This window comes from Malikia granosa (assembly GCF_002980595.1).
Classification (GTDB): domain Bacteria; phylum Pseudomonadota; class Gammaproteobacteria; order Burkholderiales; family Burkholderiaceae_C; genus Malikia; species Malikia granosa.
Window position 1 is genome coordinate 1 of record NZ_PVLQ01000010.1, and the last position, 53,668, is coordinate 53,668.

49 protein-coding genes, 1 other RNA gene and 2 pseudogenes are annotated in these 53,668 nt (G+C 67.2%); 25 read left to right on the top strand and 27 right to left on the bottom strand.

Annotation, left to right across the window (positions count from 1 at the left end):
* The first annotated feature begins 150 nt into the window (after positions 1-150).
* From gloA2 to C6P64_RS02510, 9 genes are all read left to right on the top strand, one after another.
* Positions 151-534, top strand: coding sequence for an SMU1112c/YaeR family gloxylase I-like metalloprotein (gene gloA2 / locus C6P64_RS02470; RefSeq protein WP_105747014.1), 384 nt, complete (start codon positions 151-153; stop codon positions 532-534).
* Positions 535-756: 222 nt separating this feature from the next.
* Positions 757-2,664 (top strand): threonine--tRNA ligase, encoded by a 1,908-nt coding sequence (gene thrS / locus C6P64_RS02475; protein WP_105747015.1) that lies wholly within the window; start codon positions 757-759, stop codon positions 2,662-2,664.
* Positions 2,665-2,759: 95 nt separating this feature from the next.
* Positions 2,760-3,368, top strand: coding sequence for a translation initiation factor IF-3 (gene infC, locus C6P64_RS02480; RefSeq protein ID WP_281257935.1), 609 nt, complete (start codon positions 2,760-2,762; stop codon positions 3,366-3,368).
* Between the two features lie 177 nt (positions 3,369-3,545).
* On the top strand, positions 3,546-3,749 hold the full coding sequence (rpmI, locus tag C6P64_RS02485; RefSeq protein WP_105729206.1) for a 50S ribosomal protein L35: 204 nt from the start codon (positions 3,546-3,548) through the stop codon (positions 3,747-3,749).
* Between the two features lie 25 nt (positions 3,750-3,774).
* A complete protein-coding gene (rplT, locus tag C6P64_RS02490; protein ID WP_105747017.1) occupies positions 3,775-4,134 on the top strand; it encodes a 50S ribosomal protein L20 in 360 nt (119 codons plus the stop codon).
* Positions 4,135-4,244: 110 nt separating this feature from the next.
* Positions 4,245-5,315, top strand: coding sequence for a phenylalanine--tRNA ligase subunit alpha (pheS, locus tag C6P64_RS02495; protein WP_105747018.1), 1,071 nt, complete (start codon positions 4,245-4,247; stop codon positions 5,313-5,315).
* Between the two features lie 34 nt (positions 5,316-5,349).
* Positions 5,350-7,770, top strand: a complete 2,421-nt coding sequence (pheT, locus tag C6P64_RS02500) for a phenylalanine--tRNA ligase subunit beta (protein ID WP_105747019.1) — start codon at positions 5,350-5,352, stop codon at positions 7,768-7,770.
* An 11-nt stretch (positions 7,771-7,781) separates the two neighbouring features.
* Positions 7,782-8,123: an integration host factor subunit alpha gene (locus tag C6P64_RS02505; RefSeq protein ID WP_105747020.1), complete on the top strand. Its 342-nt coding sequence runs from the start codon at positions 7,782-7,784 to the stop codon at positions 8,121-8,123.
* Positions 8,124-8,170: 47 nt separating this feature from the next.
* Positions 8,171-8,398: a PsiF family protein gene (locus tag C6P64_RS02510; RefSeq protein WP_342747507.1), complete on the top strand. Its 228-nt coding sequence runs from the start codon at positions 8,171-8,173 to the stop codon at positions 8,396-8,398.
* Here the strand turns inward: C6P64_RS02510 and C6P64_RS02515 are convergent.
* Both C6P64_RS02515 and C6P64_RS02520 read right to left on the bottom strand, forming a co-directional pair.
* Positions 8,376-9,275, bottom strand: coding sequence for a DMT family transporter (locus C6P64_RS02515; RefSeq protein ID WP_245911602.1), 900 nt, complete (start codon positions 9,273-9,275; stop codon positions 8,376-8,378). The two genes, C6P64_RS02510 and C6P64_RS02515, sit on opposite strands and share 23 nt — an antisense overlap.
* Positions 9,272-9,781: a methylated-DNA--[protein]-cysteine S-methyltransferase gene (locus C6P64_RS02520; RefSeq protein WP_281257934.1), complete on the bottom strand. Its 510-nt coding sequence runs from the start codon at positions 9,779-9,781 to the stop codon at positions 9,272-9,274. Before C6P64_RS02520 ends, C6P64_RS02515 begins: the two co-directional genes overlap by 4 nt.
* Before the next feature lie 108 nt (positions 9,782-9,889).
* Between C6P64_RS02520 and C6P64_RS02525 the strand changes: the two genes are divergently transcribed.
* On the top strand, positions 9,890-11,272 hold the full coding sequence (locus C6P64_RS02525) for a phosphomannomutase/phosphoglucomutase (RefSeq protein WP_105747023.1): 1,383 nt from the start codon (positions 9,890-9,892) through the stop codon (positions 11,270-11,272).
* Between the two features lie 65 nt (positions 11,273-11,337).
* Here C6P64_RS02525 and waaA read toward each other — a convergent pair whose 3' ends face one another.
* The 7 genes and pseudogenes from waaA to gmhA all read right to left on the bottom strand — a co-directional run bounded on the left by waaA (position 11,338) and on the right by gmhA (position 17,605).
* Positions 11,338-12,654, bottom strand: coding sequence for a lipid IV(A) 3-deoxy-D-manno-octulosonic acid transferase (gene waaA, locus C6P64_RS02530; RefSeq protein WP_105747024.1), 1,317 nt, complete (start codon positions 12,652-12,654; stop codon positions 11,338-11,340).
* A 176-nt stretch (positions 12,655-12,830) separates the two neighbouring features.
* Positions 12,831-13,925, bottom strand: a complete 1,095-nt coding sequence (locus C6P64_RS02535; protein ID WP_105747025.1) for a glycosyltransferase — start codon at positions 13,923-13,925, stop codon at positions 12,831-12,833.
* Positions 13,922-14,977 carry a glycosyltransferase family 9 protein gene (locus C6P64_RS02540; protein ID WP_105747026.1) on the bottom strand — a complete coding sequence of 352 codons (1,056 nt, stop codon included), beginning with the start codon at positions 14,975-14,977 and terminating at the stop codon, positions 13,922-13,924. Before C6P64_RS02540 ends, C6P64_RS02535 begins: the two co-directional genes overlap by 4 nt.
* 59 nt (positions 14,978-15,036) lie before the next feature.
* A complete protein-coding gene (gmhB, locus tag C6P64_RS02545; protein ID WP_281257936.1) occupies positions 15,037-15,639 on the bottom strand; it encodes a D-glycero-beta-D-manno-heptose 1,7-bisphosphate 7-phosphatase in 603 nt (200 codons plus the stop codon).
* A pseudogene (gene rfaE2, locus C6P64_RS18325) lies at positions 15,619-16,089 on the bottom strand (D-glycero-beta-D-manno-heptose 1-phosphate adenylyltransferase); the annotation flags it as partial. The gene gmhB and the pseudogene rfaE2, both read right to left, overlap by 21 nt.
* Positions 16,086-17,027 (bottom strand): D-glycero-beta-D-manno-heptose-7-phosphate kinase, encoded by a 942-nt coding sequence (rfaE1, locus tag C6P64_RS02550; RefSeq protein ID WP_105747027.1) that lies wholly within the window; start codon positions 17,025-17,027, stop codon positions 16,086-16,088. The gene rfaE1 and the pseudogene rfaE2, both read right to left, overlap by 4 nt.
* A gap of 8 nt (positions 17,028-17,035) precedes the next feature.
* Positions 17,036-17,605 (bottom strand): D-sedoheptulose 7-phosphate isomerase, encoded by a 570-nt coding sequence (gene gmhA, locus C6P64_RS02555; protein ID WP_105747028.1) that lies wholly within the window; start codon positions 17,603-17,605, stop codon positions 17,036-17,038.
* Between the two features lie 139 nt (positions 17,606-17,744).
* On the opposite strand from gmhA, the gene C6P64_RS02560 reads away from it, so the two are divergent.
* The gene (locus C6P64_RS02560) at positions 17,745-18,770 is read left to right on the top strand and encodes a glycosyltransferase family 9 protein (protein WP_170073032.1); all 1,026 of its coding nucleotides are present in this window, start codon (positions 17,745-17,747) and stop codon (positions 18,768-18,770) included.
* Complete coding sequence (msbA, locus tag C6P64_RS02565) at positions 18,767-20,509, top strand: lipid A export permease/ATP-binding protein MsbA (RefSeq protein WP_105747030.1); 1,743 nt, start codon at positions 18,767-18,769, stop codon at positions 20,507-20,509. The genes C6P64_RS02560 and msbA overlap by 4 nt, the downstream gene beginning before the upstream one ends.
* A 16-nt stretch (positions 20,510-20,525) precedes the next feature.
* Here msbA and C6P64_RS02570 read toward each other — a convergent pair whose 3' ends face one another.
* From C6P64_RS02570 to C6P64_RS02595, 6 genes are read right to left on the bottom strand one after another with little or no spacing between them, the layout of a single operon-like run.
* Entirely contained in the window at positions 20,526-21,371 is an 846-nt protein-coding gene (locus C6P64_RS02570; RefSeq protein WP_105747031.1) for a DUF5672 family protein, read from the bottom strand.
* A 43-nt stretch (positions 21,372-21,414) separates the two neighbouring features.
* Positions 21,415-22,815: a TolC family outer membrane protein gene (locus C6P64_RS02575; protein ID WP_105747032.1), complete on the bottom strand. Its 1,401-nt coding sequence runs from the start codon at positions 22,813-22,815 to the stop codon at positions 21,415-21,417.
* 34 nt (positions 22,816-22,849) lie between these two features.
* Positions 22,850-23,200: a rhodanese-like domain-containing protein gene (locus tag C6P64_RS02580; RefSeq protein ID WP_105747033.1), complete on the bottom strand. Its 351-nt coding sequence runs from the start codon at positions 23,198-23,200 to the stop codon at positions 22,850-22,852.
* Positions 23,201-23,213: 13 nt separating this feature from the next.
* Positions 23,214-23,900: a protein-L-isoaspartate O-methyltransferase family protein gene (locus tag C6P64_RS02585; protein WP_105747034.1), complete on the bottom strand. Its 687-nt coding sequence runs from the start codon at positions 23,898-23,900 to the stop codon at positions 23,214-23,216.
* 57 nt (positions 23,901-23,957) lie between these two features.
* Entirely contained in the window at positions 23,958-27,137 is a 3,180-nt protein-coding gene (locus tag C6P64_RS02590; RefSeq protein WP_105747035.1) for an efflux RND transporter permease subunit, read from the bottom strand.
* A 15-nt stretch (positions 27,138-27,152) separates the two neighbouring features.
* Positions 27,153-28,310: an efflux RND transporter periplasmic adaptor subunit gene (locus tag C6P64_RS02595; protein WP_105747036.1), complete on the bottom strand. Its 1,158-nt coding sequence runs from the start codon at positions 28,308-28,310 to the stop codon at positions 27,153-27,155.
* Positions 28,311-28,447: 137 nt separating this feature from the next.
* Here C6P64_RS02595 and msrA point away from each other — a divergent pair, with 137 nt between their 5' ends.
* The 8 genes from msrA (at position 28,448) to C6P64_RS02635 (ending at position 35,196) form a co-directional block, all read left to right on the top strand.
* The gene (gene msrA, locus C6P64_RS02600) at positions 28,448-28,987 is read left to right on the top strand and encodes a peptide-methionine (S)-S-oxide reductase MsrA (protein WP_105747037.1); all 540 of its coding nucleotides are present in this window, start codon (positions 28,448-28,450) and stop codon (positions 28,985-28,987) included.
* Positions 28,972-29,955: an AEC family transporter gene (locus C6P64_RS02605; protein ID WP_342747508.1), complete on the top strand. Its 984-nt coding sequence runs from the start codon at positions 28,972-28,974 to the stop codon at positions 29,953-29,955. The genes msrA and C6P64_RS02605 overlap by 16 nt, the downstream gene beginning before the upstream one ends.
* Positions 29,956-30,103: 148 nt before the next feature.
* Positions 30,104-30,373 carry a 30S ribosomal protein S16 gene (rpsP, locus tag C6P64_RS02610; RefSeq protein ID WP_105747039.1) on the top strand — a complete coding sequence of 90 codons (270 nt, stop codon included), beginning with the start codon at positions 30,104-30,106 and terminating at the stop codon, positions 30,371-30,373.
* 2 nt (positions 30,374-30,375) lie between these two features.
* Complete coding sequence (gene rimM / locus C6P64_RS02615; RefSeq protein WP_105747040.1) at positions 30,376-30,960, top strand: ribosome maturation factor RimM; 585 nt, start codon at positions 30,376-30,378, stop codon at positions 30,958-30,960.
* A gap of 27 nt (positions 30,961-30,987) precedes the next feature.
* On the top strand, positions 30,988-31,782 hold the full coding sequence (gene trmD, locus C6P64_RS02620; protein ID WP_105747041.1) for a tRNA (guanosine(37)-N1)-methyltransferase TrmD: 795 nt from the start codon (positions 30,988-30,990) through the stop codon (positions 31,780-31,782).
* A gap of 100 nt (positions 31,783-31,882) precedes the next feature.
* Entirely contained in the window at positions 31,883-32,239 is a 357-nt protein-coding gene (gene rplS, locus C6P64_RS02625; protein ID WP_105747042.1) for a 50S ribosomal protein L19, read from the top strand.
* Positions 32,240-32,425: 186 nt separating this feature from the next.
* A complete protein-coding gene (locus C6P64_RS02630; protein ID WP_211296783.1) occupies positions 32,426-33,229 on the top strand; it encodes a phosphate/phosphite/phosphonate ABC transporter substrate-binding protein in 804 nt (267 codons plus the stop codon).
* On the top strand, positions 33,226-35,196 hold the full coding sequence (locus C6P64_RS02635; protein ID WP_170073033.1) for an ATP-binding protein: 1,971 nt from the start codon (positions 33,226-33,228) through the stop codon (positions 35,194-35,196). Before C6P64_RS02630 ends, C6P64_RS02635 begins: the two co-directional genes overlap by 4 nt.
* Positions 35,197-35,217: 21 nt before the next feature.
* Here the strand turns inward: C6P64_RS02635 and C6P64_RS02640 are convergent, their stop codons facing one another.
* The 11 genes from C6P64_RS02640 to gyrA form a co-directional block, all read right to left on the bottom strand.
* Positions 35,218-36,936, bottom strand: a complete 1,719-nt coding sequence (locus C6P64_RS02640; RefSeq protein ID WP_105747045.1) for a potassium channel family protein — start codon at positions 36,934-36,936, stop codon at positions 35,218-35,220.
* Positions 36,937-36,946: 10 nt separating this feature from the next.
* Positions 36,947-37,330: a DUF6394 family protein gene (locus tag C6P64_RS02645; RefSeq protein WP_105747046.1), complete on the bottom strand. Its 384-nt coding sequence runs from the start codon at positions 37,328-37,330 to the stop codon at positions 36,947-36,949.
* A 17-nt stretch (positions 37,331-37,347) separates the two neighbouring features.
* Positions 37,348-38,499, bottom strand: a complete 1,152-nt coding sequence (gene lapB, locus C6P64_RS02650) for a lipopolysaccharide assembly protein LapB (protein ID WP_105747047.1) — start codon at positions 38,497-38,499, stop codon at positions 37,348-37,350.
* Complete coding sequence (locus tag C6P64_RS02655) at positions 38,489-38,770, bottom strand: lipopolysaccharide assembly protein LapA domain-containing protein (protein WP_105747048.1); 282 nt, start codon at positions 38,768-38,770, stop codon at positions 38,489-38,491. Before C6P64_RS02655 ends, lapB begins: the two co-directional genes overlap by 11 nt.
* 40 nt (positions 38,771-38,810) lie before the next feature.
* Entirely contained in the window at positions 38,811-39,113 is a 303-nt protein-coding gene (locus C6P64_RS02660) for an integration host factor subunit beta (RefSeq protein ID WP_105747049.1), read from the bottom strand.
* A gap of 77 nt (positions 39,114-39,190) precedes the next feature.
* Positions 39,191-40,870 (bottom strand): 30S ribosomal protein S1, encoded by a 1,680-nt coding sequence (gene rpsA / locus C6P64_RS02665; RefSeq protein ID WP_105747050.1) that lies wholly within the window; start codon positions 40,868-40,870, stop codon positions 39,191-39,193.
* Between the two features lie 186 nt (positions 40,871-41,056).
* Positions 41,057-43,075 carry a bifunctional 3-phosphoshikimate 1-carboxyvinyltransferase/cytidylate kinase gene (locus C6P64_RS02670; RefSeq protein WP_105747051.1) on the bottom strand — a complete coding sequence of 673 codons (2,019 nt, stop codon included), beginning with the start codon at positions 43,073-43,075 and terminating at the stop codon, positions 41,057-41,059.
* Between the two features lie 5 nt (positions 43,076-43,080).
* Complete coding sequence (locus C6P64_RS02675) at positions 43,081-43,977, bottom strand: prephenate dehydrogenase (RefSeq protein ID WP_105747052.1); 897 nt, start codon at positions 43,975-43,977, stop codon at positions 43,081-43,083.
* A gap of 39 nt (positions 43,978-44,016) precedes the next feature.
* Positions 44,017-45,135, bottom strand: a complete 1,119-nt coding sequence (gene pheA / locus C6P64_RS02680; RefSeq protein ID WP_105747053.1) for a prephenate dehydratase — start codon at positions 45,133-45,135, stop codon at positions 44,017-44,019.
* Positions 45,136-45,148: 13 nt separating this feature from the next.
* Positions 45,149-46,237, bottom strand: coding sequence for a 3-phosphoserine/phosphohydroxythreonine transaminase (gene serC, locus C6P64_RS02685; protein ID WP_105747054.1), 1,089 nt, complete (start codon positions 46,235-46,237; stop codon positions 45,149-45,151).
* Positions 46,238-46,261: 24 nt separating this feature from the next.
* Complete coding sequence (gene gyrA / locus C6P64_RS02690; RefSeq protein ID WP_105747055.1) at positions 46,262-48,928, bottom strand: DNA gyrase subunit A; 2,667 nt, start codon at positions 48,926-48,928, stop codon at positions 46,262-46,264.
* A 282-nt stretch (positions 48,929-49,210) separates the two neighbouring features.
* Here gyrA and ompA point away from each other — a divergent pair, with 282 nt between their 5' ends.
* From ompA to C6P64_RS02715, 5 genes are all read left to right on the top strand, one after another.
* The gene (ompA, locus tag C6P64_RS02695; RefSeq protein ID WP_105747056.1) at positions 49,211-49,846 is read left to right on the top strand and encodes an outer membrane protein OmpA; all 636 of its coding nucleotides are present in this window, start codon (positions 49,211-49,213) and stop codon (positions 49,844-49,846) included.
* 72 nt (positions 49,847-49,918) lie between these two features.
* Positions 49,919-50,629 (top strand): bifunctional 2-polyprenyl-6-hydroxyphenol methylase/3-demethylubiquinol 3-O-methyltransferase UbiG, encoded by a 711-nt coding sequence (gene ubiG, locus C6P64_RS02700; RefSeq protein WP_105747057.1) that lies wholly within the window; start codon positions 49,919-49,921, stop codon positions 50,627-50,629.
* Positions 50,626-51,297 carry an HAD-IA family hydrolase gene (locus C6P64_RS02705; RefSeq protein ID WP_105747058.1) on the top strand — a complete coding sequence of 224 codons (672 nt, stop codon included), beginning with the start codon at positions 50,626-50,628 and terminating at the stop codon, positions 51,295-51,297. Before ubiG ends, C6P64_RS02705 begins: the two co-directional genes overlap by 4 nt.
* A 13-nt stretch (positions 51,298-51,310) precedes the next feature.
* Positions 51,311-51,687, top strand: a transfer-messenger RNA (tmRNA) gene (gene ssrA, locus C6P64_RS02710).
* 102 nt (positions 51,688-51,789) lie between these two features.
* The gene (locus tag C6P64_RS02715) at positions 51,790-53,397 is read left to right on the top strand and encodes a site-specific integrase (protein ID WP_105747059.1); all 1,608 of its coding nucleotides are present in this window, start codon (positions 51,790-51,792) and stop codon (positions 53,395-53,397) included.
* Here C6P64_RS02715 and C6P64_RS18140 read toward each other — a convergent pair.
* Positions 53,394-53,668: pseudogene (locus tag C6P64_RS18140) on the bottom strand (hypothetical protein); the annotation flags it as partial. The gene C6P64_RS02715 and the pseudogene C6P64_RS18140 overlap by 4 nt on opposite strands.

Consider the following 53,668-nt stretch of genomic DNA (forward strand, 5'->3'; position numbering starts at 1 on the left):
ATTGATGACACGCCCTAGCCAGGGCTGTGAAGCATCTAGAGCGACTGGGGGCCGAGCATGTCTGATGCGATGGCCCACAAGCGCTCCCTGATCATCAGTTCGTCCTGCGAGTGACCGGCCGCAGCCGGTTTTTATCTATACTGGTTGGGTATGTTGCGCCGCGTCCATCACATCGCCATCATCTGCTCCGACTACCAGCGTTCCCTGCGTTTTTATACCGAAACCCTGGGCCTGCGCCTGATCGCCGAGCATTACCGCGCCGAGCGCCAGTCGTACAAGACCGACCTGGCGCTGCCCGACGGCAGCCAGATCGAGCTGTTCTCCTTCCCGCAGCCGCCGGCCCGGCCGACTCGCCCCGAAGCCTGCGGCCTGCGCCATCTGGCCTTCGCGGTTGATGACGTCGCGCGCTGCAAGGCCGAGCTCGAGGCGCGCGGGGTGGCGGTCGAGGAAGTCCGCGTCGACGAGTACACCGGACGCCGCTTTGTCTTCTTTGCTGACCCCGACGGCCTGCCGCTGGAGCTGTACCAGGACTGAGGCCGCGCCCGCGTTGCCGGCAGGTCGGCAGCCGTTTTGTGTAAAAATCGGGCATTGGCATTTCAAAAGAGCGAGAAAGGCACCCGGGTTATGACACCGCGAACTCCCCTGGAGACTTCCACTGCCCTGTGAAGGGCGGCAGCTCGCGTCTGCCCTGGTCTTGCTCTTGACCCACTTTCCTCAGCGCGGCCCCGGCCGCGTTTTCCGTTTCTGGACACCCCTATGTTGAACATCACGCTTCCCGACGGTTCGCTTCGCCAGTTTCCCGGCCCGGTCACGGTGGCCGAAGTCGCCGCCTCGATCGGCTCCGGCCTGGCCAAGGCCGCGCTGGGCGGCAAGGTTGACGGCAAGCTGGTCGATACCAGCTATCTGCTCGAGCAGGATGCTGCACTCGCCATCGTCACCGCCAAGGACGCCGACGGCCTGGAGCTGATCCGCCACTCGACCGCCCACCTGCTGGCCTATGCGGTCAAGCAGCTGTTCCCGGAGGCGCAGGTCACCATCGGCCCGGTGATCGACAACGGCTTCTACTACGACTTCTCGTACAAGCGCCCGTTCACGCCCGAGGATCTGGTCGCGATCGAGAAGAAGATGACCGAGCTCGCCAACAAGGACGAGGCCGTGGTGCGCCGCGTGCTGCCGCGCGACGAGGCGGTCGACTACTTCAAGGGCCTGGGCGAGCACTACAAGGCCGAGCTGATCGCCAGCATCCCGAGCAACGAGGATGTCAGCTTGTACCGCGAAGGCGCCTTCGAGGACCTGTGCCGCGGCCCGCACGTGCCTTCGACCGGCAAGCTCAAGCATTTCAAGCTCATGAAGGTGGCCGGTGCCTACTGGCGCGGCGACCACCGCAACGAGATGCTGCAGCGCGTCTACGGCACCGCCTGGGCCAGCAAGGATGACCTGCAGGCCTACCTGACCCGCCTCGAGGAAGCCGAGAAGCGCGACCACCGCAAGCTGGGTCGCGAGCTCGACCTGTTCCACATCGACGACCACGCGCCCGGCCTGGTGTTCTGGCACCCCAAGGGCTGGACCGTCTGGCAGCAGGTCGAGCAGTACATGCGCCGCGTCTACCGCGACCATGGCTACCAGGAGGTCAAGGGTCCGCAGATCCTGGACCAGGGCCTGTGGGAGAAGACCGGCCACTGGGACAAGTACCGCGACAACATGTTCGTGACCGAGTCGGAAAAGCGCGACTATGCGCTCAAGCCGATGAACTGCCCGGGCCATATCCTGATCTACAAGCAGGGCATCAAGAGCTACCGCGACCTGCCGCTGCGCTACGGCGAGTTCGGTCAGTGCCACCGCAACGAGCCCTCGGGCGGCCTGCACGGCATCATGCGCGTGCGCGGCTTCACCCAGGATGACGGCCATATCTTCTGCACCGAGGACCAGATCCTGGCCGAGTGCGACACCTTCACCCAGGTGCTGAAGAAGGTCTATGCCGACTTCGGCTTCACCGACATCCTGTACAAGGTCTCGACCCGTCCGGCCGCGCGCATCGGCTCCGACGCGCTGTGGGACAAGGCCGAGCAGGCGCTGATGGCCAGCCTGCGCCATTCGGGCTGCGAGTTCGTGATCTCGGAGGGCGACGGCGCCTTCTACGGTCCCAAGATCGAGTACACGCTGAAAGATGCGATCGGCCGCGAATGGCAGTGCGGCACGATCCAGGTCGACTTCAACCTGTCCGAGCGCCTCGACGCCGAGTACGTGGCCGAGGACGGCAGCCGCCAGCGCCCGGTGATCCTGCACCGCGCCATCGTCGGCAGCCTGGAGCGCTTCATCGGCATCCTGATCGAGCAGCATGCCGGCGCCTTGCCGGTCTGGCTGGCGCCAGTCCAGGTCGCGGTGCTCAACATCACCGACAACCAGGCCGACTACTGCCGCGAGGTGGCGGCCAAGCTCGAGGCCCTGGGCCTGCGCGTCACGCTCGACCTGCGCAACGAGAAGGTCAACTACAAGGTGCGCGAGCACGCGATGAAGAAGCTGCCCTACATCCTGGTCGTCGGCGACAAGGAGAAGGAAGCCGGCGCGGTGGCCGTGCGCGCACGCGGCAACCAGGACCTCGGCGTGCTGGCGCTGGAAGATTTTTCCGCGCGCATCCTTGCGGAGATCGCCAACAAGGCTTAAACTTGCCGCCTTGAATCCGGCGCCATAACTGCGCCTGGGTATCGGCATGCGCGGCACCTGTGCCGCGCAGCGGCTTTACGAATCGAGGTCTTACCATCGCTACCAACCCCAACTTCCGCGACCGTCGCCAACGCGAAGAGCGCGCGCATCGCTTGAACCGTGAGATCATGGCGCCCGAAGTGCGCCTGACCGGCCCTGATGGCGAAGCCATCGGCGTCGTCAGCATCCATGAAGCCCTGCGCATGGCGGGTGACCTGGACGTCGACCTGGTGGAAATTGCCGCCATGGCGAATCCGCCGGTCTGCCGGCTGATCGACTACGGCAAGTTCAAGTACGCGGAACAGAAGAAGGCTGCGGAAGCGAAGGCCAAGCAGACGGTCATCGAGATCAAGGAAATCAAGTTCCGTCCCGGTACCGACGAAGGCGACTACCAGATCAAGATGCGCAACGTGCGCCGCTTCCTGGAAGACGGCGACAAGTGCAAGATCACGCTGCGCTATCGCGGCCGCGAGATCACGCACCAGGAAATCGGCATGGCGCTGCTGCAGCGCATCCGCGACGAGCTGGGTGACACCATCATCGTCGAGCAGTTCCCCAAGCTCGAAGGCCGCCAGATGATCATGATGATCGCTCCGGGCCGCAAGAAGCCGGGCGCTGCCAAGCCGGCCGCGGAAGCCGCGGCACCGGCTCCGGCCGCCAGCTGATCCTAGCTTAGTTTTTTCGGGTCCTGACCGGTTGGTCGCCGGACGGGACCCCGCGGTGCTTTTGCACTGCAATGTGCTGCGGCAGATGCCGTGGCGCAACACCAAGTGGCTCGGGGCCAACAAGACTGCGATCAGGTTCGCGGCGCCTCACGAGCACAAACCATAAGGAGCATTCCCATGCCCAAGATGAAGACCAAGAGCAGTGCGAAGAAACGTTTTCGCGTTCGTCCGGGTGGCACCGTCAAGCGCGGTCAAGCCTTCAAGCGTCACATCCTGACCAAGAAGACCACCAAGAACAAGCGCCATCTGCGCGGCGCAGTGAATGTCCATGAGACCAATATGGGTCACATGGCACAGATGCTGCCCGGCATGGGCCTGTAATTCAACGACGAACTAGGAGAGAACTATGCCTCGCGTCAAACGTGGTGTCACCGCACGTGCCCGTCACAAGAAAGTCCTGGCCCTGGCCAAAGGTTTCCGCGGCCGCCGCGGCAACGTCTATCGCATCGCCAAACAGGCGGTGATGAAGGCTGGTCAGTACGCCTACCGTGACCGCCGTGCCAAGAAGCGCGTGTTCCGCCGTCTGTGGATCGCTCGTATCAACGCCGGTGCTCGCGCCCTGGGCCTGACCTACAGCCAGTTCGCCAACGGCCTGAAGAAGGCTTCGATCGAAGTCGACCGCAAGATGCTGGCCGACCTGGCTGTCAACGACCCGGCAGCTTTTGCTGCTATCGTCGAGCAGGTCAAGGCCAAGCTGGCCGCCTGATGGACGCCGGGTTTTAGCGCAACCTAGAACCCGAGCATTTGAGGGCCAGCGCCTGTGAGGCACTGGCCCTTTTTCATTTGGATTCCGAGAATCCGCTTTGGACCGTTGAGATGAACGACCTCGATGCCCTGGTGAGCGCCGCGCGCGAACTGTTCGCGCAAGCCGCCACCCCCGCCGACCTGGAAAACGCCAAGGCCCAGTTCCTGGGCAAGAGCGGTCGCGTGACCGAACTCATGAAGGGCATGGCTGCCCTGAGCGTGGAAGAGAAGAAGACCCGTGGCGCTGCCGTCAACGTTGCCAAGCAGCAGATCGAGGCCGCCCTCAACGAGCGCCGCGCCGCCCTGGCCGAGGCCGAGCTGCAGCGCCAGCTGCAGGCCGAGTCGCTCGACGTGACCCTGCCGGGCCGCCAGCGCGGCAATGGCGGCCTGCATCCGGTCAGCCTGACGCTCGAGCGCATCGAGGCCATCTTCGGCTCCATGGGCTTCGAGGTCGCCGACGGTCCCGAGATCGAGTGCGATTGGTACAACTTCACCGCGCTCAACACGCCCGAGGATCACCCGGCGCGCTCGATGCACGACACCTTCTACGTCGAAGGCGGCAGCGAGAACGCGCCCAACCTGCTGCGCACCCACACCAGCCCGATGCAGGTGCGCCATGCGGTCCAGCATGTCAAGCGCCACCGCGAGGCGGCCGGTGCCGCGGCCGACCAGCCGTTTGCTGGCGAGATGCCCGAGATCCGCGTCATCGTGCCGGGCCGCACCTACCGCGTCGACAGCGACGCGACCCATTCGCCGATGTTCCACCAGTGCGAAGGCCTGTGGATCGGCGAGGCCATCAGCTTCAAGGACCTGAAGTTCGTCTTCACCGACTTCTGCCGCACCTTCTTCGAGTCGGACGACTTGGTGCTGCGCTTCCGTCCGAGCTTCTTCCCCTTCACCGAGCCGAGTGCCGAGATCGACATCGCGTTCGCGAGCGGTCCGCTGGCCGGGCGCTGGCTGGAGGTGGGCGGCTGCGGCCAGGTGCACCCGAACGTGGTGCGCAACATGGGTCTCGACCCCGAGCGCTACATCGGCTTCGCCTTCGGCATGGGCCCGGACCGGCTGACCATGCTGCGCTACGGCGTCAACGACCTGCGCCTGTTCTTCGACGGCGACATCCGCTTCCTGAGCCAGTTCCGCTGATCGCGCCAATCCCTTTTCGAGAGAGTAGAGAGTTATGCAATTCCCCGAATCGTGGCTGCGTGAGTTCTGCAACCCGCCGCTGTCCAGCCAGGAGCTGGCCGACAAGCTGACCATGGCCGGCCTGGAGGTCGAGGAGCTCCTTCCCGTCGCGCCGCCTTTCTCCAGCATCGTTGTCGGCACCATCGTCGAGGCCGAGCAGCACCCGAACGCCGATCGCCTGCGCGTCTGCAAGGTCGATGTCGGCCAGGCCGAGCCGCTGCAGATCGTCTGCGGCGCGCCGAACGCGCGCGTCGGCATCAAGGTGCCGGCCGCGCTGGTCGGCGCCGAGCTGCCGCCGGGCGAGGACGGCAAGCCGTTCAAGATCGGCAAGGGCAAGCTGCGCGGCGTCGAGAGCTTCGGCATGCTGTGCTCGGCGCGCGAATTGAAGCTGTCGGAAGAGAACGCCGGCCTGCTCGAGCTGCCCGCCGATGCCCCGGTCGGAGCCAACATCCGCGACTACCTCAAGCTCGACGACCAGCTGTTCACGCTCAAGCTCACGCCCAACCTGGCGCATTGCCTGAGCGTCTACGGCATCGCGCGCGAAGTCGCCGCGCTGACCGGCGCCCCGCTCAAGACCCCCAGCTTCCCGACCCTGGCGCCGCAGATTGCCGATACCCTGCCGGTCGAGGTGCAGGCCGCCGATTTGTGCGGTCGCTTTGCCGGCCGCGTCATCAAGGGCATCAACCCGCAGGCGCAGACCCCGACCTGGATGGTCGAGCGGCTGGCGCGCTGCGGCCAGCGCAGCGTGTCGGCCCTGGTCGACATCTCGAACTACGTGATGTTCGAGCTCGGTCGTCCGTCGCACATCTTCGACCTGGACAAGATCCACGGCGGGCTGCAGGTGCGCTGGGGCAAGGCGGGCGAGCAGCTCAAGCTGCTCAACGGCAACACCGTCACGCTCGACGAGCAGGTCGGCGTGATCGCCGATTCGCAGGCGGTCGAGTCGCTGGCCGGCATCATGGGTGGCGATGCCACTGCGGTCGGCGACGACACGCGCAATGTCTTCGTCGAGGCCGCGTTCTGGTGGCCGAAGGCGATCGCGGGCCGTTCGCGCCGCTTCAACTTCAGCACCGACGCCGGCCATCGTTTCGAGCGCGGCGTCGACCCGCAGCAGATCGTCGAGCACCTCGAGCGCATCTCCGAGCTGGTAGTGCAGATCTGCGGCGGCGAGGTCGGCCCGGTGGTCGACCAGATCGTCAATGTTCCCGAAGCCAAGCCGGTGACGCTGCGCGTGGCGCGCGCCTGCAAGGTGATCGGCATGGACTTGAGCCAGCAGCAATGCGCCGACGCGCTGCGCAGCCTGAGCCTGCCGGTGACCGAAGGCGAGGGCAGCGTGACCGTGACGCCGCCGTCGTTCCGCTTCGACCTGCAGATCGAGGAAGACCTGATCGAGGAAGTCGCGCGCGTGATCGGCTACGAGAACCTGCCGCACACCCCGCCGCAGGCGCCCGTGACGGCCCAGGTCCGCCCCGAGAGCCGCCGTGGCGCCTTTGCCTTGCGCCGCCAGCTCGCGCAGCAGGGCTACCAGGAGACGATCAACTTCAGCTTCGTCGAGGAGCGCTGGGAGCGCGACTACGCCGGCAACACCGATCCGATCAAGCTGCTGAACCCGATCGCCAGCCACTTGAGCGTGATGCGCAGTTCGCTGCTGGGCAGCCTGCTCAACGTGCTCAAGTTCAACACCGACCGCAAGGCCGCGCGCGTGCGCGTGTTCGAGCTCGGCCGCGTGTTCCGCAAGGATGCCAGCGTGCTCGACAGCGAGACCACGGTGGCCGGCTTCGACCAGCCGATGCGCGTTGCCGCGCTGGCCTGGGGCGATGCCGAGCAGCAGCAATGGGGCGCACCGGCGCGCGCGGTCGATTTCTTCGATGTCAAGGGCGATGTCGAGGCGCTGTTGGCGCCGCGCGTTCCCGTCTTCGAAGCGGCCGAGCATCCGGCCATGCATCCGGGCCGTTGCGCGCGCGTGCTGCTCGACGGCGTGGCGATCGGCTTCGTCGGCGAGCTGCATCCGCGCTGGCGCCAGGCCGAGGGCTGGCAGCAGGCTCCGGTGCTGTTCGAGCTCGACCTGCCCGCCGTGCTGGCGCGCGACATCGCCAAGGCGCAGCCGGTGGCGCGCCACCAGCCGGTCGAGCGCGACCTGGCCGTGGTGGTCAAGGAGTCGGTCACGCATGCCGCGCTGATGGCCGCCATCCGCGGCTCGGACGCGCAGGGCCTGCTCAAGTCGGCCGTGCTGTTCGACGTCTACCGCGCCAAGAAGGGCGTCGAGGCGCCGGGACTGGCAGCCGACGAGAAGAGCCTGGCCGTGCGCCTGACGCTCGAGGGCGTCGAGGCGACGCTGACCGACGAGCAGATCGACGGCGTGGTGCAGGCGGCGCTGGCGGCGCTGCAGCAGCAGGTCGGCGCGCGACTGCGTTGAAAGGAATCGCCATGCTGCACAACGAGCACCCAGGCGAAGAGCAGGGCGGCAACGCCCTGACCAAGGCCCAGCTGTCCGAGATCCTGTTCGAGCAGATCGGCCTCAACAAGCGCGAGTCCAAGGACATGGTCGACGGCTTCTTCGAGCTGATCGCCGAGACCCTGGTCGAGGGCCAGGATGTCAAGATCTCGGGCTTTGGCAACTTCCAGCTGCGCACCAAGGCGCCGCGTCCGGGGCGCAATCCGCGCACCGGCGAGGTGGTGGCGATCGACGCACGCCGCGTGGTAACCTTCCACGCGAGCCCCAAGCTCAAGGAGGCGGTGCAGTCCGGGTCCCCGGCCGCCGCCGTCTGACCACTGTCACGAAAGCGTCGATCATGCTCAAGCCGGTTCTTCTTGCCTTGTTTTCGTCCCTGATCGCTTTCTCGGCCGCCGCCGAGGGGCCGAGCTGCAGCGCCACTGCCGCCGAGAAGAAGCTGGCCGGCGCGGCCAAGAACAGCTTCATGAAGAAATGCGAGAAGGACGCGCAGGCTGCGGCCTGTGAAGCTCAGGCGGGCGAGAAGAAGCTGGCTGGCGCGGCCAAGAACAGCTTCGTCAAGAAATGCGTCAAGGACGCGGCTGGCGCCTGAGCCAGCGCTCGGGCTGGATGAACTCGGTCGAGAGCGCGACGCCGAGCAGGATCACCAGCCCGTAGCCGACCATCGCTGGCGTGATCGGTTCGCCCAGCAGCAGCGCGCCATAGAGCAGCGCGAACAGCGGCACCATGAAGGTCACGGTCAGCGCCTTGGCCGGGCCGGCTTGCGCGATCAGCCGGTAGAACAGTATGTAGGCCCAGGCGGTGCAGACCAGTCCGAGCACGATCAAGGCGCCCCAGGCTGTCAGCCCCGGGCTCCGGGTCGGCCAGTACCAGGCCGTCGGCAGTGCGAGCAGCAGGGCGGCACCGATCAGGCTGGCCGAGGCGATGGCCAGCGGCGGCACCCCCTCCAGGTATTTGCGCGTGCAGCTCGCCGCGATGCCGTAGCAGAGCGTGGCGCCCAGGCAGGCCAGCACGGCCCAGCCAGTCTGCTCGCTGCCCGCGCTGACCTTGTTCCAGGACAGCAAGGTGATGCCGACAAAGCCCAGTGCCAGCCCGAGCAGGCGCCAGCGGCTGGGCGCCTCGCGCAGCCAGATCCAGGCCACCAGTGCGCCGAACAGCGGCGAACTCGCATTCAGTATCGAGGTCAGCCCGGTGCTGATGTGCTGCAGCGCGTAGCAGTAGAGTGCAAACGGTATGCCGGTATTGAGCATGCCGATCAGCAGCAGCGGGACCGCCTTGCGCCGCACCAGTTGCAGGTCGCAGCGCAACAGCAGCAGCGGCAGCATGGCCAGCGCGGCAATGACGATGCGCAGGCCGGCGGTGCTCCAGGCACCGAACTCGAGCGCGCCCAGGCGCATGAACAGGAAGGAGCTGCCCCAGGCAGCGGCCAGCAGCAGGAAGTCTGCGCTCAGGGATCGGTGGAACTTCAAGGGAAAAGCAGGGCTTGGGCTTGCTCGTGCTGGAGCAGGAAGGTCTTGCGCGCCAGTCCGCCGGTGTAGCCGGTCAGGCTGCCGTCGGCGCCGATGACGCGGTGGCAAGGCAGGAAGATGGCCAGCGGGTTGCGTCCGACCGCCGCCCCGAGCGCGCGCACCGCGCGCGGCCGTCCCAGTGCCTGCGCGAGCTGGCCGTACGGGACGGTGTGGCCGTAGGGAATCCGGCTCAGCGCCTGCCAGACTGCCTGCTGGAACTCGGTGCCTTGCGAGCTGTCGAGCGGCAGCTCGAACTCGCGCCGCTGGCCGTCGAAATAGGCTTGCAGCTGGTCGCGCGCGCGGATCAGCTGCGGGTGGTCGGGCTGCTCCTGTGCCGAGGCGGCCCAGTCCGGAATGCCTTGCTGGTCGCCGAACCAGCAGCCGCACAGCGCTTGCTCGTGGCAGACCAGCAGCAGCTCGCCGACGGGGCTGTGCCAGCGGGTCGAATGAAGGGCGGTAGTGGACAAGTTTATCGGGACGGATCGTGGTTCGCCATCATACGCCCAGGACTGTCATGGATCAGCCAGTGAGATTTCCTACAATGGTGAGCATTTCAACCAGAGGCATTCCAGTTCATGCAAGTTCTTGCCACGGCCTTCAAGGCCTACGATATCCGCGGTGTCGTGCCCGACGCGCTCAATCCCGGCTTCGCGCGCGCGCTGGGCCTGGCCTTCGGCGCCCGTGCGCTTGGCCTGGGCGAGACCCTGGTCGCGGTCGGCCGCGATGGCCGCCTGAGCAGCCCCGAGCTGGCCGCCGCGCTGATCGAGGGCCTGGTCGAGGCCGGGGTGCAGGTGATCGACATCGGCATGGTCACCACGCCCATGACCTACTACGCGGCGAATGTGCTGTGCAATTCCGGCATCCAGGTCACTGGCAGCCACAATCCCAAGCACCACAACGGCTTCAAGATGGTGCTGGCCGGTCGCGCCATCTACGGCGACGAGATCCAGGCGCTGCGCCAGGCGATCGAGGCCGAGGACGCGCCGCGCCGCGCCGGCGGCAGCGTGCGCCAGGTCGCGATCCAGGACGACTACATCGCGCGCATCGTTTCCGATGTCAAACTGGCACGCCCGCTCAAGCTCGTGGTCGATTGCGGCAACGGTGTCGCCGGTGCCTCGGCGCCGCAGCTGTTCCGCGCGCTCGGCTGCGAGGTGATCGAGCTGTTCAGCGAGGTCGATGGCGAATTCCCGAACCACCATCCCGATCCCTCCAAGCCCGAGAACCTGCGCGACCTGATCGCCAAGCTGGCCGAGACCGGTGCCGAGCTCGGCCTGGCTTTCGACGGTGACGGCGACCGACTCGGCATCGTCACGCCGAGCGGCCAGAACATCTACCCGGACCGCCAGATGATGCTGTTCGCGCAGGACGTGCTGAGCCGCGTGCCCGGCGGCCAGATCGTCTATGACGTCAAGTGCAGCCAGCGCCTGGCACCGGCGATCCGCGAAGCCGGCGGCGTGCCGCTGATGCACAAGACCGGCCACTCGCTGATCAAGGCCAAGATGAAGGAAGTCGCTTCGCCGCTGGGCGGCGAGATGAGCGGCCATATCTTCTTCAAGGAGCGCTGGTACGGCTTCGACGACGGCAGCTATGCCGGCGCGCGCCTGCTCGAGATTCTCAGCCGCCATGCCAATCCGGGCGCGCTGCTCGAAGGCCTGCCGACCAGCTTCTCCACCCCCGAGCTCAACGTGGCAGTCGGCGACGGCGAGCAGCACCAGCTGGTGGCCCAGCTGCAGGCGATCGCCAGCTTCGACGCACCGGCCCAGGTCAACACCATCGACGGCCTGCGCGTGGACTGGCCGGACGGCTTCGGCCTGATCCGTGCCTCGAACACGACGCCGGTGCTGGTGCTGCGCTTCGAGGGCCAGACCCAGGACGCGCTGCACCGCATCGAGGCCGAGATGCTGGCGCTGCTCAAGCGCGTCAAGCCCGACGCGGTGGTCGGGGCTTCGGCGCACTGAGAGTCCTTCGGCCCTTGAATTGATCGGCCGGCAGCGCTTCGTCTGCCGGCGCCATCGCTTGGGGCTCAGGCCGACAGGCCGGCCAGCCGCTGCGCGCGCTCGATCAGCCGCGCGGTGCTGCCCTGGTTCTGGCGCATCCAGCCGGCGACGGCCGGATTGGCTGCCGGACTCGCAGCCGGGGCAGGCAAGCCCTGGCCGAAGGCCGTGCCAAGCGCGTCGCCGAGTGCCTTGGCCGAGTCCACCAGCGTCACGGCGTCAAGCGCCTGCAGCTCGGCATAGACTTCGCGGAAGTTGAACACCTGCGGCCCGCTGAGCACGGTGCGGTCGAGCACCAGCGGCTCGAGCGGGTTGTGGCCGCCGTTGGGCACCAGGCTGCCGCCGACATAGGCGATATCGCTGGCGGCGTAGAAGCCCATCAGCTCGCCCAGGGTGTCGACCACCAGCACGGCTCCGGTACCAGGGGCCGGCAGTCCGGCTGGCGGCGGCTGCAGAGCGGGGCCGAGTCCGCTGCGGCGTAGCGCTTGCAGGCCGGTGGCCTGCACCATGGCCAGCACGGCTTCGGTGCGCTCCGGGTGGCGCGGCGCCAGCAGCAGCAGCGCCTGTGGCTGCTGTTGCAGCAATTGCCGGTGCGCGTCCAGCACCTGTTCCTCCTCGCCCGGATGGGTGCTGGCGGCGATCCAGACCGGACGGCTGTGGCCGAGCCAGTCGCGCCAGGCCCGGCCTGTCGCGATCACCTGCGGCGAGCGCTCGAGGTCGAACTTGAGGTTGCCCAAGGCTTCGACCTGGTCCGCCGCCGCACCGAGTGCGACGAAGCGCTCGGCATCCTCGCGCCCGCGCGCCGCGATCAGCGCGACCCGCCGCAAGGTCGGGCCGACCAGCCAGCGCAAGCGCTGGTAGGCCTTGAAGGAGCGGTCGGACAGCCGCGCATTGGCCATGATCAGCGGCAGACCGCGGCGCTGGGCGCCGGCGTAGAGATTGGGCCAGATCTCGGTCTCCATCACGATGGCCAGCGTCGGCTGGCTGCGGCGCAGGAACATGCCGACCAGCCAGGGCAGGTCGAAGGGCAGGTAGCAATGCTCGACGCTGTCGCCGAACATCCGCCGCACCTGGGCCGATCCGGTCGGCGTCGTGGTAGTGACCAGCAGCGCCCAGTCGGGGTGGGCGGCCTGCCAGGCGCGCAGCAGCGGCGCGGCGGCTATCGTCTCGCCGACCGAGACCGCATGCACCCAGAGGCGCTGCCGTGCGGGCAGCACCGGCACCAGGCCGAGCCGCTCGCCCCAGCGCTTGCGGTAGTCGGGGTTGCCCCGGCCGCGCAGCCAGAGCCGCAGCAGGGCCAGCGGGGTCAGCAGCAGCAGCAGGATGGAATAGAGCAGGCGGGTCATGGATAGGTTGGCGGGTCTACAGGCGGCACAGGCGATTGCAATGGCAGACTCCATGGCCTGCCCGGGTCAGGAAGGGGCGCCGCGGTGCGGCGGCGACCTGCTGGGCAGCCAGGCCAGGGTCATTCTTTCGGCACGGGCAGGAAGGCCGGTCCCGGGCCCGGCCGCCCTGGCACGACTCAGGATCTCAGCAGTTCTTCGTAGACGGCCAGGTTGCCCTTGACCATGGCATCGGTGTTGAACTCGTTCTCGACGATGGCCTTGCCCCGCTCGCCCAGTTGCCGGCGCAGGGCCGGGTCGTCCAGCAGCCGCAGGATGGCTGCTGCCAGCAGCGCCGGATCTTGCGGCGGCACCAGAAGACCCGTGACGCCATCACGCACAGACTCCGGCATGCCGCCCACGGCGCTCGAGACCACGGGCAGGCCTGCGGCCATGGCCTGCATCGCCACATTGGCAAAGCCCTCCATGGTGGCCGGGTGTACCAGCAGGTCGCAGGCACGCAGGATGTCGCCGATGTCGTTGCGATAGCCCAGGAAGCGCACATGGCCGGACAGGCCGAGCCGGCTCATCTGCTCGCGCAGCCTGGCCTCATCGGCGCCTTCGCCGACGAACAGCACCTGCGTGTCCGGGTGGCTGGCCAGTATCGTCGGCAAGGCCTCGAGCAGAAAGCGGTGGCCCTTGCGTGGGATCAATTGCGCGATGACGGCCAATACCGGGACTGCTGGCGGCAGCTCGAGGCGCTGGCGTGCCGTGGGGACATCCAGCGGCGACTGGTAGCTCTTGAAGTCGATCGCGCTGTAGACCTGCCTGATCTTCGCGGCCGGGACGCCTGCCGCCTCCAGCACGCGCGCGATCCCCTTCGAGACGGTCACCACCCGGTCGGGCAAACGCACATAGCGCAACCGATTGAACCCGTTGAGGCGGATCGGGTCGTCGACGCGGCGCGAAATGATCACCTTGGCGCCGCCTGCCAGCTTGGCGGCCACCAGTCCGAGCGTATCGGCGCCACGGCGGCTGTGGATATGCACGATGTCGGGCTGCTCTTGCTTGAGAATGCGCAGCAGCCGGGGGATGAACAGCAGGTCATGGTCACCGGCGAAGGGGACGGCATGCACCGTCAGGCCTTCCTGCAGGGCCAGTTGATGCAGCGGGCTGTTGACCGGGCAGACCAGCGACGCCGGAACGCCCAGCGCCTTGAGTCCGCGCAACAGGTAGTAGACCTGCATCGTTCCGCCCAGGCGGTGGCGACCCATCTCGATGTGAAGTGTTTTCATGCTTTGATCGCGTTCGTGGAGAGGAGCTGGGTGGCGGTCTCTAGCACCCGTTCGGCGGTGATCTCGCGCAGGCATTGGAAAGCTCCGCCGCAAGTGGGGTGGCGCCGGCAAGGCGAGCATTCCAGTCCCAGCCAGATGACGCGTGCATTGGCGCGCCCGGTTTCAAGGTAGGGGCAGGTGGAGCCGAACAGGGCCACGGTCGGCGTAGCGAACGCCGCCCCCATGTGGGTCAGTCCGGTGTCGACGCCGATCAGCAGCCCGGCCTGGCTGACCAGTGCCGCGGCTTCCGGTAGCCGGGTCTGGCCGGCCAGGTTGACAATGCCAGGGGCGCCTGCCGCAATGCGCTGCGCGGCCTCGACATCGGCTGGTCCGCCCAGTATCACGGGCACCAGCCCCGTCGATGCCTGCAGGCGCGAGATCAAGGCGCGCCAGTTGTCCTCGAACCAGTGTTTCTGCGGTCGGGTCGTGAAGGGGGCCAGCACGGCATAGCGTCCCTTGCCGAGTCCGTGCTGCTCCAGCAGGGACGCTACCCGCTCCTGGGCCTGTTGGCCCACATGGAGGCGAGGCAGGAAGTCCCCGACCTCGAGCCCCAGTTGCTCGGCCAGGAAGCGGTACTCCGAGCCCAGGCGCCGCTTGTCTCCAGCCCGGGGCAACTTTTCAGTCATCAGCCACTGGCTGCCCTCCTTGGAGCCGAGCCCGACCCTGCGCCTGGCGCCTGACAGCCAGGCCAGCAAGCCGCTCTTGAACAGGCCCTGCAGATCCAGCGCCACGTCGAAGCGGCGTGCCCGCAATGCCGAGCGGAAGGCCAGGAACTGGCGCGCCAGCTCCTGGTACTGCCCGCTCTGCCAGAGCTTCTTCCAATCGGCCTTGGGCCAGACGATGACTTCGTCGATGTCCGGATCGGCGAGCAGGAGTTCGTGGATGCCCGGCTCGACCATCCAGGCGATATGGGCATCCGGGTAGGTCCGCCGCAGAGCGGCCGGCAATGCCGAGGCAAAGACGACATCGCCGATGGCAGAGGTGCGGACGATCAGGAAGCGTTGTGCGGTCATGGATCAGGGCTGGGATGGGGGGATCGGGCAGCGTCGCTGCCCAGGCCGGCAGAGGCGGTTCAGTCCGGCAGCAGCGCCGCGACGCAGGCTTGCAGGTCGGCATGGGCGGCATCGGCTCCGGCCAGCCCCGGGCCGGATTCTGCATTGTCCGACTGCACGATGTAGGCCCGGCCGATGCCGGCGGCGCGTGCGGCCTCGATGTCGGACGGCTTGTCGCCGACCAGGATCGAGTCGGCCAGCGACAGGTTCAGTTCCCTGGCCGCGCGCAGGATCATGCCGGGCGCGGGCTTGCGGCAGTCGCAGTCGATGGCCAGTTCGGCCAGTTGGCCCTTGGGGTGGTGCGGGCAATGGTAGACCGCATCGACTGCCGCGCCGGCCTCAGCCAGCGCCTGCTGCATGGCGTCGGTCAAGGCCTGGTATTGCGCCTCGGAGTAGTAGCCGCGCGCGATGCCCGACTGGTTGGTCACCACCACCAGCGCGTAGCCGGCGGTTTTCAGCCGGCGCATGGCGTCGATGGCGCCCGGCACGAACTCGAAATCCTCCCAGCGGCTGACATAGGCCCGGTCCAGGTTGATCACGCCGTCGCGGTCCAGGAAGGCGGCCTTGCGCGGGGCCGCCGCGCTGGCGCCTGCGCCATCGCCGGCACGGATGCGCTTGACCAGCGCGGTGGTCGAATAGCCGTCGACGAAGGGAATCGCCAGCGCGTCGCCGCCCCAGCTGCGCACGACCCGGGTTTCCTCGAGCGTTTCCATGTCGTAGTCGCCACCCTTGACATAGAGGTCGGGCCTGATTTCCTTGATCAGTTCGACTGGCGTGCGCTCGTCGAAGAAGGTCACCAGCGCCACCGAGGCCAGCCCGGCCAGCACGGCGGCGCGGTCCTCGGCCTTGTTGAGCGGCCGGTCCGGGCCCTTGCCCAGCATGCGGGCCGAGCTGTCCGAGTTGACCGCCACGATCAGCGAGCCGCCGAGCGCGGCCGCCTGGTGCAGGTAGTTGACATGGCCGCGGTGCAGCACGTCGAACACGCCGTTGGTGAAGACCAGCGGGCGCGGCAATGTCGCCAGCCGCGCGGGCAGCTCCGCGCGCGGGCAGACCTTGTCTGTCAGGGCGCTCATGCGAACAGCTCCTCGTAGCTGACGGTGGCGGTGCCGAACTTGGCCACCACCAGGCCGCCGGCGCGGTTGGCGATCTCCATCGCCCGACCCAGCGGCTGGCCGCAGGCCAGCATCAGCGCCATGGTCGCGATCACGGTGTCGCCGGCGCCGGTGACATCGGCCACCTCGCGCACCTGGGCCTTGACATGGGACACCCGGTCGGGCTCGAACAGCGACATGCCTTCCTCGGACCGGGTCAGCAGCAGCGCCTGCAGGCCCAGGCGCTCGCGCAGGCCCTGCGCCTTGCGCTCGAGCTCGGCCTCGTCCTGCCAGCTGCCCACCACCTGCATCAGCTCGGAGCGGTTGGGCGTGATCAGGCTCGCGCCCTGGTAGCGCGCGTAGTCGCTGCCCTTGGGATCGACCAGCACCGGCTTGCCGGCGGCGCGCGCGAGCTCGATCATGCGCGGGATATGCGCCAGCCCGCCCTTGCCGTAGTCCGAGAACAGCACCACGTCGTGCCGCGGCAGCTCGCGCTCGAAGTCGGCCAGCATCTGCGCCAGCACCTCATGCCCGGGCTCCTGCTCGAAGTCGATGCGCAGCAGCTGCTGGTTGCGCCCGATCACGCGCAGCTTGACGATGGTCTGCAGGCGCGCGTCCTGGCCCAGCACGGTCGCGATGCCTTGCTGGTGCAGCAGGTGCTGCAGCCGCTGCGCGGCTTCGTCCTGGCCGAGCATGCTCAGCAGCGTGACCTGGCCGCCCAGGGTCTTGACGTTGAGCGCGACGTTGGCCGCGCCGCCCAGGCGGTCCTGCTCGCGCTGCACATGCAGCACCGGCACCGGCGCCTCGGGCGAGATGCGCTCGACGGCGCCGAACCAGTAGCGGTCGAGCATCACGTCGCCGACCACCAGCACGCGGCGCGCCGCCAGTGCCGCTTGTTCAGGACAGGAATTCACGGTCATTGCCACGCTCACACCAGGCCGAGTTGCTGTTCGATCAGGCCGCACAGGGTGTGGCCGATCAGGATATGGGATTCCTGGATGCGCGCCGTCACCTGGCTCGGTACCACGATCGCCAGGTCGCACAGCTCGCGCAGCGCGCCGCCATCGCGGCCCAGCAGGCCGATCACCTGGATGCCGGCACCCCGGGCGTCCTCGACCGCGCGGATCACGTTGCGCGAATTGCCCGAGGTCGAGATCCCGATCAGCACATCGCCGGCACGACCCAGGCCCTGGACCTGGCGCGCGAACACCTCGTCGAACGAGTAGTCGTTGGCGATGCAGGTCAGCGCCGAGGTGTCGGTCGACAGCGCGATGGCAGCCAGCGGCCGGCGGTCCTTGATGAAGCGGCCGGTCAGCTCGGCCGCCAGATGCTGGCTGTCGGCTGCCGAGCCGCCATTGCCGCAGAACATCAGCTTGCCGCCGGCGCGCAGCGATTGCGTGGCGATGGCGGCCGCTTGGCTGACTGCGCCATCCAGGGGCTGCAGGGACTGGAGCAGGGCGACCTGCTCAGCCAGATTGTGCAAAAAGAGGGAATTCATGACGGGTTGCCAGACATGCAATCCCGCTATTGTCAGGCTAAACGGCAGCCGGCCGGCCTCTGCCGCGCCCGATCCGGCTGATCCATGGCAGGTGGCCTCAGGCAAAATACCAGCCTCTTTTCCCCCCTCCTGCTTATCCATGCTCCCCTCCAACGACAAGCGTCCGCGTACCGTGGTCCTGCTGCAGTACACCGGCATTGGCGACCTGATCTGGCATATCCAGTACTTCAAGGCGATTGCCGAGCAGAGCCAGGGCGGCCAGGTCACGGTCGTGGCGCAGCCCTCCACGCTGGCGCGCGCCTTCATCGGCAAGGAGAGCTGGGTCGAGGCCGTGATCGACCATGACCACCGTCCGCGCCGCGGCGAGAAGCGCCAGGGACGCCATGCCGGTCTGCTCGGCATGTGGCGCATGGCGCAGCAGCTCAAGCAGGGGCGTTTCGACCGCATCGTGCTGTTCTCGGGCCGCATCAGCCGCGGCCTGGTGGCCGGCCTGAGCGGCATCCCGGTCCGCATCGGCTTCGGCTACAAGCCCTTGCAGCGCATCTTCCTGAACCAGGGGCCGTTCGTCCGTCCCTACCAGGGGCCGTCGGTGGCGGCCTACCACGAGGCCAGCGAGCTGATGGTCAAGCATGGCTTCTGCGCCCAGCCCATCGTGCCCCGGCTCGAGGTGCCGGACGATCAGCTGCAGGCGATGCAGCAGCGCCTGGCCGGCCTGCCCCGGCCGCTCTGCGCCTTCGCGATCGGCACCAGCGAGACCCACAAGCAGTGGGGCATCAAGCCCTTTGCCGAGCTGGCCCGGCGCCTGATCGAGCGCGGCGCCGGCGTGGTGCTGCTCGGCGGTCCGGCCGAGGTGCAGCTGGCCAAGGACATCGAGGCCCTGGTCCCGCCTTCGGCGCGCCATGGCCTGGCTGTCCTGACCGATGCCCCGGTGCTGGGCAGCGCCGCCGCGCTCAAGCTGGCCGATGTCTGCGTCGGCAACGACACCGGCATGGTCAACGTGGCGGCGGCCGTGGCCACCCCCACCTTCGTGCTGATCGGCCACCGGCGCACCCTGGCCCACGACCCCGGCCACCTGTTCAACGTCCAGGCCGAGACCCTGGCCGCCGTGACCGTCGAGCAGGTGTTGGAGCTGGTCAGCAAGGCTGCCCCCAAGGTGGTGGCATGAAGCAGGCCGAACTCAAGGACACCGGCCGGCGCCTGCTGGTCTATGCCCGGCGCCAGTGGCGCATGCTCGCGGCCTCGCTGCTGTTCTTCCTGCTCGGCTCGGCGGTCGAGCCGGTGATCCCGGCGCTGTTCAAGAAGCTGATCGACTCGGGCTTCCAGGACGGGCTGAAGTTTCCGCTCTGGTCGGTGCCTATCATCATCATCGGCCTGTTCCTGGTGCGCGGGGTGTTCAACTTCTCGGGCACCTATGTCATGACCTCGGCCACCTCGGCCATGGTGCTCGAGTTGCGGCGCGACCTCATGCGCGCCCTGCTGCGCGCCGATGCCAGGCTGTTCACCCAGGTCAGCCCTGGGGTGGCGGTGACCAAGGTCATCAACGACCCGCAGTCCGCCTCGCAGGTGATCGGCAACTCGCTGATCACCTTCGTCAAGGACGCGACCACCCTGATGTTCCTGGTCGGCTACCTGCTGTACCTGAACTGGCAGCTCACCCTGCTGTCCTTCGTCTCGATGCCGCTGCTCGGCATCACGATCAAGCTGGTGCAGAAGCGCCTGAGCAAGGTCGGCCAGGAGCAGTACCTGTCGCAGCAGCGCCTGGTCGGCACGGTCGACGACAACGCGCGCGCCTGGCGCGTGGTGCGCACCTTCGATGCGGCCGACTTCGAGCTCAAGCGCTTCGACGCCGAGGCCTCCCAGTACCGCCGCATGACCTTGAAGCAGGTCGCGACCAGCTCGCTCGTGACGCCGGCGACCCAGGTGGTGGCGGCCATCGGCGTGTCCATCATCATCACGCTGGCGCTGTGGCAGGCCAGCCAGGGCTCGGCCACGGTGGGCGAGTTCGTCTCCTTCGTCACCGCCTTGCTGATGACGATCTCGCCGATGCGCCACCTGACCGATGTTTACCAGCCGATCAACAGCGCGCTGATCACGGCGCGCGGCTCCTTCGGCCTGATGGATGCCGCGCCGGAACCCGACCATGGCACCCAGGACCTGCCCAGTTGCCAGGGCCGCATCGACTTCAACCAGGTCCGGGTGCAGTACGAGGAAGCGGCCGCGCCCTCGCTCGACGGCCTGGACCTGCACATCGCTCCCGGGCAGACGGTGGCCCTGGTCGGTTCATCGGGCGCCGGCAAGACCACGGTGGTCAACACCCTGCTGCGCTTTGCCCAGGTCAACGGCGGCCAAGTGCTGCTCGACGGCCAGCCGATCGAGTCGCTCAGGCTGGCCAGCCTGCGGCGCCATTTCGCGGTGGTGTCGCAGGACATCGTGCTGTTCGATGGCAGCATCGCGCAGAACGTGGCCTATGCCAGCCCGCTCGGCGTCGACCGGGCCAAGGTCGAGCAGTGCCTGCGCGCCGCCAACCTCTGGGGCCATGTGGCCAAGCTGCCCGAGGGCATGGACGCGCCGGTCGGCACCAACGGCAGCCTGCTGTCGGGCGGCCAGCGGCAGCGGCTGGCGATCGCGCGCGCGCTCTACCGCGACGCCGCGATCTGGATCTTCGACGAGGCCACCTCGGCGCTCGACTCCGAGTCCGAGGCCGTGGTGCAGCGCTCGATCGAGGACCTGCGCCATGCCAAGACCCTGATCCTGATCGCGCACCGCCTGAGCACGATCCGCAACGCCGACCTGATCTGCGTGATGTCCGAAGGCCGCATCATCGAGCAGGGCAGCCACGAGCAGCTGATGGCCAGCAACGGAGCCTACGCCGGCATGGTGCGGATCCAGTCGGCCAATCTGTAATCTGTAGCGGCGCGCTTCAGGCGCGCGCTGACAGGACCGACCTGAGCTGCTGCGCCCGCACGCGCAGATAGAGCCTGAGCTGGTCCCCGGTCCAGCCCAGGCGGCGGCTGCGCCGGCGCAGCAAGGCCAGCGCCTGTGCCGACTGGCCGCTGCCCATCAGGGTCTTGACCAGCTGGCGGCCATGCTTGCTCAGGATCAATCCGTCATCGGCGCCCTGCAGCCAGTCCTGCAGTTCCTGCGCGCTCATCTCGTGCGCAAAGTTGTGCAGCCCGTGGAAGCCGAAGGCGGGCCGCCAGGGGCCGTATTCGATGCCGAATTCCGCTCCCAGCTCCACGGAAGCGATGCGGATGCCATGCTCGCGTTCCAGCTGCTCGCGCCAGTGGACGCAGATGACCCTGTCCTCCGGCTCGCTGCCGTCGTAGGGCAGCTGTGCCAGCGCATCGATCAGCCGGCGACTGCGCAGGGAAAATCCCCCGTTGCCGACCGCCGCGGCCCGACGCTTGTAATACCAGGGCGGTCCGATGTAGTCGCAATCGAGGAAGCGGTCTTGCCAGCGCTCCGGGTGCGTGACGAAGCCGTCCCATTGCACGACCAGCACATGGCTGGTTTCGATGTACGGTCCGAGCCCGTGCAGCATGAAGCGCGAGTAGGCCTCGATGCTGGTGATGTCATCGATCGCGACCAGCTCGATGCCTTCCAGCTCCAGTCCCATCGCGCCTGCACGGGCCGGTCCCAGGTAGAGGACGCGCCCGAAGTCGATCTGGCGCATGGACTGGCGCAGGGCATGGACGGCTTCGGCCGGGCTCCGCGTGTCGACGCAGCACAGCGTCACCTGCGGCAGCTGCAGTCGCTGCCGCGTCATGGCTTCGTGCGGGCCTGGGCGACCCCCGTCTCGGCATCCGCCATCACGGCTTGAGCACGGCATTGACAGCCTGCAGGTCCTGCTCTTGGAGCACCCCGCCGGCCTGCTTGAGCCTGAGCCCGACCAGCAGCAGGTCGTAGCGCGCCTTGGCCAGGCTGGCCTTGGTCTGGAACAGCTGGCTCTGCGCGTTGAGCACATCGAGGTTGATGCGCACGCCGACCTGGTAGCCGAGCTGGGTCGCCTCGAGCGCGCTCTGGCTCGAGGCCTCGGCGGCTTCCAGCGCCTTGACCTGGCCCTGGCCCGAGACCACGCCGTAGTAGGCCGTGCGCGTGGCCTGCGCCACGCCGCGCTTGGCCGCGTCGAGGTCGTTGCGCGCCTTGTCCTCGAGCGCCAGCGTCTCCTTGATGCGGTTCTGGGTCGAGAAGCCCGCGAACAGCGGCAGGTTGAACTGCACGCCGATCGACGCCGTCTTGTTGCGCAGATAGGGCGGCAGGCTGCTCGACGAGGCGGGCGTGCGCGCGCTCTGGTAGCTCGCGACCGCGTCCAGCGTCGGCAGATGGCCGGCCTGCGCCTTGGCGGTCTCCAGCCTGGCCACCTCGAGTCCGGTGGCGGCCTGGCGCACCTGCGGGTGCGCAGTCTCCGCGCGCTCCAGCCAGCGGCCCAGCTCGGCCGGTTCGAGCGCGGGCAGCGCGACGCCGCTGGCCAGGCGCCAGGGGCTGACCCCCGTCTGGCCGACCAGCTGGTCGAGCGCCAGCCGCTTGACGCGCAGCTCGTTCTCGGCGGCGATCTCCTGCGCCACGGTCTGGTCGAAGCGGGCCTGGGCCTCGCGCGTGTCGGTGATGGTGGCGGTGCCGACCTCGAAGTTGCGCTTGGCCGCTGCCAGCTGCTCGGACACGGCGGCTTTCTGCGCCTGCACGAAGGCCAGGCTGTCCTGTGCCGCGAGCACGTCGAAGTAGGCCTGGGCGCTGCGCACCACCAGTTCCTGGCTGGCCGCCTCGAGCTGGGCCTCGGCCGCCTCAAGCGACTTGCGCGCCTGCTCGAGCGCCAGCCGGTTGGCCGGACGGTAGAGCGGCTGGCTGGCCGACAGCTGCAGTGTCTGGTTGTTGTAGTTCTTGTCCTGCGAGTCGACGCTGCTGTCGAGATCGCTGAAGTTGGCCGCCGCCGACAGTCCGGCGCTGGGCAGCAGGCCGGCGCGGGCCTGCTCGGCCTTGGCCAGGCTGGCCTGGTATTGCGCCTGGGCCGCCAGGTAGGCCGCGTCGTAGCGCTTGGCGGCCTGGTGCAGCTCGGTCAGGCTCTGCGCCTGGGCGGTCAGCGCGCAGCCTCCGGCCAAGGCCATGGCGCCGAGCAGGCGCGTCGTGCGCGCGACGAGGGCGAGCGCCGGCGACGCACCAGGCAGTAGCCGGCCTGGCTTGGCGGTCGTTGGGGAAGCATGGGACAGGGGCATGGCAGATCGACCGTTGGAGGCTGGGGGAGGGGGTTCAGTACTGCGGCACCGACGGATCGACTTCCTGCGACCAGGCGTGGATGCCGCCGTGCAGGTTGACCACCTCGTCATAGCCCTGGTTCAGCAGGAAGTAGGTGACCTGGGCGCTGCGCCCACCATGGTGGCAGAGGCAGGCGATCGGCCGCTCGCGCGGCAGCTCGTTCAGGCGCGCCGGGATGCTGGCCATCGGCATGGCGACCAGCTCGAAGCCGTCGGGCTTGATGCTGGCGGTCTGCAGTTCCCAGGGCTCGCGCACGTCGAGCACCAGGGGCCGGGATTGCGGGTCCTCGGCCTGGCAGGCCGCGATCCAGTCCTTGAGCTGCGCGGGGCGTATCGCTTTGATCACGGCTGGCTACCGGTCAGAACTTGAACGGGCTGGACTCGGGGAAGTTCTGCAGGCGCGGTGCGCTGACATCCCAGGGCTGCTCGACATGCTGGCCGCCAGCGACGGCGCGCACCAGGGTGGCGCGCATGGCCGGGGCGCGGCCGACGACGGCCCACAGGCGGCCACCGGTCTTGAGTAGGGACAGCAGCTCCTGCGGCACCTCGGCCACCGAGCCGCCGAGCACGATCGCGTCGAACGGCGCACCGGCGTTGCAGGCCGCGAACTGGTCGGCGCAGGCGTCGGCGGTGCGGACCTCGACGTTCTTCACGCCAGCGGCCTGCAGGTTGGCGCGGGCCTGCTGGGCCAGCGCCGGATCGATCTCGAGGCTGATGACGCGGGCGCACTGGCGCGCCATCAGCGCCGCCAAGTAGCCCGAGCCGGTGCCGATCTCGAGCACGCTGTCGCCGGGCTGCAGCGCCAGGTCCTGCAGCAGGCGTGCCTCGACCTTGGGCGCCAGCATGGACTGGCCTTCGCCCTTGCCGAGCGGGATCTCGAGGTCGGCCAGCGCCACCGACTGGTAGGCCTCGGGCACGAAGTCCTCGCGCTTGACTTCGCCCAGCAGGGCCAGCACCTTGGCATCCAGCACATCCCAGGGGCGGATCTGCTGCTCGATCATGTTGAAGCGGGCCTTGTCGAAGTCGAAGGCGATTGCAGTGCTCATTTATATACTCCGGTGGGTATGTTTGCCGATTCTGGTCCATTTTACTGAACGCCAGCCTCAGGACTCGCCCGCGCGGCCGACATCTTCAGCGGGACGGCCCGACCACAGGCGCTGGAACCAGCGGCCCAGGTCGTCCATGTAGCAGTAGACCACCGGCACCACGACCAGGGTCAGCAGGGTCGAGGTCAGCACGCCGCCGATCACGGCCTGGCCCATCGGTGCGCGTTGCTCGGAGCCCTCGCTGAGCGCGAGCGCCAGCGGCACCATGCCGAACACCATCGCCAGCGTGGTCATCAGGATCGGCCGCAGCCGCACCCGGCCGGCCAGCAGCAGCGCCGCCTCGCGCTCCAGCGGCGGATGCTCGGGCGTGCCTTCGCGCGCGCGGATCGCGAAGTCGATCAGCAGGATCGCGTTCTTGGTCACCAGCCCCATCAGCATCACGATGCCGATGACCGAGAACATCGACAGGCTGGAGCCGAACAGCAGCAGCGCCAGCACCACGCCGATCAGCGTCAGCGGCAGCGAGCTCATCAGCGCCAGTGGCTGCAGGAAGCTCTTGAACTGGCTGGCCAGGATCATGTAGATGAAGATGATCGCCAGCGCCAGCGCCGAGACCGCATAGCCCAGCGACTCGTCCATGTTCTTGGTCGAGCCGCCGAAGCTGTAGCGGTAGCCGCTGGGCAGCTGCAGCGCGTCGAGCTCGCGCCGGATGTCGGCCGAGATCTCGCCGATCGAGCGCGCATAGGCGTTGCCGCTGATGGTGACCTCGCGCGTCAGCGCGCGCCGGTTGATCTGGCTGGCGCCGGTCGATTCGCTGACCTCGGCGACCTGCTCGAGCCTGAGCACGCGCGCCGAGCCGTCGGCGTTGCTGCCGACGACCAGCGGCAGCTGGCGCAGCTGCTCGACCTGGCTGCGTCCGGCCAGCGGCAGCCGGACCTGGATGTCGTAGGTCTCGTCGTCGGAGGCGCGCCAGTTGCCCGCGCTCTGGCCCGCGACCAGGGTGCGCAGGCTGGCCGCGAGCTGCGCCGTGCCGATGCCGAGGTCGGAGGCCGCGTCGCGCTTGAGCTGCACCGAGATCGTCGGCTTGTTCGGCTTGGCGCTGCTGTCGAGGTCGACCAGCCCCGGGATGGTGCGCAGCCTGGCCATGGCCTGCTGGCCCAGCCGGTCGAGCTGCTGCAGGTCGGGACCCTGCAGCGAGAACTCGATCTGCTTCTGGCCGCCGACCGGGTCCAGCAGTCCGGCCTGCGTGACCGTGATGCCGCCGACTTGGCGCAGCCGCTCGCGCAGCTGCGCCGACAGCTCGTCGACGCTGCGGCTGCGCTGGTCGCGCTCGACCAGGCGCACATAGAGGCTGGCGCGGGTCTTGCCCTGGGCATTGCCGCTGTTGATCGTGGTCAGGGTGTAGCGCACCTCGGGCAGGCTGCGCACGATGGCATCGACCTCGCGCGCCTTGGCCTCGGTGTTCTCGAGCGAGCTGCCGACCGGGGTCTCGAAGGCGATGTTGGTCTCCGAGAAATCGGCCTTGGGCACGAACTCGCTGCCGAGCAGGGGCAGCAGCGCGAAGGCGGCGACCAGGGTGCCGGCCGCGATCGCCAGCGTGCTCTTCTTGTGCGCCAGCGACCAGGCCAGCAGGCCCTGGTAGGCCTCGGCCAGCTGTTCCTGGCTCCGCTCGATCGCCTGCGTCAGCCGGCCCAGGGTCCGCTCGTAGAGCGTGCGGCGCGGGCGACTGGGGTCGTGCGGCTCTATCTCGGGGTCATGCCAGACACTCGAGAGCATCGGGTCGAGCGTGAAGCTGACGAACATCGAGATCAGCACCGCCGCGACGATCGTGATGCCGAACTCGTGGAAGAACTTGCCGACGATGCCCTGCATGAAGCCGATCGGCAGGAACACCGCGACGATCGACAGCGTGGTCGCCAGCACGGCCAGCCCGATCTCCTGCGTGCCGTCGAGCGCGGCCTGGAACGGGGTCTTGCCCATCTGGACATGGCGCACGATGTTCTCGCGCACCACGATCGCATCGTCGATCAGCAGCCCCACGCACAGCGACAGCGCCATCATCGTGATCATGTTGATCGTGAAGCCGAACAGGTGCATGAACAGGAAGGCACCGACCAGCGCGATCGGCAGCGTCAGCCCGGTGATGACGGTCGAGCGCCAGGAGTTCAGGAACAGGAACACGATCAGTACCGTCAGCAAGGCGCCCTCGACCAGGGTACGGGTCACGTTGGCGACCGCGACCCGGATCGGTCTGCCGGTGTCGCCGATCGGCGCCAGCTTGATGCCGGCCGGGACTTCCGGGCCGATCTCGGCCAGTACCTGCGTGAGGCTGTCGATGACGGCCAGCGTGTTCTCGTCCTGCGCCTTCTGCACCTGCAGCAGCAGGGTGCGCTGGCCGTTGTAGAGCGCCAGGCTCTCGACCTCCTGCGCGCCGTCGAGCACGCGCGCGACCTGGCCCAGCCGCACCGGCTGGCCGTTGTGGCGCGCGACGATCAGGCGCTCGAACTCCTGCGGCCGCGCGGCGCGTGCCTCGATCTGCACCATGCGTTCGCGTTCGAGCGTGCGCAGCGCGCCGACCGGCAGGTCCTGGTTCTCCTGCCGGATCGTGCTGACGACCTGCTCCGGCGTCACGCCGAAGGCCTCGAGCGCGGCCGGCTGCAGCTCGACCTGGACCGTGCGCCGGCTGGCACCGGCCAGCGTGACCGCGCCGACGCCGCGCGCATGTTCGAGCCGCTTCTTGAATACCAGCTCGGCCCAGTGGGTCAGCTCGACCGTATCGGGCGCTTGGCCCTGGCTGCTGTCGGGCAGGATCGCGACCGACCAGACCGGCCGGCTGGCCGGATCGAAGCGCTGCACCCGCGGCTCCTCGACCTCGTCGCGCAGGCTGGCGCGCAGCGCCGCGATCTTCTCGCGCACGTCCTCGGCCGCCTTGCGCCCGTCGATGTGGAGCTGGAACTCGATCACCACCACCGACTGGTTCTCGTAGCTGCGCGAGGTCAGGGTGTTGATGCCGGCGATGCCGTTGACGCCTTCCTCGATCTTGCGCGTGACCTCGGACTCGACGATCTCGGGCGCGGCGCCCGGGTATTCGGTCGAGACCACCACGACCGGAAAGTCGACATTCGGGAACTGGTCGATCTGCAGCCGCTGCAGCGAAAACGCCCCCAGCACCACGAAGGCCAGCATGACCATGGTCGCGAAGACCGGGTTGTGCAGCGAGACACGGGTGAACCACATCGGGCCGGTCCTCGCTCAGCGCGCCGTTGCCGCATCGGGCCGGGCGGTCGCGCGGACCGCCTTGGCCGGCGTGCCGGCGGCCAGCGCGCCGGCGCTCGCGCGCAGCACCCGCGTGCCGGGCTCCAACCCGTCGATCGCGACCATGGCCTCGTCGCCGAGCTGGCCCTGCTGGCCCGGCACCACCTTGCGGTGCACCACCTGGCCGTCCTGCAGCAGCTGCAGATAGGGCTGGGGCTGGTCGCTGCGCAGCGCCGACAGCGGCACCGCGACCGCGCGCAGCCGTCCGGTCTCGATCCGGCCCTGCACGAACAGGCCCTGGCGCAGGCCGTCTTGCGCCGGCAGCGCCAGGTAGGCCAGCAGGCTGCGGCTGCCGGCCTGCAGGGCGGGACTGATGCGCGCCACCCGCGCCTTGGACGGCTGGCCCATGCCCTCGACCGACCATTCGGCCAGCTGGCCGACCCGCAGCTGCAGCGCATCGGCCGGGGGCAGGGCGGCTTCTATCTCCAGCGCGCGGGCATCGACGATGTCCAGCACCCGCGCATCGACCGGCACCCGCTCGCCGTCCTGGGCCAGCCGGGCCGCGACCTGGCCCGAGATCGGCGCGCGCAGCTCGGTATCGGCCAAGGTCTTGCGCGCGATGTCGAGCAGGGCCTGGGTCGCCTGCAGGTTGGCGCGCGCGGTCGCGAGGTTGAGCTCCGAGGTCTGCGCCGCCGTCGACGAGATGAAGCCCTGCCTGACCAGCGCCTGGTTGTTGTCCTGCTGGCGCTGGGCGATCGCGAGCTGGGCCTGGCTGGCATGGACCTGCTGCTCGGCCTGCGCCACCCGCGCCCGCGCCTCGGTCGCGTCCACCCGGGCCAGCAGCTGGCCGGCACGCACCGGATCGCCCTCGCGCACCGTCAGGCCGCTCAGTTCGCCCGCGACCCGGGCCTTGACCGTGGCCGCATGCACCGCCTTCAAGGTGCCCGTGAACGGCAGGCTGAGCCGCAGCTCGACCGCCTCGGCCAGGAACAGGTCGTGCTCGGACAGCTCGATCGCCGCCGGTGCCTGCGAACTGGCTGCCAGCCGACGCGCGTTCTCCTGCTGTTGCTGGCGCTTGTCGAGTGCGCGCAGCAGGCCCAGCGCGAGTGCCAGGGCCAACAGGGCCAGCAAGGCCCAGCGTTTCCACGATGTCATATTGTCTTTTTCGTCCAGTCGCAGGCGGCAATTTTGATCGGCAATTTAGCGACTATAGCCCAGGCTGGAGGGCATGAATGCCGTTCTATGTACTATCTGTGCCAGTAATCGAGTCAGTGCAAGAAAGGAATTCTGTCATGTCATCACCTGCAACCCTGGTCCTGGGCGGCGGCTGCTTCTGGTGCACAGAGGCCGTGTTCGTGCGCGTCAAGGGCGTGCTCGATGTCGAGTCCGGCTACTGCAACGGCCAACCCGCGCGCCCGAGCTACGAGCAGGTCTGCACCGGCCGCACCGGCTGCGTCGAGGTCGTCAAGCTCGAGTTCGACCCGGCCGTGATCCCGCTGCAGCAGCTGCTGGCCATCTTCTTCGCCATCCACGACCCGACCCAGCTCAACCGCCAGGGCCATGATGTCGGCAGCCAGTACCGCAGCGGCATCTACTGCAGCAGCCCCGAGCAGCAGGCGCAGGCGCGCGACTTCATCGCCGAGCTCGAGCGCGAATCCGCCTTCGACCAGCCCATCGTGACCGAAGTCAAGCCGCTGGAAAACTACTGGCCGGCCGAGGACTATCACCAGGACTTCTTCGCGCGCAACCCGAACCAGGGTTATTGCCTGGCCGTCGCCGCGCCCAAGGTCGCCAAGCTGCGGCACGCCTTCGCCGCTTGGCTGCGGGATTGATCCGGATGGAGCTGGCCCAGCACCCGGTCCTGGCCTCGCTGATCCCGGTCTGCCTGCTGGTCGGCGCCGGTTTCCTGGCCGGTCGCCTGCGCTGGGTCGGCCCGGAAGCCGTGCGCGGCCTGTCCAACCTGGTCTTCATGTTGCTGATCCCGGCGCTGCTGTTTCGCACCATGAGCGCGGTGCGCTTCGAGCAGCTCGACCCCAGGCCGGTGCTGGCCTATTTCCCGGTGGCGGTGGCCTGGCTGCTGGCGCAGATCGCCTGGCGCGGCTTCACGCCGCGCAGCGTGGTGCTGGCGCTGGGCGGCACCTTCTCCAACAACGTCATGATCGGCCTGATCCTGGTCGAGCTGGCCTACGGCAAGCCGGGGCTGGTGACGCTGCTGACCCTGGTCGCGGTGCACTCGCTGATCATACTGACCGCCTCGTCGGTGCTGATCGAGCTGGCGCAGGCGCGCCAGGCCAGCCGGGACGGCGCGCATTCCCCGCGCCTGCTCAGGACGGTGCGCTCGGCCATGCGGGCCTCGCTGCTGCATCCGATCCCGCTGCCGATTGCCGCCGGCCTGCTGTTTGCCCAGACCGGCTGGACCCTGTCGCCGCTGGTCGACCAGCCGCTGCGCCTGCTCGGCAATGCCTTCGGGCCGCTGTCGCTGGTGCTGGTCGGCATCAGCCTGGCGCTCACGCCGCTGGCGGGTCACTGGCGCGCGGCGCTGCCGGTGGTGGCCTGCAAGAACCTGGCCTTGCCGCTGCTGGTGGCGGCCTCGGGCTGGGCGCTGGGCCTCGCCCCCCTGGCCTGGCAGGTGATCGTGCTCGCGGCGGCCCTGCCGACTGGCGCCAACGTCTACCTGTTCGCCCAGCGCTACCGCGCCGAGCAGGAACTCACGACCACGGTGGTGGGGCTCTCCACCGCGCTCGGCCTGCTCACGCTCAGCGCCGTGATGCTGCTGACGGCCGCTCTGGCCGGCAGTTGATCGACCTTTTGCTCGCCGGGGCGATCCGGCTATAATGATCGGCTTTGCAACGTTTCGCTGGCCGGGTGGTCAGTCGGTGTCTCAGGCGTTGCGGAAAATTGCGACAGGGCGATGGCGCCCCGTCACCACAGCACCCGAAGGACAAACCATGGTCGTTATCCGACTCTCCCGCGGCGGCTCCAAAGCCCGTCCGTTCTACAACATCGTCGTCGCTCACAAGCAAAACCGTCGTGACGGCCGCTTCATCGAGCGCATCGGCTTCTACAACCCGCTGGCCCGCGGTGGCGAAGAGCCGCTGCGCATCGCCCAGGACCGCCTGACCTACTGGCAAGGCGTGGGCGCCCAGGCTTCCGACGTCGTCGAGCGCCTGGTCAAGCAAGCCGCCAAGGCTGCTGCCGCGACTTCCGCTGCCGCCTAATCATGGCTCAGCTGCCCGGCCTCGAACCAGCCGTTCTGCCGCCTGACGCGGTGGAGCTCGGCCGGGTGCAGGAAGCCTGGGGCATCAAGGGTTGGCTGCGACTGCATTCGCACAGCGCCGACCCCGAAGTGCTGCTGGCTGCCAAGCGCTGGTTCCTGACTCCTCCCGAAGCCCGCTTCGCGCGCGGCTTCGACGCATTCTCCGGTGTCGTGACCGTCGTCGTCGACGAGGTCAAGACCCATGCCGATGGCCTGGTGGCGCGGATCTCCCAAATAGCCGACCGCAACGCCGCCGAGGCGCTCAAGGGCGCGCGCATCCATGTCTCGCGCGCCGACTTCCCCGCCGCCAAGGGCGACGACGAATACTACTGGGTCGACCTGCTCGGCCTCGAGGTCGTCAACCGCGAAGGCGTGTCGCTGGGCGTGGTGCGCGACCTGCTGCCGACCGGCCCGCATTCGGTGCTCTGCCTCGAATACACCGAGGACGGCAAGCCGCAAGAGCGCATGATTCCCTTCGTCTCGGTCTATGTCGATTCGGTCGACCTGCCGGGCAAGCGCATCACGGTCGACTGGCAACCCGACTACTGAAGCGCTGCAGGCGCTGTACCGCCTACCATGCGTTTCGACATCATCACCCTGTTCCCGGAGCTGTTCGCTCCCTTCCTGAGCCACGGCATCAACCGGCGCGCCTTCGAGAGCCGCCAGGTCGACGTGCGCCTGTGGCAACTGCGCGACTTCGCCGAGGGCAATTACCGCCGCGTCGACGACCGGCCCTTTGGTGGCGGCCCCGGCATGGTGATGCAGCCCGACCCGCTCTACCGCTGCTGGCAGGCGATCCGCGCCGACCGTGGCGCCGACCTGCCCGGTGCCGACCCGGTGCCGACCGTGCTGTTCTCGCCGCTGGGCGAGCGCATCGCGCATCCAGTGGTCGAGCGCTTCTGCTCAGGGGCAGGCGCGATTCTGGTCTGCGGCCGCTACGAGGGGCTGGACCAGCGCTTCATCGATGCCTGCGTCGATGTCCAGCTCAGCCTGGGCGACTTCGTGCTCTCGGGCGGCGAGATCCCGGCCATGGCGCTGCTCGACTCGGTCGCGCGGCTGCAGCCTGGCGTGCTGAACGATGCCGGCAGCCACCAGCAAGACAGCTTCAACCCGGCGCTCGACGGCCTGCTCGACTGCCCGCATTACACAAGGCCCGAAGTCTGGCAGGGCCCACAGGGCGAGGTTCCGGTGCCGCCGGTGCTGCTGTCGGGCCACCACGGCCAGATCGAGGCCTGGCGGCGCCAGCAAAGCCTGCGCCAGACCGCCCAGTGGCGGCCCGACGTGCTCGATTCGGTGCGCGCCCGCGGTGCCCTGAGCAAGAGGGACGAGCAGTGGCTGCGCGCCCAGGCGCTCGACAAGGACGTCAGATAGGCTATAATCCAAGGCTTTTCGGTCCTCTGGCGGCCGCCCCAACCTGTTGAGAGTCGAGGCCCCTAGCGTAGCCGTATATGAACGAAAACCGAGGTAAATCATGAACCTGATCCAGATCCTCGAGCAAGAAGAAATTGCTCGCCTGAACAAAGAAATCCCCGCTTTCGCTCCCGGCGACACCGTGATCGTCAGCGTCAACGTGATCGAAGGCACTCGCAAGCGCGTGCAGGCCTACGAAGGCGTCGTGATCGCTCGCCGCAACCGCGGCCTGAACTCCGGCTTCATCGTGCGCAAGATCTCGAACGGCGAAGGCGTCGAGCGTACCTTCCCGCTCTACAGCCCGCTGATTGCCAAGATCGAAGTCAAGCGCCGCGGTGACGTCCGTCGCGCCAAGCTGTACTACCTGCGCCAGCGCAGCGGCAAGTCGGCACGCATCAAGGAAAAGCTGGGCGCTTGATCGACTGCCTCGGCAGCTTGATCGTCCCCCATGTAGAAAGCGCCTTCGGGCGCTTTTTATTTTTGGGGCCCCAATCCCCTTGGAGTTCGCATCCGTATGAGCCAGTGTCTTGCATTCTTCCCCATGTGGCGTTCACGGGTTTTCGCTTTTTGCTGGCGCTTCCCGTGGCTGCTGCTTGTCTGCTCCTTGCTGTTGGCTGGCGTCGCCCGCGCACAGTCCGCGCCACCTGTCCTGAGCGTGGGCATCGTGCCGCAGCAGGCGGCCAGCGAACTCGCGCGCGCCTGGATTCCGCTGCTGCAAGAGGTGGGCCGACGGGCTCGCGTGCAACTGGTATTTCGTACCGCGGCGGACATTCCGGCGTTCGAGGACCGCGTCATGAAGGGCGAGTTCCAGCTCGCCTACATGAATCCCTACCACTACACGGTGTTCAGCAAGACACCTGGCTACCAGGCCTTCCTGAAGGAAAAGGATCGCAAGCTGGTGGGCATCATCGTGGTGCCCAAGGGCAGTCCGGTCCAGAGCCTGGAGCAACTTCAGGGCAAGCGGGTGGCCTTCCCGGCGCCTGCGGCCTTTGCCGCCAGCATCCTGCCCCGGGCCGAATTCAGCCGCAGCCAAATAGAGATCGATGCCCGCTACGTGAGTTCGCACGACAGTGTCTACAAAGGCGTGGCCAACGGCCTGTTCGATGCCGGCGGCGGCATCCAGCGCACGCTCGAAGGCATGGAGCCGCAGGTCTCGTCCCAGTTGCGCGTGCTCTCCCGCACTCCGGCCTATACCCCTCACGCGCTGGCCATACACCCAGGCGTGAGCGCCGAGGTGGCCGAGCGCCTGCGCCAGGCCTTCATCGGACTGGACGGTGACGAGGCCGGCCGCGCGCTGCTCGAGCCCCTGAACTTCAAGGGCCTGGTGGCGGCAACCGACAGCGAATGGGATTCCGTGCGCGCCCTCCGGCTCAGGCAGCCAGTCGGTTCCTCTGCTGTCAAGAAGTGAAGTTCCGCACCAAGACCATCGTCGGCATCGCCCTGATCGAGGCGATCCTGCTGGCCATCCTGGTGTGGAATGGCATGAACCAGCTGCAGAGTTCCAACGAGGACAACGTCGAGCGCCGCATGGCCAGCATCAGTCGCTTGCTGGTGGCCAGCCTGCGCGATGCGATGGTCGCATCGGACGTGGCCACCGTGGAGGCCGTGGTCAAGGATGTCATGGCAACGGGCGACATCAGCTATATGCGGGTGCTGGGGCCCGGCGACATCCTGATTGCCCAGATGGGCAAGCTGCCTGTCCAGCCTGTGCGGCACGAGGCGCGGCTGGACTTGAGCGGTGACGCACGCTACGACCATGTGCTGCCGGTGGAGGTGGCGGGCCAGAGCTTTGGCCAGATACAGTTCGGCATGGATGTGGGCCGCCTGCAGGACCTGCTGGGCCAGGCCAGGCACTGGTATCTGGCGCTGTCGGCCCTGGAAATGGCGCTGGTGGCGGTGTTTTCCTTTGTCCTGGGCGGAGTGTTGACGGGACAGCTGCTCAAGTTGCGCGATGCCAGCCAGGCCCTGGCCAATGGTGATTTTTCGGTCCGGGTGCCGGTGCGCGGCGCGGATGAACTGGCCGAGACCGCCAGGGCCTTCAACCGGATGGCCGACATGCTCAGCGATCACACCCGGATCCTCGAGGAAACGGTGCGCCAGCGTACCCTGGACCTGCAGGATGCCTTGCGTGAACGCGAGGCGGCCAACGAGCACTTGCAAAGGCTCAACTCCGCGCTCGAGGCGGAAAAGGTCAAGGCCCAGCAGGCCAGCGTCGCCAAGAGCCAGTTTCTCGCCGTCATGAGCCACGAGATCCGCACGCCCATCAATGGCGTGCTGGGCAGTCTGCAACTGGCCCTGCGCTGCCCGCTCGACGAGGTGTTGCGCCAGCATCTGGAGACCGCGTCCAGCTCCGGCCAGCTGCTGCGCCAGATCATCGACGACATCCTCGATCACTCAAAGATCGAGGCCGGCAAGCTCGAGATCTTGCATGAACCGGTCCATCTGCCGAGTCTGCTGCGCGACATCCTGGCCATGCTGGCGCCAGCGGCCGCGGCCAAGCAGCTGCCGCTGCGGGTGGAGGCGGCCGCCGGCCTGCCCGACTGGGTGCAGGGCGATGGCCTGCGCCTGCGCCAGGTGCTGCTCAATCTTCTGAGCAACTCCGTCAAGTTCAGCCAGCATGGCGAGGTGGTGTTGCGCGTGCAGCGCCGGCCGGTTTCCCCGCCGCAGCCGCTTGGCGAGTGTCTCGAGCTGGCCGTGAGCGACAGTGGCATCGGCATGTCCGCGCAGCAGATCGGCCAGCTGTTCCTGCCGTTCCAGCAGGGCGAGAGCACCACCACCCGGCGCTTCGGCGGCACCGGCCTGGGTCTTTCGATCACCAAGCGCCTGGTCGAGGCCATGGGCGGCGATATCCGGGTCGAGAGCGCGCCGGGCCAAGGCAGCTGCTTCACGGTGCGCTTGCCGCTGGAGCTTGCCGATCCGGCGGCAGTCGCCGACCGGGACCATGCCAGCGCAGAGGAGGGGGACGCGCAGCCCCGGATCGGCCAGCGGCTGCAGGGCCTCAACATCCTGGTCGCAGATGACATCCCGGTCAACCACCTCATCATGAAGGGAATCCTGGGCCAGGAAGGCGCGCAGGTCCAGGTGGCGCAGGATGGGCTCCAGGTGCTGGCGGCGCTGCGCGAGCAGCCTCAAGCCTTCGATCTGGTCTTCATGGATGTGAGCATGCCCCACATGGATGGCCTGCAGGCCACGCGGGCCATCCGCGACGATGGGCGCTGGCAAGACCTGCCCATCGTCGCGATCACCGCCAACGTCACCGAGGAGGATCGCCAGGCCTGCCTGGCGGCTGGCATGAACGACTTCGTCGGCAAGCCCTTCAAGCTGGAGCAGGTGGTCGAGGTGACCCGCCGCTTGTGCTGCGACCTCGCCACCTGAGGGGCGATGCCGAGAAGTGCTTCACCCCGTCTTCTCGTGACGTGACAGCTGCTGCCACAGCCAGCTGCCCGAGGACTCGCGGCCCGTCAGCACATACTCCAGCGCATGGGCATTGTTCAGCGTCAGCTCCAGCCTGGAGCGGGCGCGGCGGCGTCCGACCAGCAGCAGCTCGTCGCCGGCTTGCAGCAGGGTGTCTGGCGTCGGCAGCATCTGGCTCGGCTGGCCCGGGCGGTCGAGCTGCAGCACCTCGCACAGCAGGGGCTCGCTGCGGTCGGCGTGGTCCTTGAGCAGATCGCCCAGGCGCAGGCGCTCGCCGAGTGCGAGCTTGCGCTGCAGCGCGGGGGCCTGCCGCGCCGAGATCCGCACGCTCCACACCTCAGGCGCCTCCCAGCCCAGCTGGCTGGTCAGCCGCTGCAGCAGCGGCTCGCACCAGGTTGCCGACCTGGCCACCTGCAGGAAGGGGGCCAGCATCGGCGTGGTCAGTATGGCGAGGCATTCGTGCGCGATCACCTCGCTCGGCACCATGGTCAGGTCGGCGCTGAAACGCTCGAACAAGGGCCGGTTGCCCATATTGTTCTGCCGCACGATGGTGAACAGGCCGGGGTTGAGTTCGCGTGCCGTGAAGGTGGCCGACAGGTTGTCGACGTCGCTCGAGGTCGCGGCCACGATGCCGGCGGCCTGCGCGATCCCGGCCTTGAGCAGCGCCTCGGCGCCCCTGCCGTCGCCCTGGACCCAGTTCACCCCGGCGCTGGCTGCGGCCGGCGGCTGCAGGTCGATCACCGTGACCGGCATGCCTTCGCTGGCGATGGTGGCCGCCAGCCCCTGGCTGAAGCGGCCGAAGCCGAGCAGGATCCAGTGCCCGTTCGGCGGACTGCGCGGGCGCTCCACCGTGGTGCCGGGCAGGCCGGTCAGCCACAGCAGCAGCTGGTAGGCCGCTGGCGCATGCATCGCCAGCCCCAGGTAGTTGCCGAACTTCAGGAAGGGATCGATGATGTGATGAGTGCCGAAGGAGGCCATGTCGGCAGCGGCGGCGCGGCCGCTGGCGCGCGCGAGCACCGGCAGCTCGGGTGCCAGCAGCCGGGTCGAGAGCGCGATGCTGCGGTTGGCGTCATCGTCGTCGGTCAGCGCCACGATGCCGCGGCAATGCGGGTGCTGCAGCCCGGCCAGCTTGAGCAGGGTCGGATTGGCCGCATCGGCGACCAGGGCCGGCATGTCGGCGATGTGGTTCTGCAACTCGAGCTCCGCCAGATGCTCGCTGTTGAGCTCGAGCACGACGACGCGGTAGCCCAGCTGGTCGAGCGCGTGGCAGATCAGCCGCCCGGTCTCGCCGTAGCCGCAGACGATGTAGAAGGGCTCGGCGAGCTTGCGCACGCTGCGCGCGAAGCGGCTGCTGCGGATCGCGCGCTGCAGGTTTTCGTCCGCCGCCATCTGCAGCAGCTTGCCGACAAACAGTGCCCAGCCGATGACCGACAGGTAGATGCAGACCAGGGTCCAGAGCCGCTGCTGCTCCGAGAAGGCATTCGGAATCTCGCCAAAGCCTATCGTCGTCGCGGTGTAGCTGACGAAGTAGAAGGCATGGAAGAAGCTCATGCGCGTGATCGCGCCGCTGGCATCGGGCGGACCCGGCACCAGCGTGAGCCCCAGCACCGAGATCGCGTAGATCAGCACCAGCGCGATCAGCGTGCCGCGCACGCGCCGCAGCAACAGGAAGATGGTGCTGATTTCCTGTCCGGCTTTCATGCGGCGGCCTTCAGCGGCGCTGCATGATGGTCTCGGCGATCAGGATCACGACCGAGACCACGTTGGCCAGCAGCGCGCCGCCCGAGAGCGAGACGATGCTGGTGGTGACCTCGGGCGTCATGCCGACCTGCGACACATGGGCCGTATAGCCCCAGACCATGGCCGCCGCGATCAGCTGCAGGTCGGCCACCAGGCTGGTCGACAGATGGACCGCGCCGATCTGCGTCCGGTCGCCGAGCTTGAGGATGGTCGCGATCAGGTTGACCACCACGGCGGCGAACAGCTCGTAGATATGGTGGTGCGCGGGGTTGTCGATCTCGCCGATGAAGAAGCCGAAGTTCAGCGTCGCGGCCAGGACGATGAAGAAACCGAAGATGACTTTTTCCAGATTCATGGCTGGATGATAAGGGTTCAGAGTTCCTCGACCCGCACCGGCGGGTAGCTGTCCCAGCTCTGGCAGCCCGGGCATTGCCAGAAATACTGGCGCGCCTCGAAGCCGCAGGCGGCGCAGCGGTAGCGCTTGAGCGGCTCGCAGGCGCGCTCGAGCGCCTGCTTGACGCGCTTTTCCTCCTCGGGCTGGCCGAAATGCTCGCCCGCCAGCCAGAAGGCCGCCGCGACCAGCGAGGGTTCGCGTTGCAGGTGCTCGATGTAGAGCGCGCGCGCCTGGGCGCCATCGGGCTGCAGCAGTGCCAACGCCTGCGTCACGTCGAGCGAGGGCGCATGCTGCTCGCGCCAGCCGCGCAGCAGCTGCTCGGTTGCCTGGCCCTGCGCGGCGTCGAGCTTGGACCATTGCGCCAGGCTGTGCGCGACCAGCGGCAGGTGCTGCGGCACCTGGATCGCGAGCTGGTGCAGCGCCTGCAGCCCGCCCTGGGTGTCGCCGAGCGACTGGCGCAGGTCGGCCAGCGAGATCCAGGCCCGGGCCGATTTGGGACTGCGCAGCACCAGCGCCTCGAGCATGGCCAATGCCTCGACCGTGTTGCCCTGCTTGCGCAGCAGTTCGGCCTGCTCGCAGCGGTAATGCGCCAGCCTGAGCTCGAAGGAGCCGCAGCCTATCGCCTCCAGGCGTACCGCGGTCCCGGCGGCCTGTTCCCAGTCGCGCGAGCGCTCGTAGATGGCGAGCAGGGCCAGCAGGGCCTCGGTCGCATAGGGGCTGTCCTCGAGCTTGCGCAGCGCGGCCTCGGCGCGGTCGAGCAGTCCGGCTTTCAGGAAATCCTGCGCCAGCGCATGCTGGGCACGCTGCAGGTCCTTTTGCCCCAGGTCGCCGCGCTGCAGCAGGTGCTCGTGCACGCGTACCGCGCGCTCGTAGTCGCCGCGCCGGCGGAACAGGTTGCCGAGCGCGAAATGCAGCTCCGAGGTCTCGGGGTCGTTCTGCACCGCCTCGATGAAGGCGTCGATCGCCTGGTCTTGCTGCTCGTTGAGCAGCAGGTCGAGTCCGCGGAAATAGGCCTTGGGGTTTTGCCGGCGCTCGGCGCGCCATTGGCGCAGGTCGTAGCGCGAGGCCAGCCAGCCCAGCACGAAGGCGAGCGGCAGGCCCCAGAGCAGCCAGCTGAAGTCAAATGCCATGAGGGGTCTCGGAAGGGGCGGGGCTGGTTGCCAGGCCGGAGGCGCTGTCCGAGGCGGCCTTGGCGGCCCGGCGCGCGCGCAGCCACAGCGGCAGCATCACGGCCATGCCGAGGAAGACGCCGACGACCAGGGCCGCCAGCAGCAGCAGCACGAGCGGTGCCTCCCATTGCGCACCGAACAGCCTGAGCAGGACCGGGTCCTGGTTGTTCAGTGCGAAGGCGAACAGAGCAAAGAAAATGGCTGCCTTGAGCAGCCACAGAAGGTATTTCACGCATTCCCCCGGTGTTGCGGGGATTGTAGCGGTGCGGACTTCAGCCCGATGCACCGCTGCGCGGTGCGGCGTCGACTTGCTCGCGCAAGGCCTTGCCGGGCTTGAAATGCGGCACCCGCTTCTCGGGAATGGCCACGCTGGCGCCCGAGCGCGGGTTGCGGCCCATGCGGGCTGGCCGGTGGTTGACCGAGAAACTGCCGAAGCCCCTGATCTCTATCCTCTGGCCCTGCGTCAGCGCGTCGACCATGGCCTCGAGAATGGCCTTGACCGCGAGTTCGGCATCACGCTGTCCGAGTTGGGCAAAGCGTGCCGCCAGGGCTTCTACAAGGTCGCTGCGAGTCATGGGTCTGTGAATCTGGGAAGCAAAGAAAAAGGCCCGGCGCGATAAGCGCGCCGGGCCCTGGCGCTAACGATTAGGGATTAGCCGTTGTTGCTGTCCAGCTTGGCGCGCAGCAGGGCGCCCAGGCTGGTGGTGCCGGCGTTGCCAGCGGTCTGGCTCAGGGTAGCCATGGCTTCCTGTTGCTCGGCCATGTCCTTGGCCTTGACCGACAGCTGGATGTTGCGGGTCTTGCGGTCGATGTTGACCACGACAGCGGTCACTTCGTCGCCTTCCTTCAGCACGTTGCGGGCATCTTCGACGCGGTCGCGCGAGATTTCCGAAGCGCGCAGGTAGCCGACGATGTCCTCGCCCAGGTCGATCTCGGCGCCACGGGCGTCAACGGTCTTGACCTTGCCGGTGACGGTCTGGCCCTTGTCGTTGATCGACACGAAGGTGGTGAACGGGTCGCTGTCGAGCTGCTTGATGCCCAGGCTGATGCGCTCGCGGTCGACGTCCACGCCCAGCACCAGGGCTTCGACTTCCTGGCCCTTCTTGTAGTTGCGGACAGCGGCTTCGCCGGTTTCGTTCCAGGACAGGTCAGACAGGTGCACCAGGCCGTCGATGCCGGCAGCCAGGCCGACGAAGACGCCGAAGTCGGTGATCGACTTGATCGGGCCCTTGACGCGGTCGCCGCGCTTGGTGTTCTGCGCGAATTCCTGCCACGGGTTGGCCTTGCACTGCTTCATGCCCAGCGAGATGCGACGCTTGTCTTCGTCGATCTCGAGCACCATGACTTCGACCTCGTCGCCCAGCGACACGATCTTGTTCGGGGCGATGTTCTTGTTGGTCCAGTCCATTTCGGACACGTGCACCAGACCTTCGATGCCGGGTTCCAGCTCGACGAAGGCGCCGTAGTCGGCGATGTTGGTGACCTTGCCGAACATGCGGGTGCCCGACGGGTAGCGGCGGCTCACGCCCAGCCACGGATCGTCGCCCATCTGCTTCAGGCCCAGCGAGACGCGCTGCTTCTCGGTGTCGAACTTCAGGACCTTGGCGGTGATTTCCTGGCCGGCGGTCACGACTTCCGACGGGTGACGCACGCGGCGCCATGCCATGTCGGTGATGTGCAGCAGGCCGTCGATGCCACCCAGGTCAACGAAGGCACCGTATTCGGTGATGTTCTTGACCACGCCGGAAACGATGGCGCCTTCGCGCAGGGTTTCCATCAGCTTGGCGCGCTCTTCGCCCATCGAGGCTTCGACCACGGCACGGCGGCTCAGCACCACGTTGTTGCGCTTGCGGTCGAGCTTGATGACCTTGAATTCCAGGGTCTTGTTCTCGTAGGGGGTGAGGTCCTTGGTCGGACGGCTGTCGACCAGCGAGCCCGGCAGGAAGGCGCTGATGCCGTTGACCATGACCTTGAGGCCGCCCTTGACCTTGGCGCCGGTGGTACCGGTGACGAATTCGCCGGATTCCAGGGCACGCTCGAGGGCCATCCACGAAGCCAGGCGCTTGGCCTTGTCGCGGCTCAGCAGGGTGTCGCCGTAGCCGTTCTCGACCGAGTCGATCGCGACCGACACGAAGTCGCCGACCTGGACTTCGAGTTCGCCCTGGTCGTTCTTGAATTCTGCGATCGGCACGTAGGCTTCGGACTTCAGGCCGGCGTTGACGACCACATGGTTGTGCTCGATGCGAACGACTTCGGCGGTGATGACCTCGCCCGCGCGCATGTTGGCGCGTTGCAGGGATTCTTCAAACAGGGCGGCAAAAGATTCAGACATGTTTTTCCTAAACCGGGCGCCCAGCTGAATGGGGAACAGGCGCGCGGCAGATGCCAATACGCGTCGCCGGCAGGCGTCGCGGGTTGCAGGTTGAGATCCCTGGGGCCTGCGGATCGCGTCCGGCGGGGCCTTCGGGGCCTGGCCCGAAATGGGCCAATGCAAGCGCCCCGGGCGGAGCGCTCGCGTTCAGGCGCCCTGGAAGGGGCGCCGGCCTTCCCACCAGGACAACACGAGCTGCACCGATTCCTCGATGCCCAGTTCGGAGTTGTCCAGCGGCAAGGCGTCCTGGGCCGGCAGGAGCGGAGCACTCTTGCGCGTGGTGTCGCGCAGGTCGCGTTCCTTCAAGTCGGCCAACAGGTCTTCTAGTCTAGCACTGACTCCCTTGGAAATCAACTGCTTATGGCGCCGAACGGCGCGCTGCTCGGCGCTGGCGTTCAGAAACACCTTGAGTGGCGCCTCGGGGAAGATCACCGTGCCCATGTCGCGGCCGTCGGCGACCAGTCCGGGCAGGCGGCGGAAGCCGTGCTGCAGCTCGACCAGCGCCGCGCGCACGGCCGGCAGCACCGAGACTTTCGAGGCGTTCATGCCGCCCGTTTCGCTGCGGATCGCATCGGTCACGTCCTGGCCCGACAGCAGCACGCGATCGCCATCGAAGCTGACCGGCAGGGCACGCGCCAGCTCGGCGATCGCGGCCTCGTCGCCAGCTTCCAGCGTCAGTCCGGCCTGCAGCGCGGCATGGGCGGTGACGCGGTACAGCGCGCCCGAATCGAGCAGCTCGTAGCCCAGGCGAGCCGCCAGCTGGCTCGCCAGCGTGCCCTTGCCGGAGGCGGTCGGCCCGTCGACGCAGATCACCGGGATGTCTTCTGCGTCGGCCTGCACCACCGAGAACAGCGCCTCGAAGTAGTCCGGGAAGGTCTTGGCGACGCATTTCGGGTCCTCGATGCGCAGCGGCAGCCGCACCGGGTTGAAGGCGGCGAGCGAGAAGCACATCGCGACCCGGTGGTCGTCGTAGGTGTGGATCGATGCCGCCCGCCAGCCGTCAGCCGCCGGTGGCGTCACCTTGATGTAGTCCTGGCCTTCCTCGACGCTGGCGCCCAGCTTGCGCAGCTCGCAGGCCATGGCGGCGATGCGGTCGGTTTCCTTGACGCGCCAGCTCTCGATGTTGCGCAGCGTCGTGGTGCCGTCGGCGTAGAGCGCCATCACGGCCAGCGTCATCGCCGCATCGGGAATGTGGTTGCAGTCGAGGTCGATCGCCTTCAGGGGCCAGGCGCCGCGCCTGATCTGCAGGCTGTTGGCCGATCCGGTCACGACCGCGCCCATCGCCTGTGCCGCCTCGACGAAGCGGATGTCGCCCTGGATCGAATCGAGCCCGACGCCCTGGATCGTGATGCCTTGCTCGGACTCGGCGATCGCACCCAGCGCGACGAAATAGCTGGCCGATGACGCATCGCCCTCGACATGCAGGCTGCCCGGCGAGGTATAGCGGCTGCCGGCCGGGATGATGAAGCGCTGCCAGCCTTCGCGCTTCACGGTCACGCCAAAGCGCGCCAGCAGCTTGAGCGTGATCTCGATATAGGGCTTGGAGATCAGCTCGCCGACCACCTCGATCTGGATGTCCTGGCTCGCCACCAGCGGCAGGGCCAGCAGCAGCGCGGTCAGGAACTGGCTCGAGACATTGCCGCGCACCCGGATCGGTGCGTCGAGTTGCAGTGCGGCTGTCTCGCCGGTCCCCAGGCGCAGCGGCGGGTAGCCGTCATTGCCGAGGTAGTCGACCGGGCAGCCAAGCTGGCGCAGGCCATCGACCAGGTCGCCGATCGGGCGCTCGTGCATGCGCGCGATGCCGCGCAGCTCGAACTTGCCCCCTTGCTGCGCCGCCAGCAGCGCCAGCGCCGCGGTCAGCGGCCGCATCGCGGTGCCGGCATTGCCGAGGAACAGGTAGGCCGCCTTGACCGGCAGCGCGCCGGCCAGGCCGCGCACCTTGACGCTGTGGCCGCCCAGGCGCTCGATGCCGCAGCCCAGGGTCTCGAGCGCGGCCAGCATCACGCGGGTGTCGTCCGAGTCGAGCAGGTCGTGCAGGGTGGTCTCGCCCGCGCTGAGCGCTGCCAGCAGCAGCACGCGGTTCGAGATGCTCTTGGAGCCGGGCAGGGTCACGCTGCCGCCAGCGCTGCGCAGCGGCGGCAGGTCGAGGAAATGGGTCGAGTACATGGAGGTCAGGCCGCGACGGCCTCGGAAGGGTTGTAGGTCTGGCCGCCGAGCCGCCAGCCGGAGCGCGCCTGGCTCGCCTGCGCGATCAGGGTCTGCAGGGCATCGGCATCGTTCGCCAGCATGGCAGCCTCGAGCGCATCGAGCGCGGCACGGAAATGGCGCGACTGCAGCAGCACCTGCTCCCGGTTCGCGAGCAGGATGTCGCGCCAGACGCTGGGGTCGCTGGCCGCGATGCGGCTGAAGTCGCGAAAGCCCGGGCCGGCCAGTGCCAGCCACTCGTCGGCCTGCGGCTGGGCCTGGATCGCGTTCATCGCGGCAAAGGCCAGCAGATGCGGCAGGTGGCTGACGCTGGCGTAGGCGGCGTCATGGCGCTCGGGGCTCATCTCGAACACCTGGCTGCCGAGCAGGGTCCACAGCTCGGCGGCGAGCTCGACCAGTGGCGCATGGGTCTCGGGCAGCGGGGTCAGGATCAGCTGGCGCTCGCGGTAGAGGCTGGCCTCGGCGTGTTCGACCCCGGCCGATTCCTTGCCGGCGATCGGATGCGCCGGCACGAAGCGGCTCAGTCGGTCGCCGAGCGTGCGGCGCGCGGCGGCGACCACGTCACCCTTGGTCGAGCCGACATCCATCAGCAGCGCGCGCGGTGCCAGCACCGGCGCGATCGCGGCCAGGCTGGACTCGGTCGCCGCCACCGGCACCGCCAGCAGCACCAGGTCGGAGCCTTCGACCGCCTGCTCCAGCGTGGCGGCTTCGAGGTCGATCACGCCGAGCTCGAGTGCGCGTTCGCGCGTGCGGGCCGACTTGCTGTAGCCGACCACCTGGCGCACCAGGCCCGCCTCCTTGAGCGCGAGCGCGAAGGAGCCGCCCATCAGGCCGCAGCCGATCAGACCGAGTTGCTCGAACATAGTGAAATCTTCAGGAATTGCAGGCGCAGAGCGCCCGGATCAGTCGGCGGTCGGGTAGGCACCCAGCACCTGGTAGAAGGCGCACAGGCCCTTGAGTTCGTCGAGCGCGGCAGCGACCTGCGGCTGCGACGGATGGCCCGCGATGTCCATGTAGAAGTAATACTCCCACTGGCCCGACTTGGCCGGGCGCGACTCGAAGCGGGTCAGCGAGACGCCGTTCTTCTTCAGCGGCACCAGCAGGTCGTGCACCGCGCCGGGCTTGTTCGGCACCGACACCACCAGGCTGGTGCAGTCCTTGCCGGTGGCCGGCGGCATCGCCATGGTCTGCGGCAGGCAGATCACGGCGAAGCGGGTGCGGTTGAAGGCCTCGTCCTGGATCGCGTGCGCGACGATGTGCAGGCCGAACTGGCCGGCAGCGCGCTCGCTGGCCAGCGCGGCCCAGCTCGGGTTGGTCGCGGCCAGGCGTGCGCCCTCGGCATTGCTCGAGACCGCGCGGCGCTCGGCCTGCGGCAGATGCTTGGACAGCCAGTTCTGGCATTGCGCCAGCGCTTGCGGATGCGCCATCACCACCTCGATGCCGTCGAGCGAGTTCTGCTGGCGCAGCAGGTTGTGCCGCACCTGCAGGCTGACCTGCCCGACCACATGCACCGGCGAGCGCAGGAACAGGTCGAGCGTGCGTGCCACCGCGCCCTCGGTCGAGTTCTCGATCGCGACCACGCCGTACTGCGCGGTGCCCGACTCGGTGGCGTGGAACACCTCGTCGAAGTTGTCGCAGTAGATCAGGTTGGCGGCGCTGCCGAAGTACTCGATCGCGGCTTCCTCGGTGAAGGTGCCCTGGGGACCGAGCACGGCGACGCGCTGCGGCGACTCCAGCGCCAGGCAGGCCGACATGATCTCGCGCCAGATCGAGGCCACATGGGCGTTGAGCAGCGGGCCGGGGTTGGCGGCCTCGATCTTGGCGATCACCTGGGCCACGCGGTCCGGGCGGAAGAAGGGCGAGCCCTCGGCGCGCTTGATCGCGCCGACCTGTTCGGCCACGCGCGCGCGCTGGTTCAGCAACTGCAGCAGCTGATGGTCAAGGGCGTCGATCTGCACGCGCAGCTCGCCCAGGGCGGCACTCTGCACCGGGCCGGCCGGTTGGTTTTGCTTGTCGGTCATGTCGCTTCTGTTCTCAGGCCTTGCGCTCGAATTCCTGCATGTAGGCGACCAGCGCCTGCACGCCTTCGATCGGCATCGCGTTGTAGAGGCTGGCGCGCATGCCGCCGACCGACTTGTGGCCCTTGAGCTGCAGCAGCCCGGCGGCCTTGGCGCCGGCCAGGAAGGCGTCGTTGCGGCTCTCGTCGCGCAGGAAGAAGGGGATGTTCATGCGCGAGCGGCAGTCCTTCGCGACGCGGTTCTCGTACAGCGCCGAGCCGTCGAGGTAGTCGTAGAACAGCTGCGCCTTGGCGATGTTGGCCGCCTCGATCGCGGCGACGCCGCCCTGGGCTTTGAGCCACTGGAACACCAGCCCGGCCATGTAGATGGCATAGGTCGGCGGCGTGTTGTACATCGATCCTGCCTCGGCGACCAGCTTGTAGTCGAAGGCGCTCGGGCAATGCGGCACGGCGTGGCCGAGCAGGTCCTCGCGCACCACCACCAGCGTCAGGCCGGCCGGTCCCAGGTTCTTCTGCGCGCCGCCGAAGGCCAGGCCGACCCGGCTCCAGTCGACCGGGCGCGAGGCCACATGGGACGAGAAGTCGACCACCAGCGGCGCGTCGCAGCCCAGCGCCTTGAGGTCGGGCAGCTGGTGGAACTCGACGCCGTGGATGGTCTCGTTGCTGCAGATATGCACATAGGCGCTGTCGGCATCGAGCTGCCAGCTGCTCGGCTCGGGCAGGGTGGTGAAACCGCTCGCCTGGGTCGAGGCCGCCAGCCTGGCGTTGCAGAACTTGCCGGCTTCCTTGTACGACTTCTGGCCCCAGCTGCCGGTGACGACGAAGTCGGCCGCACCGCCGCGCGCCAGGTTGAGCGGGATGATGGCGTTCTCGGCCAGCGCGCCGCCCTGCATGAACAGGATCTTGAAGTTGGCCGGCACCGCCAGCAGCTCGCGCAGGTCGGCCTCGGCCTGCTCGTAGATCGAGATGAATTCCTTACCGCGATGGCTCATTTCCATCACGCCCATGCCGCTGCCATGCCAGTCCAGCATCTCGGCGGCGGCTTGTTGCAGCACGGCCTCGGGCATGGTGGCCGGGCCGGCGGAGAAGTTGTAGGGTCGCTTCATGTAGGGCTTTCGGTTCGGATGATTTCAGTCGGCGCTGGATTCGCTGGCGGGAGCGGCGTCGTCCGTTTCAGGCGCTGCGGCGACATCGCCATCGGCCGCGTCGGCGCTGGCATCGTTCTCGACGATGCGCTGCAGGCCCGACAGCTGGGCGCCCTCGTCGAGCGCGATCAGCGTCACGCCCTGGGTCGCGCGGCCGAGCTCGCGGATCTCGCTGACCCGGGTACGCACCAGCACCCCGGTGTCGGTGATCAGCATGATCTCGTCGTCGGCATGCACCAGCGTCGCCGCCACCACCTTGCCATTGCGCTCGGATTGCTGAATCGCGATCATGCCCTTGGTGCCGCGGCCGTGCCGGGTGTGCTCGGCGATCGGGGTGCGCTTGCCGTAGCCGTTCTGGGTCGCGGTCAGCACGCTCTGCTGCTCGTCCTCGGCCACCAGCATCGCGATCACGCTCTGGCCCTCGTCGAGCGCCATGCCGCGCACGCCGCGCGCATTGCGGCCCATCGGGCGCACGTCGTTCTCGTCGAAGCGCACCGCCTTGCCGCCGTCACTGAACAGCATCACGTCGTGCTTGCCGTCGGTCAGCGCGGCGCCGATCAGGAAATCGCCCTCGTCGAGGTCGACCGCGATGATGCCGGCCTTGCGCGGATTCGAGAACTGGTCGAGCGAGGTCTTCTTGACCGTGCCCATCGCCGTCGACATGAAGACATAGCGGTCCTCGGGGAAGCTGCGCATCTCGCCGGTCAGCGCCAGCACGACGTTGATCTTCTCGCCTTCGGCCAGCGGGAACATGTTGACGATCGGGCGACCACGCGAGCCGCGCGAACCGGCCGGCACTTCCCACACCTTGAGCCAGTAGAGCCGGCCGCGGTTCGAGAAGCACAGCAGCCAGTCGTGCGTGTTGGCGATGAAGAGCTGGTCGACCCAGTCGTCTTCCTTGGTCGCGGTGGCCTGCTTGCCGCGCCCGCCGCGCTTCTGCGCCCGGTATTCGCTCAGCGGCTGGCTCTTGATGTAGCCGCCGTGCGACAGCGTCACCACCATGTCGGTCGGCGTGATCAGGTCCTCGGTGCTCAAGTCCTGCGCGCTGTGCTCGATCTGGCTGCGGCGCGCGCCGGCCTTGGTCTGGCCGAATTCGGCCTTGATCACGCGCAGCTCGTCGCCGATGATGGTCGAGACCCGGGCCGGCTTGGCCAGGATGTCGAGCAGGTCGTCGATCTCGGCCATGACCTGCTTGTACTCGGCGACGATCTTGTCCTGCTCGAGGCCGGTCAGGCGCTGCAGCCGCATCTGCAGGATCTCCTGCGCCTGTGTCTCGGACAGGCGGTACAGGCCCTCGGCCTGCATGCCGAACTCGCGCTCCAGGCCCTCGGGGCGGTAGTCGTCGGCATTGACCTGGCTGCCGTCGGCCTTGGCGCGCGTCAGCATCTGGCGCACCAGCGCGCTGTCCCAGCTGCGCGTCATCAGCTCGGCCTTGGCCAGCGGCGGCGTCGGCGACTCGCGGATGATGCGGATGAACTCGTCGATGTTGGCCAGCGCCACCGCCAGGCCCTCGAGCACATGGCCGCGGTCGCGCGCCTTGCGCAGCTCGAACACGGTGCGGCGCGTCACCACTTCGCGGCGGTGCTGCAGGAAGACCTCGATCAGGTCCTTCAGGTTGCACAGCTTGGGCTGACCGTCGATCAGCGCCACCATGTTGATGCCGAAGGTGTCCTGCAGCTGGGTCTGCTTGTACAGGTTGTTCAGGATGACTTCGGGCACCTCGCCGCGCTTGAGCTCGATCACCACCCGCATGCCGTCCTTGTCGGACTCGTCCTGGATGTGGCTGATGCCCTCGATCTTCTTCTCGTGCACCAGCTCGGCGATGCGCTCGAGCAGCGTCTTCTTGTTGACCTGATACGGGATCTCGTCGACCACGATAGCCTGGCGCTGGCCGCGGTCGATGTCCTCGAAATGGCACTTGGCACGCATCACGACGCGGCCGCGGCCGGTGCGGTAGCCGTCCTTGACGCCATTGATGCCGTAGATGATGCCGGCGGTCGGGAAGTCCGGCGCCGGAATGATCTCCATCAGCTCGTCGATCGAGGCCTGCGGGTGCTGCAGCAGGTGCAGGCAGGCGTCGACCACCTCGTTGAGGTTGTGCGGCGGGATGTTGGTCGCCATGCCGACCGCGATGCCGGCCGAGCCGTTGACCAGCAGGTTCGGCAGCCGGGTCGGCAGCACCAGCGGCTCCTGCTCGGAGCCGTCGTAGTTGGGACCGAAGTCGACCGTTTCCTTGTCGATGTCGGCCAGCATCTCGTGCGCGACCTTGGACAGGCGGATCTCGGTGTAGCGCATCGCCGCGGCGCTGTCGCCATCGACCGAGCCGAAGTTGCCCTGGCCGTCGACCAGCATGTGGCGCAGGCTGAAGTCCTGTGCCATGCGCACGATGGTGTCGTAGACCGCCGAGTCGCCATGCGGGTGGTACTTACCGATCACGTCGCCGACGATGCGCGCCGACTTCTTGTACGGGCGGTTCCAGTCGTTGTTGAGCTCGTGCATCGCGTACAGCACGCGCCGGTGCACCGGCTTCAAGCCATCGCGCGCATCGGGCAATGCGCGACCGACGATCACGCTCATCGCGTAGTCGAGGTAGCTGCGCCGCATCTCCTCCTCGAGGCTGATGGGCAGGGTTTCCTTGGCGAAAGAGATCATGGGCGCGACGGGACCGGAAGGTCGTCTGGTAGAAGATAACCTCTTATTTTAAGTCGCCGCGCCAGCCTGCGTTCAAGGAATATGTCGAGCCGCTGATCCGGTGCCTTGTTGCAGCATCGCAACACAATCGGCAGCTAGCGGCTGGCCCTCCCCGGGCCAGTCTCTATCCGGCTTGGCGAGGACTTGGCTTGTGGCACAATGATAAATACCCGCTACCGGTAGGAACTGTCGGGGCGTGCAACCCAATTCGCAGCCATCTGCGCCAACAAAACCGAGGAAACCATGATCAAGCTCAACAAAGTGGCCATGTTGTTCGCTACCGCCGCACTGGCAACCGCCGCCGGCGCACAGACCGTCGATAACTGGAAGAACGGCACCGGCGACCTGGTGTGGAAGAACGGCACCAACGAACTGTGCTGGCGCGACGCCAACTGGACCCCGGCGACTGCGGCTCAAGGTTGCGACGGCGCCATCGTGCCGAAGCCCGCTGCTGCTCCGGCTCCGGCTCCGGTCGCTGCTCCGGCTCCGGCTCCGGTCGCTGCTGCCCCGGCTCCGGCCCCGGTTGCTGCCTCCAAGGTCACCTTTGCTGCTGACGCCTTCTTCGACTTCGACAAGGCTGTCCTGAAGCCCGAAGGCAAGGCCAAGCTCGACGATCTGGTCTCCAAGGTCAAGGGCATCAACCTCGAAGTGATCATCGCCGTCGGTCACACCGACTCGGTCGGCTCCGACGCCTACAACCAGAAGCTGTCGGTCAAGCGTTCGGAAGCCGTCAAGGCCTATCTGGTGTCCAAGGGTATCGAGAAGAACCGCGTCTACACCGAAGGCAAGGGCGAGAAGCAGCCGGTTGCTGACAACAAGAGCTCCGCTGGCCGCGCCAAGAACCGCCGCGTCGAGATCGAAGTCGTCGGCACCAAGTAATCCCCTTACCCCGGGATTCGAAAAAACCGCGCCTTGGCGCGGTTTTTTTCTGCCCCGACGCATAATTCAGCCATGGACAAGAACATGAACGTGGACCCGGCCGAGCTGGCCAAGTTCTCGGAGCTGGCACATCGCTGGTGGGATCCCGAGAGCGAATTCCGCCCCCTGCACCAGATCAACCCGCTGCGCCTGGACTGGATCGCCCGCCAGGCGCCGCTGTCGGGCCAGCAGGTGCTCGATGTCGGCTGCGGCGGCGGCATCCTGGCCGAGGCCATGGCCCGCCAGGGCGCCGAGGTGCTGGGCATAGACCTGGCGAGCAAGTCGCTCAAGGTCGCGCAGCTGCATGCGCTCGAGTCCGGCCTGGCCAACGTCGCCTACCGCGAGGTCGCGGTCGAGGCGCTGGCCGCCGAGCGCCCGGCGAGCTTCGATGTCGTGACCTGCATGGAAATGCTCGAGCATGTGCCGGACCCGGCCTCGGTCGTCAAGGCCTGCGCCGACCTGGTCAAGCCGGGTGGCTGGGTGTTCTTCTCCACCCTCAACCGCAATCCGAAGTCCTTCCTGTTTGCCATCGTCGGCGCCGAATATGTGCTGAACCTGCTGCCGCGTGGCACGCACGAGTTCGCCAAGTTCATCAAGCCCAGCGAACTGGCCAGCTTCTGCCGCCAGGCCGGTCTCGACCTGCAGGGCACGCGCGGCATGGAGTACAACCCGCTGACCAAGCGCTACTGGCTCAGCGGCGACACCAGCGTCAACTACATGATCGCCACCCGCAAGCCCGCATGAGCCGCTTCACCCATCTGCAGGCGGTGCTGTTCGATCTCGACGGCACCTTGGTCGACAGCGCGCCCGACCTGGGCCATGCCGCCGACCTGCTGCGCGTCAGGCGCGGCCTGCCTTCCTTGCCCTACGAACAATACCGGCCGATGGCTGGTGCCGGGGCGCGCGGCATGATCGGCGTCGCCTTCGGCTACGGCCCGGACCATCCCGAGTTCGAGGCGCTGCGCCAGGAGTTCTTCGCCAACTACGAAGCCTGCCTGACCGAGCGCACCCGTGCCTTCGACGGCATTGCCGAGCTGATCGGCGCGCTGCAGGACGGCGGCAAGCGCTGGGGCGTGGTGACCAACAAGTCCGAGCGCTTTGCCTTGCCGCTGACTGCGGCGCTGCCGCTGTTCGAGGCTGCCGCCACCGTGATCGGCGGCGACACCACCCCGCACGCCAAGCCGCATCCAGCGCCCCTGCTCGAGGCAGCGCGTCGCCTGGGCCTGCCGCCCGAGGCCTGCCTCTATGTCGGCGACGATGAGCGCGACATCGTCGCAGGGCGTGCCGCCGGCATGCCAACGGTCGCCGCCACCTACGGCTACCTGGGCGCGCTGGGCGATGTCTCGGCCTGGGGCGCCGATGCCGTGATAAATAATCCGCTCGAGCTCTTGAACTTTTTCGATCTGGCTTAAACTAACAGGTTCAGGGGCTGCATTGGTTTCGACGTGGGTTCGGACACGCAGCAGGGCATGTCGAGGTTCTGTCACCTCGTAAAACCGCAGAAAAAAACTAACTGCAAACGACGAACGTTTCGCACTCGCCGCTTAATCCGGTGAGCCTTGCAACAGTTGGCCGATGGGCTGGGCAAGGGCAGTCGTAAGACTGTCCAGGCTGCAAGGGAACTTACATGGGCTGGTCATCAAGCGGGCAACTTGCCGGGTGACGAGATTCAAGGTTGCTGGCCGGGTGCGTAGCGTGTCGCTGCGCGATGCATCTGGCGAGACTCAAATCAGACGACTACACATGTAGAACTGCGCGAAGAAGGCTTGCGGACGGGGGTTCAAATCCCCCCAGCTCCACCACTTTGAACCCCAAGTGATTGATTCACTTGGGGTTTTTCATCGTCTGACTTGCGGTAACCCGCCTGGCTGTGCCGTCGCACTGTGCCAGGCAGTGGAGAACCCATGTCGATCAAAGCCCCCTCAAGGCTGTACCACCGCCCCGGCACCAACCGCTTTCACTGGCGTGCCGCGATCCCGACAGACCTTCAGGCATACACCCAGCGTACCGAGATACGACTGTCACTTCACGAAGAGAGCCGAGCGGACGCCATCGCGAAGGCGAGCCAGCTTAACGCGGACCTGCCCCGGCTGTTTGACGAACTCCGACGCACCAAGCGCATGACGAACGAGCCACTGCCCAAGAACTACTTCCAGATTTGGCGAGACACCATGGTTGAGAATGCCAAGTATCGCCAGCGGATCGAACGGCTTGAGCAGCAGAACGCCGACTTGGAGCTCGACGCCTTCAAGCTGCGCCAGCAGCTCGCCGGGATGGTGGACCGTGACCAGGCCCAGGCTGCGCTGAAGCAAGCGCACACACTGGGCCAGCTGAAAGGCCACGAGACTCTAGCCGAGTCAATTTCGACCGTCAGATCACCAGAGAAGACAGCATTGTTTTCTGAGCTTGGTAAAGCGTACCTTGCCAGCTTTAATGCACGGCTTCAGCAATCGAAGAAGAGGCCACCATCGGAAAAGGCCCGTGAGAAATACGAAAAGGACATTGAGCTTTTCGTTAACGTCATGGGGGACATTCGTATCGGTGCGATCGATAAAGAGCTGGTGGGCGGTTACTGTCAAGTCTTGAAGAAATTGCCGGCAAACATGAACAGGGTTGAGAAGTATCGAGGTAAGACGATTGATCAGATTCTGGCTATGAATCCTGAGCCGCAATCTGAAGTTACGATTTCCGGTAAGCTGGGCACACTGTCCAGCATGTTCAAGTGGGCGCTTGAGGAAAAGAGAAAATGGGGTATCGACGCGAACCCATTTGTTGGCTTTGCGCTGAAGGATTCAAACAAGACGGTTCGCCGCCCCTTTACGAACGAGGAAATGCTGGCGCTGCTGAACCACTCGACGTTCACCACTCGACGCTTTAGGACGACATACGGTTACTGGCTGATACCCCTGGCAATTTTCACAGGTGCGCGACTTGGCGAGCTGTGCCAGCTGGACCTGAAGGACTTCATCACTGTTGACGGCATCGACTGTATCGACATCAACGACGAGTCCGAGAACAAGGCTATCCGAAAGAGACTCAAGACTGACAACGCCAAGCGCCTTGTGCCGATACACCCGGAACTAGTCAGGCTTGGCTTGCTGCGCTACGTCGCTAAGCTCAGAGTGGAAAAGCAGGTTCACCTGTTCCCCGAACTATCAAGGGACCGCAGGGATGGACCAGCGCAGGCCGCATCAAATTGGTTTCAGAAATTCCGTGCAAGGGTTGGTGTGGCTGAAAAGCAGAAAACTGTTTTCCACAGTTTTCGGCACTTGTTCATTACGAATCTTTTGGATCAGGGGATAAGCCCGCACATGGTCGCGCCAATCGTTGGGCATGAACCTGGAATTATCACCGCGTCCGTTTACTGGAACACGAAGGATTCCAGTAAGCGAAAGCCGACCGTTGAAGCGTTTCAATTGTCGGCAGACTTGCTGGCGCTGATTCCACCAGTTGAGTCGGCAATATTGCCGAAGGCGAAATTAAACACCAACCCGCCCAGGAAGAAAACCTAAGTTCCGAACTTTCCCAGGTGCGGATTTGTTTCAAGCTCCACAGCTTCGGCAAGCTCCCTTTCATCTGACTCGATTTCATTAATCCGTTTGATGACTCGCTGCAGCTGTACCAGCGACCATTCGCCACCGCCAGTAGTTTTGCGGCCCATCCGGTTGAGTTCCGCCACCATCTTGCGCTGACTCATGCCTTCCCGCCGCATACCGTCAATCTCACGTCGCAGGCTATCAGCAAAGACATCTGCCTGTTGCTGGCGCGGCTTTGTTGTATTAA

Excerpts from the sequence above, each read along its gene's own strand:
- gloA2 (WP_105747014.1), top strand. The coding sequence starts at position 151 with ATGTTGCGCCGCGTCCATCACATCGCCATCATCTGCTCCGACTACCAG.
- thrS (WP_105747015.1), top strand. The coding sequence starts at position 757 with ATGTTGAACATCACGCTTCCCGACGGTTCGCTTCGCCAGTTTCCCGGC.
- rpmI (WP_105729206.1), top strand. The coding sequence starts at position 3,546 with ATGCCCAAGATGAAGACCAAGAGCAGTGCGAAGAAACGTTTTCGCGTT.
- rplT (WP_105747017.1), top strand. The coding sequence starts at position 3,775 with ATGCCTCGCGTCAAACGTGGTGTCACCGCACGTGCCCGTCACAAGAAA.
- pheS (WP_105747018.1), top strand. The coding sequence starts at position 4,245 with ATGAACGACCTCGATGCCCTGGTGAGCGCCGCGCGCGAACTGTTCGCG.
- pheT (WP_105747019.1), top strand. The coding sequence starts at position 5,350 with ATGCAATTCCCCGAATCGTGGCTGCGTGAGTTCTGCAACCCGCCGCTG.
- C6P64_RS02505 (WP_105747020.1), top strand. The coding sequence starts at position 7,782 with ATGCTGCACAACGAGCACCCAGGCGAAGAGCAGGGCGGCAACGCCCTG.
- C6P64_RS02525 (WP_105747023.1), top strand. The coding sequence starts at position 9,890 with ATGCAAGTTCTTGCCACGGCCTTCAAGGCCTACGATATCCGCGGTGTC.
- waaA (WP_105747024.1), bottom strand. The coding sequence starts at position 12,654 with ATGACCCGCCTGCTCTATTCCATCCTGCTGCTGCTGCTGACCCCGCTG.
- C6P64_RS02535 (WP_105747025.1), bottom strand. The coding sequence starts at position 13,925 with ATGAAAACACTTCACATCGAGATGGGTCGCCACCGCCTGGGCGGAACG.
- C6P64_RS02540 (WP_105747026.1), bottom strand. The coding sequence starts at position 14,977 with ATGACCGCACAACGCTTCCTGATCGTCCGCACCTCTGCCATCGGCGAT.
- rfaE1 (WP_105747027.1), bottom strand. The coding sequence starts at position 17,027 with ATGACCGTGAATTCCTGTCCTGAACAAGCGGCACTGGCGGCGCGCCGC.
- gmhA (WP_105747028.1), bottom strand. The coding sequence starts at position 17,605 with ATGAATTCCCTCTTTTTGCACAATCTGGCTGAGCAGGTCGCCCTGCTC.
- C6P64_RS02560 (WP_170073032.1), top strand. The coding sequence starts at position 17,745 with ATGCTCCCCTCCAACGACAAGCGTCCGCGTACCGTGGTCCTGCTGCAG.
- msbA (WP_105747030.1), top strand. The coding sequence starts at position 18,767 with ATGAAGCAGGCCGAACTCAAGGACACCGGCCGGCGCCTGCTGGTCTAT.
- C6P64_RS02570 (WP_105747031.1), bottom strand. The coding sequence starts at position 21,371 with ATGACGCGGCAGCGACTGCAGCTGCCGCAGGTGACGCTGTGCTGCGTC.
- C6P64_RS02575 (WP_105747032.1), bottom strand. The coding sequence starts at position 22,815 with ATGCCCCTGTCCCATGCTTCCCCAACGACCGCCAAGCCAGGCCGGCTA.
- C6P64_RS02585 (WP_105747034.1), bottom strand. The coding sequence starts at position 23,900 with ATGAGCACTGCAATCGCCTTCGACTTCGACAAGGCCCGCTTCAACATG.
- C6P64_RS02590 (WP_105747035.1), bottom strand. The coding sequence starts at position 27,137 with ATGTGGTTCACCCGTGTCTCGCTGCACAACCCGGTCTTCGCGACCATG.
- C6P64_RS02595 (WP_105747036.1), bottom strand. The coding sequence starts at position 28,310 with ATGACATCGTGGAAACGCTGGGCCTTGCTGGCCCTGTTGGCCCTGGCA.
- msrA (WP_105747037.1), top strand. The coding sequence starts at position 28,448 with ATGTCATCACCTGCAACCCTGGTCCTGGGCGGCGGCTGCTTCTGGTGC.
- rpsP (WP_105747039.1), top strand. The coding sequence starts at position 30,104 with ATGGTCGTTATCCGACTCTCCCGCGGCGGCTCCAAAGCCCGTCCGTTC.
- rimM (WP_105747040.1), top strand. The coding sequence starts at position 30,376 with ATGGCTCAGCTGCCCGGCCTCGAACCAGCCGTTCTGCCGCCTGACGCG.
- trmD (WP_105747041.1), top strand. The coding sequence starts at position 30,988 with ATGCGTTTCGACATCATCACCCTGTTCCCGGAGCTGTTCGCTCCCTTC.
- rplS (WP_105747042.1), top strand. The coding sequence starts at position 31,883 with ATGAACCTGATCCAGATCCTCGAGCAAGAAGAAATTGCTCGCCTGAAC.
- C6P64_RS02640 (WP_105747045.1), bottom strand. The coding sequence starts at position 36,936 with ATGAAAGCCGGACAGGAAATCAGCACCATCTTCCTGTTGCTGCGGCGC.
- C6P64_RS02645 (WP_105747046.1), bottom strand. The coding sequence starts at position 37,330 with ATGAATCTGGAAAAAGTCATCTTCGGTTTCTTCATCGTCCTGGCCGCG.
- lapB (WP_105747047.1), bottom strand. The coding sequence starts at position 38,499 with ATGGCATTTGACTTCAGCTGGCTGCTCTGGGGCCTGCCGCTCGCCTTC.
- C6P64_RS02660 (WP_105747049.1), bottom strand. The coding sequence starts at position 39,113 with ATGACTCGCAGCGACCTTGTAGAAGCCCTGGCGGCACGCTTTGCCCAA.
- rpsA (WP_105747050.1), bottom strand. The coding sequence starts at position 40,870 with ATGTCTGAATCTTTTGCCGCCCTGTTTGAAGAATCCCTGCAACGCGCC.
- C6P64_RS02670 (WP_105747051.1), bottom strand. The coding sequence starts at position 43,075 with ATGTACTCGACCCATTTCCTCGACCTGCCGCCGCTGCGCAGCGCTGGC.
- C6P64_RS02675 (WP_105747052.1), bottom strand. The coding sequence starts at position 43,977 with ATGTTCGAGCAACTCGGTCTGATCGGCTGCGGCCTGATGGGCGGCTCC.
- pheA (WP_105747053.1), bottom strand. The coding sequence starts at position 45,135 with ATGACCGACAAGCAAAACCAACCGGCCGGCCCGGTGCAGAGTGCCGCC.
- serC (WP_105747054.1), bottom strand. The coding sequence starts at position 46,237 with ATGAAGCGACCCTACAACTTCTCCGCCGGCCCGGCCACCATGCCCGAG.
- gyrA (WP_105747055.1), bottom strand. The coding sequence starts at position 48,928 with ATGATCTCTTTCGCCAAGGAAACCCTGCCCATCAGCCTCGAGGAGGAG.
- ompA (WP_105747056.1), top strand. The coding sequence starts at position 49,211 with ATGATCAAGCTCAACAAAGTGGCCATGTTGTTCGCTACCGCCGCACTG.
- ubiG (WP_105747057.1), top strand. The coding sequence starts at position 49,919 with ATGGACAAGAACATGAACGTGGACCCGGCCGAGCTGGCCAAGTTCTCG.
- C6P64_RS02705 (WP_105747058.1), top strand. The coding sequence starts at position 50,626 with ATGAGCCGCTTCACCCATCTGCAGGCGGTGCTGTTCGATCTCGACGGC.
- C6P64_RS02715 (WP_105747059.1), top strand. The coding sequence starts at position 51,790 with ATGTCGATCAAAGCCCCCTCAAGGCTGTACCACCGCCCCGGCACCAAC.